We start from the raw sequence: 57,671 nt of genomic DNA on the forward strand, positions 1-57,671 counted from the left end.
GTTCTATCAGTTCTATCATCGTCCATTTATCCGTGAGTAAAAGATGCTGTTTTTGAGGAACAACCTTGATTTCAACTACTTTCTTATAACCCAAGCATTTACGCGCGATGTGTTTGTTTATTTAACCACGATTCGCTCCGATAAAGTATCCCACTCCATATCTTGTCCCACTAACTTCTCGAATACTTCAAGCGTTAGATACAATAAGCCAGATTTCATTTCTGCAGTATCCGATAAAAGGGGTACCTTACCTGTATCGATTGCTAAATTATTCAAATTAATATCAACGTGTTTACCGTCCAAATGTAGACTTACTACTTTGGTCGATTTGCTATATTGGACGTTTGCCCCGAAGAACTCTGCTAATTCACGCGCTGGAAAAACCACCTTGCCATCCTTACTTATTATGAACTCGGGATATAGGTACTTTGAACGCAAGCTTGCATTCGCCGCATCTAAATTGATACCCAGAACATTGGAACTCGCCTGCGCAATATCTGTATTATCTATGTGTCCCTTTACGAGATCAGCGATGGGACCGTATGCCCAAATCCCGACGTCTGTCGCGGTATGGCCATATCCGGACCAAGAAATCGACATCCGTTTGGCAATGACCCGATTATATCTACCTATAGCACCAAGATATTCTGAATTTTCCTTCCCATGAAGGATATATTCCGCCTCCTCATCGGTTAAGTTTGTTATGCCATTGTTTTTTCTCGCTATCTCACGAATTTCCTGATGATTTTTGAGCTTAATGAAATCTGTATAATAATACTCATGAGAGTGAGTTTGCGAGTCCCATAAGTCGGTGTTCATTTCATAGACGGAGTCCCTACCTAGTGCCAGTCCACCGGTCTCGTGATCGGCAGTCACTATGACAGACGTATTTTGATCTGTTTTGGCAAAGTCCATCGCAACCCCAATAGCGCGGTCAAACTCAAGCACCTCCTGAATCATTGTTGGGAAGTCATTTGCATGACTTGCCATATCAATCCTCCCGCCTTCTATCATTACAATGAATCCTTCTTTATCAGCAGCTAACAGTTCAAGTGTTTTTTTCGTCATTTCTTCAAGAGATGGATGTTCGTTTTGTCTATCGAGTACATACGGCATAAAGTAGTCGCTGAAAAGTCCCAGCACCTTTTGATCTGGAGTCGCTTCGAGATTTAACAAGCCCTCACGGTTCTGGACCAGCTTGTAACCTTTTTTCTCGAAATCAGAAAGGATACTACGGTCGGTCCGCTCCCCTCCCTCGTTTTTTGAAACGAATTGCCTTTTTCCACCGGAAAGCATGACATCGACTCCACTTTCCAAGAGCTGCGAAGCAATAGCATTTTCATTTGTTCGATTGCGAACGTGTGAGGCAAATGCTGCTGGAGTAGCGTGTGTTAATCTTGTTGTGCTTACTAGTCCCGTTGCCTTACCGGCTAGCTTTGCTGCTTCAATGATCGACGCTAAAGGAACAGCAACATTTTCGTTTGTAACCCCAACAGCAGCATTATATGTTTTGGTACCGCTTGCAAAAGCGGTCGCCGCAGCAGAGGAATCTGTAATGACACCGGAAACTGTTGTTCCAGAATCTGCGTCATGGCCATGGGCAGCGTAAGTTGTTGCTTGACCTACGAAGTAGTTATCCATATTCAGATGTTCAATATCGAATTGTGTCCTCAAATAGGTTCTGGCAGCAGCAACTTGACTGAGCCCCATCCCGTCGCCAATCAAGATAATCAAATTTTTCGATTTCGGCTGCTGCTCAGCTCTCGCTATGGATGGACTTGTCCAGGTACCTCCTAATAGCAATGCAGTAGTAAGCAAACTCACTACAACTTTTCTTGGGTTATACAAGCTAATTCCTCCTCTAGTCGAATCATTCCATAGTCTCCAAGAATGGATAAGGCTATTATACGGAGGTTATGCTCTAAATCCACTAACCTGATTTGCTATATTACCTAACCTAAATACCTTTTTCTTGTCGATAACACCTAGGCGACATGCCATATGCTTCTCTGAAAATTTTATAGAAATAAGTCATATTGGAGTAACCGACAGCATTTACAATTTCATCTACAGACATGTCTGTTCTTTCAAGTAAATGAATGGCTTCTGCCAATCTCTCATTTTGAACAAGCTGGTGAAATGCCATCCCGCTCGCGCTCTTTATCCGCCGTCCCAAGTAACTAGGACTATAGTTGAAATGCCGAGCTGCTTCTTCCAGTGTAATGTGCCGATAGTTCTTTTGAACATGACGAATGACTTTTAGAAATTGATTTTCTGTGTTTGAATCGGTGACGCCCCAATGAGAGCTGCGTTCATAACGTAACGATAATTCGGCTAACAAAAGAAGCAAATAGTATTGAACATTTTCTTCCGTATAATACGTTTTGTCAAAATATTCGCAGAGTGCGTTCTCAATGAACCATTTGATACGATCATCCGATGAACGAAACACAATAAACTGCTCCGATGATTGTAAATTGTAGTATGCATTTTTGAAAAAATGTGCAAGCGGGTCCTCCACGTTAAACCGACCGAAAAAATGATGATCGAACAAGGGTCTCCATAAAGCACAATTTACAATGATCGAATCCTTGGATGCCATGAGACATTGTTGCAGAACGCTTGTATCTAAAAGGCAAAGGTCCCCTTTATGAAATTCAATTCTGTTCCCGTTTAGCTCCTGTGTACAGTGGCCGGCATAAATATACATCAGTTCAATGTACGGATGGCGATGACTGACTCCACAACTTGGCTCGCTAACAAAAAAAGAAATTTTCTCATGTTTAAAAAGATGTGAAAACCCGGGCTTCTGATAATAACTTTCGATTTCCTCTTGTATTAGCAGTTCTTTCTCCGAGTATGTGTTTTGTAATTTCAAAGGGTGACCATATTTTATATTCTTCTTATTCAAGGGGGACGGCTTTCCCTTCCTCATCCCTTTTTCATAGGTTATATGTTTTTGGAGAAAATCACTTAGCTGGCTCTTTCTCATAAATCCCTTCCTCCCAGCATTAACAACGTCTTCTATCTTCAGCAACAGATTCTATAAGCTCTTGAGGTTTGCATAAGAACCTAGTGGTAGAAATTGATTCCTATTCTTCAATAAAAGGTTTTTCCCCCAAGCTTGTAGCTTTCATATTTATACTACGTTGGAGATAAAATGATTGAAATAACTCTTTCTTAAGGTCAGATAACGCAATTTAAAAGATGGTGAACATTGGATAACCGGATCGTTAAGTTTGATTATTGCTAAAAAGGGTATTATTTGAATTTATATACATTTTTGTGATAAAGTTTAATTGCATATGATAGTCAGAATATTACATCGAAGTTTATCATATTAAAATCAGAGGTGGTGTTGGAAAGATGAACTCAAAACATAGTATTATCGTCATTCATGAGATATCCAAGTTACAAACTCCTGAACAATTATGGAATCCCTATGATTGGTACCATGATATGCTTGTTAATAATCCGATATATTATGATGAGCAGCAAAACGTCTGGAACGTATTTCGCTATGATGACGTGAACATGGTGCTTAGTGACTTCAAGCTGTTCTCAAGCATACGGAAAAGAAGTGTGTCACCTATTCCCAAAACAGTCAATACACGTGTAGATATCAATTCTACCGATCCTCCAATTCAACGTGATATACGTAAGCTGGTATCCAGTGCATTTACCCCAAGAAGTCTAAAGGAGTGGGAACCGAAAATCAGGATCATTGCAAAAGAATTAATAGATAATATAAAGCAGGTGAACAAGCCCGACATGATCCGTGATCTTGCTGTTCCTCTTCCTGTCACGGTCATTTCTGATTTGTTAGGCACACCAAGACAAGATCTTCAGTATATAAAGAACTGGTCCGATATTTTGTTTTTCCCCAACTCAGAAGAAAACGTTACGGATCAAGTCGAGAGAAAATACCGTGCGAAGTGGGAGTTCAACGATTATTTGCTTCCCATTGTGAAAGAAAAACGTCAAAATCCTGAACAGGATATTATTTCTGATTTAACTCTTGCAGCGTATGAGGGGACACAACTTACAGATGAGGAAGTGGTAGCCTTCAGTTTGGGTCTGCTTGCTGCAGGCAATGAAACAACAACCAATTTACTTGGGAACATGTTTTACACTTTCGCGTATGAACAACAAGGAATTTATCAGGAGATTATCTCCAATCGCAGCCTTATCTCCAATGCCATTGAAGAAACGCTGCGTTATCGCTTCCCCATCACACTAGATCGGGTATTGACCATGGATAGCGATGTGTTGGGTATCCCTATGAAAAAAGGTGATGTCATTGTTGTATGGCTTGGAGCCGCGAATAATGATGCAGAGCAATTCCCGGAGCCAAACAAGTTTGATATACACCGAGAGAACAGTAACAAGCATCTTAGCTTTGGTAAAGGCCCTCACTTTTGTCTAGGAGCCCCTCTGGCGCGTCTTGAAGCTCAAATTGCGTTAGAGTGTTTCGTTGAAACATTTGCTGATATTGTTCCAACGGAAACCTTTAATCCGGCGCTGCATGTACACAAAGGGACACAAAATCTGCTTACTCTACCTGTAGAATTGAAAGTTTTGGATAAGATCATGATTTGATTTTCCTTCCATAAATAAAACAAATGACCGTCCTTCTTTTGAACACTGAGGGAACGGTCGTTTTGTATGATGATTTTATTGAAATTAATCAGGGCGTGTCTTGAATTTTAAGTTARTTACAGTTCTTAATAAACTTGTTTATTTAATTATCGCTCTTCAAAATCGCTTCTGTTTCTATGCGTTAATAATTGAGCCTCCATCAACAAAAAAGGTTTGACCCGTTATATGTCTGGCATCTTCACTTGCCAGAAAAGCAACGACCGGAGCGATATCTTCATAAGGGTCTCCATACCGACCGATTGCCGTGGGCTTGAACCCCAGCAGCTGCGGGTCACGCTGATCTTCAGGCAGTGCATCCAGATGTGCGCGAATCCCATCCGTGAGGGCTCCAGGATTTACGACATTCACATTGATGTTGTCTTTGCCCCATTCGCGGGCAACAACACGCGACAACGCTCGTATTCCTTCTTTAATGGCAGCATATGCGGCATACCCCTCAAGCCCATCATATCCAGCTCCTGAGCCAAAATTAATGATCTTTCCTCCACCTTGTTTTAAATACGGGTAACTTTCCTTCATCATGAGCCAAGTGGATATAAGTCCTGTTTGGTAGCTCTCATCAAGTGTGTCCAATTCATGCTCCAGAAAGGAATGTGGTGTCCGAATAGCAATTGCCAAATTGACTAGAATGTCGATGGTATGGAATTCCTTGATCGTATCTTCAACCAGTAATTTGACCTGGTTAGGCTTAGACAAATCAGCAGTCTTGGCAAGAACCGAAAACCCTGCACGTTCACAACGTGCAGCGGTTTCCTCTAATGAGGAGCCATTGATATCAGTAAGCATTAATGATGTACCCTCTTCTGCCAGGCGTAGGGCGATGTAACTGCCCAGTCCTCCTCCTGCACCCGTTACAATGGCAACCTTACCCTTTAGTTTTCCCATGATTCAATCCCTCCGCCTTTTTTTGGATGCTTGCTGGATCTTATAAGCTGCTGTTTTCAACTGGCATCATTTAGAAGTTGGCCGATAATCAATCGCACGTCCAGAATTTAGTATGCGACCGGAAACGCTTTGAGTCCCCGAATAATCATACCTGGCCTCCACTCCAGCAGTTCCAGATCTGTATTTAACCGAAGCTCCGGCAACCGTTGAAGTAAAGCGTTGATCGCAATCTCGCCTTCAAGTCTCGCAAGTGGAGCGCCAAGACAATAATGAATTCCTTTACCAAAAGCAATGTGGTCATTGACTTTGCGAGTAATGTCAAACGTATCGGGTTCTTCATATTGACTGGAATCCCGATTCGCTGAGGATAACGCGACAAGCATCATGTCTCCTTGGCGAATTTGTATTCCCTGAAATTCCACATCTTCCTCAGCCCAGCGTACATTGCTTATTTCAGCTGGTCCATTAAATCGCAGCACTTCCTCAACCGCTGCTTGAATCAGATCAGGATCATCCATAAGCAGCTGCTTTTGCTGTGGATGTTCCAGCAACGCCAGCATGCCGTTCCCAATCAGATTCACTGTGGTTTCATGCCCTGCAATGATGAGTACGAACACAAGTGCATATAACTCCTGCTCCGTTAGTTTGTCACCTTCTTCTTCTATGCTGATGAGATCGCTGATGAGGTCCTGTTGAATATGTTTCCGCCGCTCCGTGATTAGTACTTGTAAGTATTCGACAAAAGCCTTCATTACTTCATCGCTTTCCTGGTTCATCTGCGGATTACTGACACTCTCCATAATGGTGTTGGACCAAGCTCTGAATTTATCTTGATCCTCTAGCGGAACGCCTAGCATTTCACAAATAACGATAATGGGCAGCGGGAAAGCATAATCCTCAATCAAATCAAACTCTCGAGTGTTTCTTGCTTGAATCGTGTCTAGCAATTGATCGCTTATTTCCACAATTCGTCCCCGCAGCCTCTCAATCATTCGTGGAGTAAATGCCTTCTGAATCAAGCGCCGCAGTCGACGATGATCTTCAGGACCAACACTGATCAGATTTCGTGAAATAATCGCCTGATGCGGAGGAAGTGTCTCCACCTTTTCATTGTTATTGTTATCGAGAACTCCGGTTACAAAGCGGCCATCCTGCAAAATTTTGACGGCATCCTCATATCGGGTAACCATCCAGGCAGCATGCCCACTCGGCAGTAAAAGTCGATGGACAGGCTCTTCGGCACGCAGCTTTTCGTAGACTGGGAAAGGCTGCTGAATGAATGAATGTTCCATGAAATCAACTTTGGACTTGGAACGATCTTGATTTGCATTTGTAAACATCGTAACGCCTCCTAAAATGATAGTTTAAATATCATTACAATAAAAAGACTATCATATTTAGGGATTCACTTTCAAATTACTTCGTTTAATTCCAGTAATACGAAATTCAACATTTTCTTGTCTCCAAACCTGCACTTCCATTGCATAACTGGTGTACGGTTTCTAGATTCTTGTCCTTCGCCATAAAATGAAGTATTGTATAGATAAAAATTATTTGTAACGTTTGTAGAATATTAATATTAAAGGAATAAATTTATGAAACCTACAATACGAGATGTAGCACGTGAAGCTGGCGTTTCCATCGCAACTGTCTCCAGAGTCATAAATGGACAAGATAAAGTAAAAAGAGAAACTCGAGAATTGATTCAACAAACCATAGAAAAATTAAATTTCCGACCTAATCACGCAGCCAGAACTATGAATCGTATACAAACTAAAACGATTGGTCTTATTGTGCCTCACATAACAAGTGAGTTTTGGGCACAATTTGCAGAGGCCATTGAAACTTCTCTATGGGAGCAAGGTTATACCCTCATTATTGGTTTTGATAATTTTACAGACGCTAAACAGAAGGCCATATTAGAGATTTTCGAACAAAAAGAAGTTGATGGAATAATTATGGGTTATACCCCCCCATTCTTTATTGAAAATCAACTGGACAGAATTATACATTCTGGGAGACCAGTGGTGGCACTTAACAGTTCAACTCCTAAAATTCATTCCGTCTCTGTTGACCGTATCCGGGGCTTACGAAATGCAATTAATTATTTGATTCAACTAGGCCACAGAGCAATTGCTTATATCACATATCAAGAAGTGCCATCTGATTTAATGAACGTTATGTCAAGTTCAGGTATTGATACAAACGATAAATTAAATGTAAAAGTTAAGATGAGTGATAATTTCAATGAAGCAGGATATAGCGCTGCTAAACAGCTTTTAAACAACCAATATCATTTTTCTGCTGTTTTTTGTGATAATGATCTGCTGGCTATGGGGGCTATTCGAGCATTTCATGAGAGTGGACTGAATGTTCCAAACGATATCTCTGTGGTTGGTTACGATGATATCCGTGCTTCCGCTCTTTATAATCCCTCACTGACTACAGTCAAACAACCGATTGAAAAGCTCGGGCAATATCTTGCAGAAAAGATAATCAAGCTAGTACATGGTGAACTAGGAGAGCCAAACAACATAGTTCTGCCATTGGAGTTAGTTAAAAGAGAAAGTACACAAAGTCTTTAAAGAGAGTTTCACGAATTAAAAAAGACAAACGAAGGTCAATTAATGATCTTGGTTTGTCTTTTTAGGTTATTCACAAAAGACATCGATGTTTATTAAATCAGGAATTATTGCTTCTGCTTTTTGTAGAAATCAATTAGCATATTAAAAATGATTAAGTCATCACGGTAATCCTCTGGAGTTGTTTTTATGACCTGATCGTGAACAATTGCATCATAAAGTGCTTCCAATTCAATCGTATAAGGGTCTTTATAAGTATGTCGAATAACGGTTTCTTTGTACAAGTCCCCTTCTGTTTCTGACACGATTAATTTAATAGGTAGTCCTTGAATATACGGTGTGTCAAATTCTACTCTAACCGTTTTATCCTTTCCGTACACTTCCAGATGAGCATCAAACTTACCTACGTTATTCATGCCTGTCTCATAAACTACATTGAAAGATGGATAGTTGAAAATCGCATTTATAAAGAAGCCTCCACGATTAAAAGCAAAACCGGATACGGATTCTGGCATTCCCAAAGCTTCACGCATGGCAGAAACATCATGCGACCCTAAAGCGGTAAGGAAATAATATAACATAATTGCAGTCTCATCAGCGCCTTCACCAAGAACTTCTCTAATCCACTTTTCGGATTTCTCAGCTCTTTCTTTATTTAATTCTTCGGGAAAATCGTTAAATTTTTTCGGGTATGCTCCAGATTGCCTTATGAAATAATCATTCGGTCCAATAATATCCCGTACTCTTGCGTACAGAATTTGGTCTAGCCCCCCCACTTCTTTAACTGCAGCTTCAAATGCAGGAGCATATCTTCTCATATAACCGACCATAACATGGACATTATTTCTGTTTTTCGCCTCGATCACAGCTTCTGCTTCGGATAATGACAGTACCATAGGCTTTTCGACGAGAACATGCTTACCTGCGTTGGCAGCAGCTATAGCAGCATCTGCATGATATTCGTTACTGTTACAGACGAAAACAACATCAATATCTTCGTCATTAACAAGATCCTCCACATTTGTATAGAGGTTTGAAATGCCAAATTTTTCTCCGTTATATTTGAGAGAATTAGACGAAACATCACATAAAGCGGTTATTTTGAATTTTTCGGGTAATTCTTTAAGGATAGGCAAGTGTACGACTTGTGCAAGTTCTCCCGTACCAATAATTCCTACATTAAGAACTTTACTCATTAGAACTCATCCTCTCAGTATGAAAACGACAAATTTCAATTTAAAATTTAATCGTGTCATTTAATTCGGCTGAACGATAAATCGCTTCAAGTATCTGAGTAACGACTAACGCTTGTCTTGGTTCAACTACAGGATTTTTGTCCTCAAGGATTGCATCGATCCATTGAGCCATTTCACGATCAGCATCTGATTCTTCTACGGGTGAGATATACGATATACCGGCTGCATTCTGTAACTGAGTGCTAACGAGATTTCCATACATTTCGGTATTAAATATCAGTTCATTTGTACCTAAGGCTGTATTCCGGCGCATTTCGGCGCCTCCTTTTGTTCCAGACAACGTAGTCATTGCTTCTCTTTCATCTAGTGAATTCAGAGCCCAGGAACATTCTAGATAAATGGATGCACCATTTTTCATTTTGATAAAAGAGAACGCTGACTCTTCTACGTTAAAATGATCCGGATCCCACGGTCCAAAAGGATTAGCCTTATTCTCATGTCTTAATTTGTTGTGCACTACGCCGGTTACACTTTCAACCTCGTAGTTATTCATCAACCATAGAGTCAGATCAAGTGCATGCGTGCCAATATCAATAAGTGCACCGCCTCCTTGCATCTCTTTATTTAGGAATACTCCCCAAGTGGGGACACCTCTACGTCGAATTGCGTGCGCTTTAGCTACATAAATTTCTCCCAGATCGCCATTAGTACACGCTTGTTTCAAAAGTATTGAATCTTTTCTGAAACGATTCTGGTATGCAATTGTCAATTTTTTACCTGTACGCTCAGCAGCTTTTACCATTTCCTCTGCTTCTTGACTATTCATGGCCATAGGCTTTTCACACATGACATGCTTCCCTGCCTCTAAAGCCTCGACAGTCATTGAACTGTGTAATGCATTCGGTGTACAGATATGAACGACATCAATTTCAGGATCTTGCAGCATTTCTTTATAATTGGTATAAATTTTTGCATCATTTCCTACCAAATCAGCAGCTTTTTTTGCTTTTTCTTCATTTCTACTAGCAAAACCTTTGACATTTACCTTATCAGACAGTTTGAGCAATGCTGGCAGATGCTTTTCTATAGCAATTGCACCACAGCCAATAATACCTACATTTAATTTATTCATACTCAACACCCAATAAATCGGATAAGGCGCTAAAGCTTATCTCAACACTTTTTATCTCATCAATCGATATAACATCTTGCTCAACAATGATATATTTAGTGGCTGTGTGCTCTTTTGCAAATTTGATAATTTCCTTGATATCCAGCTTTCCTTGTCCTATTTCTACAAAATTATCAGAATTAAACAATGGAATGAAATCATGTATAGTTATCTCTTTTTCCTTGTCTAGTGTGTCGAGTATATTTATTGTGCTAACGGGATGAGGCAAATCTTTGATATGAATTAATTCACATCGAGTTCCAAGTTGTTTTAGCAACTGCTCGACATTCGCCCCTCCCCTAATAGCCCAATAGATATCTAATTCAAATTTCAAATAATCAGGATTTGTATTTTCTAATAGGATCTCAAATAACGTTTTCCCATCAAACTTTTGAAATTCTTGAAAATGATTATGATAATACAGCTGGATCCCGTGTGTCCGAAGTCTCTTTCCATATTCATTTAATCGCTTACTGAAATCGATTGCGTCATTAGCTCCTTGAAAAAACCTCATAGGAATAATTGCTCTATTACACCCCAACTCTTTGTGATAGGAAATTATTTCATTGAGTTCTTGCTCATTTAATTCTGCTGGAATATGTGTTCCAAGTACTTGTATGCCTGCAGTTTCAGTCATTCGTTTTAAATCACTGGCAGACAGAGATTTGATATTAAAAGCGCTATCACTTTGAAAATCAACTGGGATTTCAATGTGCTTATACCCAATCGTTGATAAATCCTGCAATGTTTTAACACGATCTTCATTGAATTTATTTCGAACAGAAAACATTTGTAAACCAATTTGAATAGACAATAAAGTGACCTCCCTTTTCAATCTAACCGGTTACATTTTTGAATGTAACCGGTTAGATTTTTTATAACATGTCTCTATAACATTGTCAATTGCTGCCCATTATCCCCTTTAATTTTCACTGGAAGACTGTAGATTAATCATGGAACCCAAACTCCACGGGAGTCTGGGCTGCCAACCCGTCCTAATTCAGATGTTTTTGTAGTACTTGAAGGACGGCTTCATAACCTTCGACGTTCAGATGAAGACCATCGGTCGTATACTCCAGCTTCAGATTACCATGCTCGTCTTTTAGCGCTGGGTGAAGATCGACGTAATCGATTGCAAGCCGCGTGGTCATCTCCTGAATCCTCTCATTTAATTCAAGAATCAAAGCGTTGGTTCGGCTGCCCAAGAGATACTGGATTACACGCGGGTCATCCGAAGGATTAATCGGGTACACCGATTGCACGATCAGCCGGACGTTTGGCTGTGAGGCTATGATGGCCTGGCAAATTTGCTCGATCCTGCCGGAAATCCCACTCACGTCGGAACTGAATGCAAGATCATTAGTACCTATGAGCATAACTACAATCGACGGCTCCAGTTCATAGACTGTTTGCGGCAATTTCTGCAGCAATTCGTAGGTTGTATCTCCCCCTACTCCCCGGTTGTACACAGGTATTTCTCCGTGATACATTTCGTAAATCGGGAATCCCTCGGTGATTGAATCTCCGATGAACGCGATTCCTTTCTTCTTCGCGATCGGATTCAGTCTTCGAAACGAATCAAGCCGGTTCTTCTTAGCTGCACTTACAAATTGATTGCCGAATTCGGTTATAATCAATTGAATCATCTCAGGCGATAATTGGTCCATCGATATCATCCTTTCCTTATAGAGTCAGACCGCCGTCGAAAGCAACGAGGGATGTTGTCATGTAACGGGAGTTGGTAGAGGCAAGGAATTCGACCATCTCCCCGAGTTCAGAAGGTCTTGCAAAGCCGTCCCATCTGCTTGTTCGGGAACACCCTTGAAAAATAGACCTACACCTGCATCATATAAGCAGCCTACGAGTTCACTGAAATACGATTGCATTTCTCCAGATCGTCCCAAATACGAGTGTTTTGCTTTCTCAACGAGAAGAAGGAAAATAAAACGGAAAACGGCACTAAAATTACGCTATTCGTCCGATCCTTCCCCTAATAGGATTTCAACGGGACCAATCAAGCCGCAATCTAGCGGTTCCCGGTTAGGATCGAAAAAGCTTAGCGCATTGTTCAGGGTCGTCGCTACTTCGACCTCCAACTCGTTGTTTTCTCCATAGCGTAAGTATTCCCCAATTGGAATATGACGCCCGATCTGATCGACACCGTGGAGCTCTTGGCCGTTAACGAAGACCCTGAACGTATCGGACACCTCGCCCATCTCTAAAATAACGGCAGCAAAAGTACCTTTCCGCTCTTCAATGCGGAAGCTTGTCCGATATCGTCCAATTCCGGATACTTGCCGGAGCGCCGGAATGTGAATCCAGGAGCGCAGCTCGTCAAGTTCAAGCTCGATCCGTTCAATCTTCGTTTCCGTTGGATGAGCGCCTGCAGTCCAACTGTCCACGACGAGAGACCAGCGATCTGGTATGATCCGCGTACCTTTCGCAATCATATCGCGATATTCCTCGCGCTGAAGCGCTTCTGTCCATTCATCGGCAACCGCGATCAAAGCAGTTCCGTTCGGAGCGAGTCGCAGCTTCGCCGTCGTTTGACCGGAGCCTGTATGAACAGCGGCCATCGGGCATATTGTTCCATCCCAAGCGTTCAGCTTGAAAGGGTTCCCTGTCCCTGTGAACTGCACTTCTCCCTCGAAAGCCTGCACTTGACTTGGATTGTAGATGAAGTAATAGGAAATACCGTTTTCGTACCGACGGGCATTCAACAGTGGCGACTCGCACTGGACTTGAACGGCAGGAATGACGGAAAGCTCGCCCAGTGCCGCGACCGCATCTTCTTGATTCTTAACCACTCTTACCGTCGGCAGGTTTAACAGATGCTCGATTCGATCGCACAGCTCGATGTCTTTGGCTCTCATCTTGTCCTTACTGCCAAAGAACGAAGCAACATGATTCGGAGCTTCTCCGACGACCACGACAGGTAGTCCGCTCTCCGCGAAGGCGATCAGTTGATTGGCTGTTTCAATCGGGAGATCGGACGCCCTCCAGTCTCCGGTCAACGACTTCTTGCGCATATCTACGACGATAGCACGATATGCCGGCCCGTCCGCTACCAGTACGGATTTCCCCTCTAATATACCGGTTTGGGCATTTGCTAAATCCAACAAACAAGGACTTACAAAGTCATACGTGAAACCGGCTTGTTCATACGGGGTCAATTCCGTTCCCATTGCGCCATGAATCCCATCAATATGATAACGATAAATCGCCAGATCCACCTTCGGCTTACCAATTTGAAGCAGATATTGAGTGCGCGCGATATAGTCTGTGAGAGCTCTTGCATTAAGGGAATTTGGTTGGCGTCCTCCCCATTCGTTTGAGAACCTCGACCCCATGAGCGACAAGCCCGGCCATTTGAACATCGCTTCGAAATGTTCCGAAGCAGATGAAGTATCGTAGGACATACCGTGAAGAACCGCCTGGTTGACGCCAGCCGCAAAGCCTCGATGCAATTGCCAGAGAAGGCCGAAGTCCTGTCCGGTCCACGTCTGCTTGTAGCCATAACCCATAACAGCGCCTACCTCAATCGAATAGATCTCGCGATCATACAGATGAACGGCACCCGATTGGATTCGGTAACCGTCGGTCGAATCATGGAAACCGAGTGATTCCGTCTCCGGGATGTCAACTTCGGCAAGGCCCGAGGAGAGCTCGGTAGGCATGCCGTAAGTTTGATAACGAAGCTTCATATGATGTCCGTTTGCCCACCTTCTTATTGTCCGAAGGTGATTGTCCCGGAACATATCTGTCAAGGTTTGAAAGAAGTCGTTCCTAATGCGTAGGTTTGCCGAGCGGTCAGTGAAATCGTAATCTGAGTCTCCGTCCGTCCGATTGCCCGCACCTAGCTGATACAAACCTTTGACGAATATCGAAGGCAGATAAGGAGTCAAATCATAGCCTCGACGCATACGGAACTCCTCTAATACGGCGGGAGACCAGATCGCGACGGGCATCGGCGTCGCACCGTACATCCCGCCTAGCATAGTAGCGTTCAATTCAATGGAATCACAGAACAAGCTTCCGGCGTTCTTCTCATATAAGGCAAGTATCTCAGGATCCGCAAACAGGCGTTTGTCCCAGAAGCCCGTAACTGCATCGGCTGCAGCTTTCGAGAAGTGGTCGATCGCGGGAGCACCGATCGAGTCGTTCATCTGTCCGTTCGTTTGGCTCCAAAAGCCGAACAAGTACCATTCTCCGTCAAGAGGAGCTGTCCATTCTATCCGTCCGTCGTCAACTCTGAAGGTGAGATCGGCTGCCGTTTCCAATTCTAGCGTGACGACTTCGCCTATGGACTCCCCGCTGTATCTCCGAGCAGCCGTCACAGCCACAAGCTTATAAGGACGTGACGGATCGACCGTATCGGGGACAGGAATTGCTCCGTTGTACGTCCCTGCAACTACCGTTGTCCCAATATGCAACCCATGTGTGCAGCGATCGTCATTCTTGTCCATGACGGCGGGCGTTGCGATCGGCCACAGCGGTCCTACAGTGAAATCCAACTGAAAGTTAAGTGGAATGGCGGCTTCGAGTGCAGCTTTCATCCGGTTGTTCCACTCATCACCWCCGAAAACAAAGCGGCCATAATCCGCTGGATTTATATCCGCCGAAGGGATCGGGAAGAAATGGCTGATTTCTGCACCGCCGTAGCCAGCTTCCGCCATCCATTCAATTTCCCGTTTGATCTCGTCTCTGTCCATGAACGCGCCGGGAAGCCACCACCTCATTTTCGGGCGATAGCGCTTGGAGGGAGTTTGGAATTCCGCTGGATTCCATGTATTCATTTGAAACACTCCTTAGCTGAGAATGATGGGGGAACTTATCTTTTTCCAAACTAGTTATCTAGTTATATATTCATTATAAGAACTTTGATTTAGAGAGACTGTAACGGAAATCAAACATTGTATAACGCGATCTTAACCTGTGTTAAAGATTAGAGTTGAGAGAAAGTAAGTCAAGGAATTCGCTTTTGCTTCATGAAAAGGGTACAATTTACTTCAAGTTAACTTTAACTATTGAAGGAGCATTCTGACATGTACAGTATTAGTGAAATTGAGAAGATCACAGGTTTACGTCCCTCCACTCTACGTTATTATGAACAAGAAGGCATCTTACCACATGTTGAACGGAATGCTTCAGGTAGAAGAGAATATTCAGAGGAGGTTTTAGAGTGGCTTGAACTGGTTATCGCTTTAAAAGATACGGGAATGTCTATTGAAGACATTAAGGCTTATACAGAGCTGATTCGCCAAGGTGATCCTTCCCTGGATGCCAGAAAACAATTTTTGCTAATGCATAAAACTAAAGTGGAACGTACTGTGGCTCAGACTCAGTTCCATCTGGAAAAGATTATTCGGAAGATAGCGATTTACGATGTTTTAATGCATAAGAAAATGAAATAGCTATGAATATTTATTTTTCAAAATGAGTATTGACTTCAAGTTAACTTTAAGAGGTAGAGTAAAGTTATTACCTTGAAGGAGTGATTACATTGTCAGAATCAAAAGTTTGGCTTATCACTGGATGTTCAACAGGATTTGGACGACACATTGCGCAGAAAGCAATTGAAGCAGGTTATAAGGTTGTCGTGACCGCACGTAATGTTCAGCAGGTAACAGATCTTACTGCCGGGCATGAGGATCAGGTAATTGCTCTCCCACTGGACGTGACTAGTCCAGAACAGATCCGTAATGTGGTTGACCGCACGGTTGAGAAGTTTAACCGTATAGATGTGCTTGTGAATAATGCAGGTATCGGATATTTCAGCTCCGTTGAGGAAAGCGTTGAGGAAGAAACCCGTAAGATGTTCGAGGTTAACTTCTGGGGACTCATGCATGTAACCAATGCTGTTCTTCCACATATGAGATCACAAAAAAGTGGTCACATTATAAACTTCTCATCCATTGGCGGTCTGACTTCATTCCCGACCCTCGGCTATTATCATGCTACAAAATACGCTGTTGAGGGCATATCTGAGAGTCTATCCCAAGAAGTGGCCCCTTTTAATATTCATGTGACTTTAATAGAGCCAAGCAGTTTCCGCACAGATTGGGGCGGCCGCTCTTCTGTCAAAACAGAGACAAGCATCCCTGAGCTTAAAGAATCCATCGTCGGACAGATGTTGCAAGGGATTGAACTCGGTGTGGGTCAAGAAGCTGGAGATCCTGCAAAGGCTGCCGAAGCAGTTATTAAAGTTGTGGAAACAACGGAACCGCCTCTTCGTTTGTTGCTGGGACAACAAGCCTACGATGCAGCGACCTATAAATTTAAAAGCCTGCTTGCCAGCATAGAACAATGGAAAGAAACAACGATAAACGCAGATTACAAATAAATATAAGGTTGAATTCAAAAGCCCACAGAGCTTCACGTTTTATGTGAAATCCTTGTGGGTTTTTATTTTTTCTTAATTATCCATAATAAGATTAGACTTAATCAGTTTTTAAGAAGTAATACGATAAATAAATAAAAAAGCCGCTATAAGCGACTTTTCTATACTGACCTGATTAATTTATACGGTTATTTTAATTTGTTTTCTTCGGAAATAGCATCTATTAATATTTTCTTGGCTTTAGCGCCATGTTCCGAGTAATCAAACATTGACATACTCCCCCACCCACTGTAATCCGGAGCCCAATAACGGATACCTATAAGGCCATGTGTTTTACCCCACTGAACCACATCATGATAAATTGCAGCTTGTCCTTCTTCATTATGCGGATACCCCTTGACCGTTTTTGACCATCCCGCATATGCGCCCTGCACTTCACCTGAAGGATAAGAAAACTCTGCGATAAATACAGGTATACCCACCTCTTTGTTAATCGCAGTAACTATTTTTTTATACATAACCATTTTGTCGATGTATACTCCTGGCGCGCTGGGATAAAAACTAATTCCAGCAGTATCAATAGGGAATCCATTTTCCTTTAATGTCTTGAAATATGTGACTGCTGTTTTCACTGTTGTAACTACCGTGGCGATGTGAGTAGAAAACTTAACATTGCTTGAATCAAGTTCTAAACTAGTGTAGGCCTCTTTAATCCCTTTAGCTACCGCAGTCATCTGCACTGCATTGTATTTCCATATATTATTTTTCAACCAATTGGTTCCCATCACAGAATAGACATGTCTCATGAAGCCCGGAACTTTTTCCAACTTTTCGTTTACTGCGGTTTTCAACCCAATGCTCACCCCTGCAAAACCATAGTTTGCTTCGTTACCTATGTTCCAGTTCTCTACTTTGACGCCTGTTTTCAGAATTTCGGTTGCCACAAATTTGCCGTATGCTTCCAAGACAACGTTCATCTCATCCAAAGTTAATTCTTCCCAGGGTTTTCCGTTTTGCAGCGCATATATCTCGGGATATTCTTCGAAATTAGGTGCTTGTTGCCGATCCATATCCATGTATGTGTAAGCCAGCATAATCTCAGGGTTCAACGGTATATTTAATTTGGCTGCCATGCGAGCCAACTCTAATCCCTGCTCCAAGGTATGGAAATTTGCATTTGAGTCTTCCTCACCATTAACGATATTATCTGCAGTAGGATATCGTTTAGTAGCAATTCTTGCGTACATTTCCGTAGCGCCTGATGAAATATACAACTTTTCTAATTCCTCACGGTTTTTCGCAGTAACGTCTCCTGCTGTATAGGTATTCCCCGTCTTAAATTCATTTCCCGAAAAAGGGCTTACCGAAAGCGCTACACGGAACTTTTCTGTGGTGGCAGCAGGTACATAATCTTTATCTTCCACATATACGGATAAATTTCTTACGATAATCCCTGCTATAATTAAAATAATGATAAGCAAAGAGATCATGATCTTTGTTCTTGTTTTCATGCGATTTAATACATCATTTATTTTCTTCATTATTAAAGAAGTCTCCCTTTATAGCTAAGCTAGGTAGTATTTTAATTAAAGTAATTGTTTAATATGTGCTTCGTAAACAAAAAGAATGACAGTTGTCAGCATAACCTGAGTTAAAGAGACGAGGGTCATCCATATTCACATATTTTAATTCTTCCCCTTTCACTTTTCTGAAATTCTTGAGCTACAAACTGAGCAACCTGTACCCCCATGATAACGAAAAAGAACGAAAAAAAAATCGTACGAAAGGGCAAGCCCTTTATGTACGATGGGGCAACGAGTGAGAGGTCATAATAATACTGTTTTCAAAAGGGGAAGTTTACAAGCCAATGTAAGAATTCAACATCTCCATAACGCGAAATTCTCTCTCCTCCTACGTGTTGTCACTCTCATACCCAATGTTCTCGAAAATACTTTGCCAAACAACACATGAGTCAGGATTTCCAGCCATATGAAGCTGCGATGTAATAATCTTCACCCACACGAACAATTAAGACAAAGGGCATTGTAGTTATCCTACAACACCCTTTTGTTTTAATGAAAAGCACCTTGTTTTTTCGGTTCATTTAATGTTTTCAGAAGCAGTTTAAACAGCATTTCTGTTTCCTCAGGGGTATTTGCCAACAATTCGCTTATGGAGAAATCATATGCATATTTTATCATTGGATGGTCCAGCATACCGGGTGCATGTTCTTCAATCATCTGAACGGCTATCGGCTCTTCTATTATTTCCTTAAGAGTGGAGTCCAGTGTAAACCTGTCTATTTTGAGATTGGTTTGTGTACGATATCTAAAGGAGTAATCTCCAGAACCGACTTCAATCGAATCTTTTTGCTCAGGCAGTTTGATGATGGCAGTGGTATTGGCCGGGATTGTTACATTGACAATAATTTCTCCGTTCTCGCAAGACCATGAGCTTTTGATTTCTCCGTACACCGAATTATAAATACCTTCAACTGCACTTATCCCCTTTATGAACTGAGGTTGGATCAAGATTTTTTTAAAACCGGGTYCAATTTGATTAATACCAGCCAACTTTCTGTACATCCATTCCCCAATAGATCCATATGCATAATGATTTAAGGAGTTCATGCCTGATGTATCAAAATCGCCATTAGGGAGAATGGAGTTCCACCGTTCCCAGATGGTTGTAGCTCCCTTCTTAACGGCATACAACCAGGACGGAAAATCTTCTTTCAGGAACAAGGTACCGGCAAGCTCATGCAATTGATTGTCAGATAATACATGACACAGATATGGAGTACCCACAAAACCAGTTGTAAGGTGATTCTTATGTTGGGCAATATTTGTCTCCAGTGTCTTGCGGACTCTCTCCCGGTGCTTGTCATCCACCAGATTGAAGTGAAGAGCTAATACACAAGCCGTTTGAGTTTCACTGACTAGCCTGCCAGTTGCTGAAATATACTCTTCCTTGAACGCTGATATGACTTGGCTATGAAGAGTTTCGTATTTGGACGCATCCTCAGATTTATTTAACACTCTTGCAGTCTTGGCGAGCAGCTCTGTGGAATAGGCATAATAAGCGTTAGCCACCAGATAAACGTCCGTAGCTCCAGTTCGCTCATTACTAATCTCTTCTTTATCAAGTCCGAGCCAATCTCCGTATTGAAACCCTGTCTGCCACAGCCCATTAACACCGCAGCGTTCCATGATGTAATCAACCCAGCCCTTCATACTGTCGTACTGTTGCTCGAGTAGCCTAAGGTCGCCATACATCTGATACATGACCCAGGGAACAATAACAGCAGCATCGCCCCAAGCAGCAGCCCCTTCCTGATTCCCAAGGATATTAGGGACTATATGCGGGACGCCATATTCTTCAGTTTGTTCTGAGGCAAGATCACGCAGCCATTTTGTAAAGAAGGACGCAACGTTCATATTAAATGCAGACGTACCGGCAAACACTTGAGCATCTCCTGTCCATCCAAGACGTTCATCTCTTTGAGGACAGTCCGTCGGAATGTCAAGGAAATTGCCGCGCTGACTCCACTGGATGTTACTGAATAACTGGTTAACCATTTCATTTGACGTTGTCAGATTGCCTGTTTCCTCCAGATGTGAATGCAGTACGCAAGCTGTAAAAAATTCCGGCTGTACTACCTCTAACCCTTCTACCGCGATGTAACGAAATCCATGGAACGTGAAGTGAGGCCGGAAAATTTGTTCTTTACCGTTACAAACAAATCGATCAATAGATTCAGCTTGCCGCAAAGTTTCAGTGTAAAAGTTACCTTCTTTATCAAGCACCTCGGCATGTCGGATGGTAATGACCTGGCCCTCACGCCCGGTAATCTGAAGTTCTACAAATCCGGTGACAATTTGTCCGAAATCAATAACCTGCTCTCCTTTTGGTGTCGTAATGAACTCCACCGCGGGAAGCTTCCTGGTAATTCTGACCGGTTCACTTTCCTGGGCGACAAGACGCTCTTTGTTATAGGAGAAAGGGAGCACATCATATAACGTATCGTCTATAAAACAAGAATCGTAGGTCTCCCCCATATAGATTTCACTGGAACGAATCATTCCCTTAGTCACCTTCCAGCTTTCATCCGTTACAATCCTTTCTTTAGATCCGTCTGTATAGACAATGTGAAGTTCTGCGATAGCCGCCACTCTGTCACCGTAATGATTCGGAGTACAGGTAAAACCGAATATCCCTTTATACCAGCCATTTCCAACGGTAATCTCGATTTTATTTTGCTGCTCCAGCAATCCGTCTAAATTATAAGTCTGATATTGCAACCGCTCATTGTAATTTGTCCAACCAGGAGCAAAATAGTGATCTCCTACTCTTCTCCCATTAATGGAAATCTCATAAACACCTAAGGAGGATGCATAAACACGTGCTGACTGTATATCCTTTTCAATGGTGAACGTCTTTTGGAAAACGGGAGGTGCAGTTTCATCATCCGGGAAGGGATGCGTGATCCAGTCTGCTGTAATATTACTTCCCTTGAGAAGACCTGTTTCAAAATGTCCTTCAATGCTTGCCTGGTTGCCTTGGTTATCCCAAACGGTGACATGAACCTGGTACAAAGTAGAGGCTTGAAGCGAAGGTCCCGCATACTCTAACAGAATTGAAGTGTCCGATTCCACCTTACCAGAGTCCCAAATTCTCTGAGTATCCTTTGTTACTGCAATCTGATATGCAGTCTGCATAACTCCCTGCTCTGAAGAAACTAATTGCCACGATACCCGCGGGTTTGTTGTATCCAAGCCCAGGGGATTTTCCATGTATTCAATGCGAAGATTTTTTAACTTCATATTGATCCACCTTTCCATAATTCAAAAATTTTATGATATCGCTTACTAATTTTATTTTTCAATAATAAATGCTTCAAATAAGCGATGATACCGTTCCTCACTAACCATTTTTACGTTCTTCCAATTCTTTAACAATTTGAGGATACTTATCATCCAAATCGTACTTACGCAAGCAAAGATAAGTAAGAACAAAGATCACCAAAGGAAGATATACCGTCAGAACAAGGATGCTGGTCATCGCAGAATCGGTTTGTGTTGCTAATGCCCCGTCATAGTTACCCATTGCCAAAATCCAGCCGATCATTGCAGCTGCGAGACCCATACCAATTTTAACGCCAAAACTATTTGCACTGTTGACCATCCCGACTAACCGTTTGCCTGTCTTCCATTCACCGTATTCCACCGTATTGTTCACCAGCACCCCACCCACAGCCATCATTGGAATTGTTGCTAGTGTGGCGATACCACCAAGGACTAAAGCCGCAATAAAGCTATATGGCATAAAGCAACGAATAAGTGATGCAACGATGCCGACAATCATACCAATTCGCGCTGTTCTTGCAAGCCCGAATTTTTTAATCATCGGCCCTACTATAGCGAAACCTAAAAATACCGGAATCAATCCAATGGCCCCCATGATTCCTATCAAATCTTCATTTCCGAGAATGTACTTTGTGTAATAGATTCCTGTCGAGCCGTTAAGCGTATACATCATGTTGATCAGCAATTGTGCAAACAGCATAATGACCCAATATTTATTTTTGAACAGAATCTTGATGCTTTCCCAAAAAGGGACGTTATCGGTCTCGACTACTTTTACATTTTCATTGTTTTCTTTGGAAGCTAGAAATGTCAGTACCAATGCAATAAAAGATACAACCCCTAGCACAACGGCAACCATAATCCATGCGGATTGATCTCCACCAAACATGTTGGTCACCGGAATTAATGCGATAGAAATGATCATACCAATAAAATAGCCAAAGACGGTTCGAGTAAGGCCCATTTTTCCACGTTCTTCTACACTTCTCGTCCGGATTGCCATCAAGCTTCCATAAGGTATTGCAATTCCCGTATAAACAACGGCTGAGGCAAAGGCTACCGTAACTAGAGCATAGATGCCCTTTACAGTTGTTGATGCTTCAGCTGGTACTGTGAACAGTAATATGATGGAGGCCATTGCTGGCAGAGCCATCCATAGAATCCACGGTCTAGCCTTTCCGTATTTGGACTTTGTTGCATCGACAACTCTACCCATCACCAAGTCAGCTATGGCATTAATAAATTTGGTGATGAGCATAATGGTCCCCACCGTTGCGGCCGCAATGCCTACTTTATCTGTATAAAAATAAGTTAACATTCCGATCAGCCCGTTGATGGAGTTTAAGGCAATTTGCGCTGCCCCATCTCCTAAGTAATGATGAGGTTTCATTGTTTTCYGAATACCTTGGGCATCAAGACCTAAAGCCTTAGACTTTTTGTTTGTTTCTACAATTGGTGGACTAGAGATATTCTGCTCAGCTCTCATTGTAGTTTTCCCTTCTTTCTCTCATGGATGTTACCGCTTTCAGGGATCATTTTAGTCGTTCTAAAAGCCATCGATTGATGAATGTGTGAATAATGGCAGCCTTGCTTAGATTTAGTTTTGTGAGATGGTGCAACTAAAGATTTCTGATCCACGGAATGATTGCTCCGTACCATCTGGAAGCTTAACTATTGCTGATGTCCCTACAGGTAATTTAGCTTTTAACAAAAATTGATGCTCCTCAATATGCCATTCGATCTCAATCAATCCCTGCTTGGTTGCCACACTACCCTTCGCCCAGTCTAGTTTACCAATGTGCGGTTCAATTCTAATGGTAGTTGCTCCCGGATCAGCGGGTGTTACACCTAGAATAGTAGCCGGGAATTCAGCCAGTGGAACAGCACTCCAAGCATGACAATCGCTTCTTGGATTCACTTCCATCTCTGGAAGCGTCGTCAAACCTTGTGAAGCGAATACACGCCAGCGATCCCACAGTCCAAATATTTTATGCTGTAGCCCCACTTTCTTTAAAGCTTGAATCATTAAATACGAGAACGGCAGCGTTACCCGGTGAATTTGCTCTTCCAGTGTGCGTTCCATCAGTCGTCGGGCTTCTTCTCCTTCGATTGCTCCTGCAAGGATCGATATAATCTGAGTGTGCTGACTATATATCTCCAGCCCAGGCATGTCGCGAAATAACTGACGTTCTTCTGACCAGGCAAGCTTTCTCAAGGCATTACACACTTGTTCTGCTCTCGATTCCATTGTTGATGCAGCTTGACTCCAGCCTGTAGCATGTAATAATGTTGCGGATTTCCTTAACGCTGCTGCATACATGAAACTCAGCAAAAACATGGGACGATCCACGCTCTCAGGCGGCGCACCGAGCGGCCATGCGTCAACCCAATCGAAGTAGGTCCAGTATCGGTTTGAAGTAACACCAACGATTCCGTCATCCGTTAACCTTGTATGAAACCAATCCATTAATTCAATGATGGCAGGCCGATATTGCTCCACTAATTGCAGGTCCCCATTAAACTCAAAATGCTCTGAGATCATATCTACCCAGTAAAGTGAAAAAGATGGAATGACTTGAGGCTCAACCGACGGGAAACGTGCCTGAAGTAATCCGGAAGGTTGTCTCGAACGATAAAAATCTTCTATGGTTCGCCTTGCCATTCTGTCATCGCCGCTAACATTATACGTAAACAGCATCATGAGTCGACTATCCATGGCATACTGCAGTTGTTCGTAATAAGGGCAATCCTCATAAGTTTCGTGCATACAAAGTTGTAAGGTTCGAACGCTTAGATCCCATATCGTGTTAAGTTCTTGATCTGAAGATTCAAATTGCGCTTTTACTTCTAATGGATATCTGGTTTCTCGGTATGAAAACTGCAACAATTCAAGTGGTGTATCTTCTGTTTCAATTTCCAAACGAACGTAACGAAATGTTCTGAACCAGAAGGGCTCGTAGACTTCATCCGTAACAGTTTCATTTACTTGTCCTGCAACAATATAGGTATCGAATTCACCCATTAACTGTCCGGTGTTATCTTCTCGATCTCCTTTTTTTCGCTGCATTTCAGTGCTCTCGTGAGGTTCATAACACTCGGCGCCCATCATTCTCACTTTAGCACCTCGGCCATTACGCATCCGTATGTTGAGATAAGCGGTTGTCAATTCTCCAGCATCTAAATCCAACTGGATTTTATGTCCGCTTGGGATCACCAGCAAAGATGTGTTATCGAGTGAATTTTGTAGAAACCGTTCAGTCTCTTCGACTCCAACTCCCGTTGCTTTTGTTACTTTAACAAATTGTTTCTCTTCTTCGTACATAAATGGTATTGGTCGAGGTAACAAGTTCCATGGACTAAGAATCCCGGCAAATCCACGTGTTTCGGCGAACGGGATAGCATGTTCCCAGCTCGAATCATCATAGTCGGGGAACTCCCAACCCTGCGGTGCTCCATTCCCTTCTACTTCTTCTATGCCCCCCATCCAACGGATAAGCTGTTTAGACACATGTCGGTAACCTTGATGACGGTAGGTACGCCAGTTTGCATCAGAGTGGAGTGGCATTAATTCAGTGCTGTTTTCGTCTCGTAAAGAGGCCTCTACTAACAGACCAGCAGATTGTGAACGCCAAATGGAAATAGGACCTCCCTCTCCAATTTTGAATGGTTCCATCGCAGGATAACGGAGAACCTTTACTGCAAGTACGTTGTTACCTGGAAAAAGATATTCACTTACATCTACGGATTCGTAATATGTAGTATGCATATCGCCTTTACAAGGGCCGATCGAAACGGATTTACCGTTAACATAGAGTCTGTATCTGCTATCTGCAGAAATATCAATCACTAATTTGGGTGATATCGATTCACCGATGTGAAAGCTTTTTCTGAAATACACAAGGCGATGTTCAGTATTTGCCTGCTCCTCGGGCTGTCTGACATCCCATATCCATTTCCCTCTCCAGTACCGGTTCTCTTGAACAGAAGCTTCACCATATTTCTGAAGCTTCTCGTTTAAGGAAGTCCCCCGCCCTTTTTCACCTGAGAACTGAACTGTACCCATGTATGGTAATGAGATTGATCCAGTACACGTTTGATGTTGAAAAGTAAGTTCGAGGTCATAAGTCTGACCTGATTCATCTAATCCGGTTGCCAAAAGTATATTTTCTTCCAAACGAACCTTTTCAAAAGAAAGGTTTAGATTCATTGGTTCCGTTTCTACTGCAAGTTGAACGACTCCGTTACTGTCTTTAGTGATCGTAAAAACAGCATAAAACTGAAGGTAAGGCGTTTTAATGGTACCATTCCATAATTCATACATGTGTTTAATTCCTTTCTTTTTACTCTTCAGATCGAAGCCTTAAATCCGTATAAATTGACTGTAATATTTCTTTGGATATAGGCGAATGAGGAAATGAAGAGAGCATTTTGAGAGTAAAACCTTTGACATAATCAAGGTGGGGAGACTGTACCAGTTCTGGAAGATATCTATCCAGTATTGCTCTAGCCTTGTCGTCACTCAACATATCTCCCAAAGTCGAAAATGATTCCCATTTAGGATTAGTTGTAATAAATCCCCTTTTCTTGAACCATTCCTCGCACAAAACTGGCCAATGCTGAGCTTCAAGATGATCTTCTGCCAAGCCAATTCCATGCATGCCACTTTCGAACAGATGTAATGCAAACGGAATATTGTGCTTACGAAGCCCATTTGCGAACAGGAGACTGTTTTCCAAAGGTACACCGTTATCTTCAACCGTATGCCATAAAAACGCTGGTGGTGTATCTGCAGTAATTTGCTTTTCATTGGATAATAGATTCAGTAGATTGGGATCTGTTTGCCGTTCTCCCAAAAGAGCTTCTCGACTGCCTTTACTGGTAAATTCATCGTTCATTGTGATGACTGGATAGCCAAGGACCATGAGATCTGGACGACTGCTTTGCTGATGGATTGGTTCATTAGAAAGAGGGTCTCCCAAATCAAAATGGGTCCCTGCGGTTGATGCAAGGTGACCTCCTGCGGAGAATCCCATGATACCAACCCGTTTCGGATCCACATTCCATTCAGATGCGTTTGCTCTAACAAGACGGATTGCTGTCTGAGCATCCTCTAATGGAGCAGGATGTTGGTGTGGAGATACTCTGTAGTTCAATACAAAAGCCGAGATACCAATACGATTAAGCCATAATGCGACTGGCTCCCCTTCATGATAAGCTTTTGTGGAATAAGCACCACCTTGACAAACAATCATGGCAGGGAAATGGTTATCTCCTTTTAAAATATATGGTGTCAGCAAATCCATAGTGACCCGCTCCTAGCATGTGATGGATATATAATATAAATTTTAGCGGACAGATCTAGTACGGAAAATAACTATATCTTAAGGTCGAATAATTAAATCTGAACTAGTTGTTATATTTCACAATCATGATCAAGTGGCGAACGTTATCTTAAACAAAAAAAAGGCACTTCTCTGAAGAAGTACCTTTAAGCTATATTATCCGCAAGACATATCTCTGGCTAGACAACGGATAAACTTTTAATAATGCTGAGATTTTAAACACTATAAATAAAGCTAGCTTCTTTATTTTGAAGCATATATCGCGCATCTATTATCTGAATGTTGCTTGCATGAGTTAGAGCTTGAAACTCTGGCCAGGCAGTAACAATGACACAAATATCACTACCTGCTACGATTTCATCCAGGGAGTTTGCCATCTTTAATGGATAACCGTAGTGCTCTTCAAAATTCCTCATAGCCATCGGATCATAAGCAGTGAGATTCGTGCATCCCTCATCCAGAAGTGCTTCGATAATCCCTACAGCAGGGGATTGTCTAACATCATCGCTGCCAGGTTTGAAAGCTAAACCGAGTATGCCGATTTGTTCATCCCGATGTTTTAGATTTCTGATTATTTTTCTGACCGTGTGTTCAGATATATCAAGATTTACTTCCATGACAGCGTTTAATATCTTTGCTTCAACACCATGTTGACTTGCCGTATTTTTCAGAGCAAGAGTGTCCTTAGGTAGACAATATCCTCCAAATCCGCACCCGGGATACACATAATTAATCATTCCAGCCGGAGCACCTGACCACCGTTTATCCATGTGTAAGAGGCGGAATAACTCAGGTATATTCACCTGCCCTATATGTTCTGCAATTAGCGCCTGCTCATTTGCAAAGCTGATCATCGTTGCGAGCAATGCATTGGAAGAAAATTTAAGCATTTCTGCTGTTTCTGCGGTCACTTGGGCACATGGCACGGCAAAACTTTCATAGAGCTTTACAAGTAAATCTGACGTTACCCGATCTAATTCACCTATGATGATTCGATCAGGATGCATAAAGTCATGCCAAGCGTTACCTTCTCTCAAAAATTCCGGATTGTATGCCAAGCCGATATGTTGTCCAACTCTAAGTCCGCATTCCTCTATAACTGGTTTGATCTTGGTGCGCATTGTGCCTGGGGGTATAGTTGATTTAATTATGATGCTTTGATAAGAATCTTTGGGTGAAAAGCGACAAATGTCTTTGACTACATTAAGCAGCATAGATAAATCAAGGCCTGCTCCTTCAAGGTAAGGAGTCCCGACACATATAAAAATCAGTTTAACATCGGAAAGGGATTCCTCCAGACTGTCACACAGTACTAAATTTTCATTCAAATGTTTGTTCAGCATAGTAGATAAACCTGGCTCATGAAATGGAAGCTCACCCTTGCTCAATTCTATTGTTTTATAGATATCCGCGTCATATGCCTTTACCGAATATCCCTTTTCCGCAAACCCCAGCGCGGCGGTTAGTCCAACAAAACCTAATCCAACAACAGTAATATTTATGAAATCTCTCATCTTCATCTCCCCACCCCGCAGCTGATCAAGTAACGCCGAATTCCTTGTTCTAATCCGATTTCAGGATTAAAACGCAGTATTTTTCTCGCTTTTTCAATACTGGGGCATCTTCGTTGAGGGTTATGAGTCAAATAATGGGGATCAGCTGATTCTTGATATGTAACTGCAGGAAAATACCCTGTTAGTTCCCTTGAACATTCAGCAAATAGTTGTGCCAGACGGGATACGCTGATTTCTTGGGAATCGGCTCCAATATTAAATACATCAAATTCAGAATGAGTTATGACTTTAAAATACCCCACGATGGCATCCGCAATGTAACAATACGTTCGGGTTGGTGTACCATCTGATAGAATATCAATTGCTCGCTTTTCTTTAATTGCTTTGGCAAAGTCAGCAGCAACTCTCTGATCACTCAGCTCAAGCCCGGGACCATAATTGTTGAAGGGGCGAACAATACGCACCGGGAGCTGATGCTCTTGATCATACAACGAGCAGATCGTTTCTCCCATCCGCTTGGACTCATCATAACAAGCCCTCGGCCCAATAGTAGCTACATTACCGTTGTATTGTTCTGAGGTTGGTATATGCTCTGGATCGGGATTACCATAAATCTCGCTGCTTGAAAAATATAATATGCCTTTCGGTTGGTTAGACAGACAAGCATGTAACAGACGCTGCAGGCCAAATACATTAGCCTCCAGCGTACGCAGCGGATACTTCCGGTAAAATGATGGTGATGCGATGGATGCCATGTGAAAGATATAATCAGTCCCTGAGATATAATCAGAAAATGAATCCGTAGTCACGTCAAAGACAACTGCAGTCACGGGCTCCCCTTCGGCTTGAAGCCGTTCAAGCCATGAAGGGATTCCTTTAGGAAAACGATCCAAAACAGTAATATGTTTAATCGGTGTGCCTGACCTGTTTATATGTAAAAGGGCAAGCACGAGGTAGTAACCAATAAAACCTCCACCTCCGGTAATTAAAAACCGACATCCTGAGAATAAATGTCTCTGCTCCAATTTTTGAGTTATATAGCCCAAGTCTTCTTCAATGATTTCATTTCCGAAGAAACCAGGCTCCCATTGAAGGTTGAATGTACGAGATTGGTCATGTTCTATTGAATCTAACCCCATATTTTCCATGGTGCATTCCCTTCCTCCCATAATTGTTCCAATTCCTGTTTGTCCCGAATCGTATCCATACACGCCCAATAACCTTCATGATAATAGGCCATTAATTGCCCCTGAAGAGCAAGCTCTGGTAATACATGGCGCTCTAACTCTGTCTGATCTCCATGGATATAATCCAATACCTCTGGCTCCATAACAAAAAAACCTGCGTTTATCCATTCATCAGATAACTGTCCCTTCTCTTGAAAGGAAGTTACTGTACGATCCTGACATTTCATTATGCCAAAGCGGGCTTTGGGTCTAACTGCTGTTACGGTTACAAGCTTGCCATGACTTTTATGGAAGCTTATCAGCTTATGAAGATCGATATCTCCTATACCGTCGCCATAAGTTAACATAAAGGGTTCATCGTGTAGACGCTGTTTCAATCGCGCTATTCTTCCCCCGGTCATTGTGGCTTGTCCCGTATCGATTAGATTGATTTTCCAGTTCAGTTTTGTTGCTGATAGTAAATCGGTTTGATTTTGATCCAGACTCACCGAGAAATCGTTATATAAAAACGGGTAATCCAGAAAATACTTTTTAATATAATTTGATTTATATCCCAGAGCGAGCTCGAACTCATGAAATCCCTGCGAACTATAGATATGCATAATGTGGCACAAAATTGGCATGTCACCGATCTCAACCATAGGTTTAGGGCGTACTCTCGTTTCCTCTGCAAGTCTTGTACCTAAACCTCCGCATAGAATCACTGTTTTCATTAGAAGTGACTCCCTTCGTTTCCGGTTTCGCGATTCATTGTTGCATGTTGCTGTGCGTATTCCATAATCGTTTGATGCCATACCATTCGTTCAACACTTAAATGTCCTTCAGCTTGCTGATCATCAGGGTGAAGACAGCGTTTGGCGAATGCCTGTAGTTGATTCACATAATAATTCATGGGTTCAAATTGTTTTAAATACGTCTGCGGATTAGAATCGTTCAGACGAATTTTCAAGCTGTAGAAGCCTGTTAATGGTCTGAAAAAGTTCGGGACAACCACTGTTGCCCGCTCGAAGTAAAGCGTATGCATGGCTTTATAAGGGAGTTCGAATGAAGTCAAAACATTCGCTTCAAACCCATTGCCATATCGAAGTTTGGCATTAAACGTCCAGTCACAGCCATCCGGGCCATCAAAATTAGAAAAAGCTGAAGCTTGACTTCCATTCAGACCTACTAGTTGCTGTATCCATTGAAGCCAGTAACAACCAAGGTCATTAAAGCAGCCTCCGCCCTTGAGTTTCACACTACGATAATTATCACGATGACCATTCGGTGCTGGAATGCTAATACGGGTTTCGGTCCGATGTAACAAGCCGTATTGGCCTGAGTTCACAATGGTTTTGAGAGCAGATTGCCAGGGATGATGTGCAGTTATTATCCCTTCCATGAAGACGAGTGAAGGAGATTGCTTCAGGGCACTTGCAAGCTGCTGGGCATCCTCTTTCCCTAATCCTGCAGGTTTTTCTACGAGCACATGTTTGCCAGCCTCAAGTGCACGTAAAACCCATTCCATATGGAGGTCATTGCTGAGTGCAATATAAACCGCATCAACATGCGGATGCTGTAGTACCTCCTCAAGAGAGTGCAGGACATGAGGGATGGAATATCGTTGGGCCAGGTGAAGCGCCTTCGAGCGGGTACGATTAGCTATTGCCGCTACTTCCACCTGTGGTATATGCGAAATGACATCCAAAACAGCACGGCTAACGATAGCTGCACTGCCAAGTATGCCAAGCCGGCAAGTTTTTTTGTTGAGCTCGTTCATATATGAGTCAGCGACGATGAGCCATGCAGATATAATACATTGCATTTTGAACAGGCGGGTGACAACTGTTTTCCTAATGTCGTTCGTATTTGATCATAAGCTTTGGAATGCCAAATATCCGATAATGATTGATCATGCAAGTTGCCTACAGAAAATTCGGAGAAAAACTTACAGGCACTTACATTGCCTGTTGGTGTAATATCTGCTCTTGTGCTCAGCGCCAGACAATTCGAAGCACAGCGTGAAGTCATTGAACGGCCGCTCACGAAATCTTCAATTTCATCAAAGTCCAGTCCAGGCTGATATCGAATTCGTGTTTTCCATGTATGTTCATTAATTGCCCTGAGATCCATCATTAATGCTGGAATATGCTCGGGTTTGATGTGATATTTAAAAGCATGCCAGCTGCTGCGGTGTTGATGGTCCATGGGATGAAGCCAATTGAATTTTTCCTGAAAAAAGGTATCCATTTCTGCCGATGTTTCATGTGAGATATACCAGGGGAAGCATAATAAAACTAGATCGATCCCTTTTTCTTCAAAGAATTTCATTAATGGATGTAGTTGACCAATCATACTGTCGTTAATGACCGTGTGTATCGATATTTTCCCCTGAAACTTTCCTTCTTTACGCAGTTCCATCAGCCGGTCGATCTGCTTCATCACTTTGTCAAAGGATCCTTTTCCACGTATCAGATCATGTTCTTTCTCGAACCCTTCAATGGCAATAAGTAACTCAAGATGAGGTGAGATACGACACAACTCATCTTCAAATTTCTCGATCAGGTATGCGTTAGTACAAATCGTTGTTTCTCGGGGGTCTTTTTCAAGCAAGTCGAGAATACCACGAATATCCCGGTGGAAAAGTGGCTCTCCACCCCATAAATACAGTCTGGACTTCGTATGATGAGTTTCTTCCAATACTTGCTGAAAAACAGTAAGGTCCATGTCCATATTTTGTTCCGTTTTATCCATATCATGATGGTAGCCCGACTCATTCCACTGGTAACAGTGCTTGCACCGCAGATTGCATCGATTGGTCAGTTTTAATGCAACCACTTCAGGCATGTCCATCTTAAACGAAGGGTTTAGCTTTCGCTCTCTATGCGGAATAACCACATTTCTCATCGTTCGCTTCAAAATCTCAAATGATTTATCATCCATTTCTACCCGACTTTTAGGCTGCATCATATCTCTTCCTTTCAGACTGAGATTTTGTTTAAAAATTTATGTTCGCGTTTTTGCCATTTACGGTTTTTCGTTATAAAACAGGCAGCAACCTTGGCATATAGGCAAAAGATGCTTACGAAGGTAACGCCGATATTGCTTGTACTTCTCACCTCTCCAGATCGCAGCAATGCTCTCGTCATTAACGTTGCCCAGCGTAAGATCATAATAAGCATGACAGGACGTAACATCACCTCTGGCGTTAATTTCTGTACTGATCCACGGAAAAGGGCAGCGTTTTTTGATATGCGTCATCGAATGCCAGTCAGCGGAGAAGTATTTCCTGATGTTATCCTCCGACATTTTTTGAGGGTAGGTATTCATATATTTGTTGTTTTTTTCGCAAAATTCAGCTAGACGCTGAACTTGCTTCTCAATCAGACCCGCGTCAATGTCAGAAAAAATTGCTGGATCACAAACAAATCCTTTGGATAGAGGCGCCTCTTGCACTCCAAATTCTTTTCTGAGAATCCCGCTATACTGTTGATGGTTTTCCTCCGTTATATAAGCCTGCAGCTCAATACTGATGCAATCCAGCTTGGAAATATCAATGGATTCAAAGAAAAATCGTTCCAGATGCCGGTGATTTGCAGGTGTAACGACTGTACTAATCCCGATCTGCGGGTACGCACTTCCTGCTTGTTCTCTTAAGGAAAGCAGTTTGTTGATTCCGCGAATAGCTTTTTTAAACACACCCTTACCACGCTGAGCATCATTAATTTCTTCCGGACCATCAAGTGAAATCCATATTCGCTCAGGCGGATATTGAATTAACATCTCTGCATGTTTCTCCAAAAGCGTTCCATTCGTCGGAAAATGAACTTTACTCCCTGCTTCATGAATGGCCTGAAGGATTTCACCAATTTGAGGATGCAGCAGAGGCTCCCCTCCGTAGAGCTCATAGTAAGGTTGTGCGGGTTTACAGGTTGCGATAATATCACGAATCACATCGATACTTAACTGGTTTAAAACCTTATACTCACGATAAGGACCGTTCTCTCCCCATTCGTAACACATTCTGCATCGAAGATTACAGCTCTCAAGCAGTTGTAAAAAAACCCACTTGGGTAATGAGACATCAAGATTCGGCATGGTTATTGTTGATTCAATCTGCATGTAATGCCTCCTTCTCGGAATGAATGAAGCGGCTCATATATTCTGTTGGATAATCTTGAATCTGTTGTCGTCTAGAGATCAGATTATGAGCAAATTGTGCTAGTAGATCTTTGGAGTAACCCTGCTCAGCCCATACGTTGTACGGTATGCCAAACCCGTTTTCCTCCCAGATGGATGCATTGCGCTTCTCATGCTCACCAAATGGTTCAAGCATAATAAGTGGTGTGCCTGATGCTAAAGAATCCATCAAAGCCCCTGCACCAGGCTTGGATACAACCGCCATAGCTTGGCGAACCAATCCGTAGAGTCCGTGATGTTCAATGGGTGTCTCATAAACAAAAGGTTTACCAGAATCCGTAACAACGTAGGGAGGAAATGTGTGCAAACCAGACTCGTCTCTGAACCATGTTCGCCAGTGAGGATCATTCATTACATAGCGTAAACCTGGCGTATTTGAAGGAACCACCTCATCTTCTGTGTATGCTACAATATCCAAGTCATACCCGTGTTCGGTGTCCAGGAGCTGACGAAGCTTTTCCCTGAAGGTTCCAATGCCCCATCCTCCTCCATGAATAACGAGACGGCTTGGCCGTTCTTCATATGGAACCGACGGCTTGTCATCCACATCAAGTCGATACATAATCTCAAGCCTGTTCGGATGATACAGCGGAATTTCCCGATAAAATGAGGCATAGTCCGGTTTAAGCTTCAGTAATTGTTTCCATGAGGGGGATAGACTGGAGTCCACATACAACAGATCCACGTCAATTTCATCCTTTGTTCGTTCACGCAGAATATCCAGCAAGTGGACCCAATGCCCGGACAACACGATAAATCGAGTACGTCCTTCCTCTAGCCACTGGTTAAGTAGAGACTCTACTGCAGCCAAGTTCAGACTTTGGCGAATGTCTCCAGGTATTCGTTGTGATGCAAGAGCGACAGCGAAATTTTCACGATAAGCCTGTCTGCTTTGGTCTGTTTTGAATTGCTTGTCCTCATCCATCATGTTTTCGAATACTTCAATGCAGGTTTCCAGACCGAGTTGCTGCAACCTTCTTGCGATGATTAGCCCTGGGATATAGAACCCCAATCCAAAACCGGAACATAATATAGTAATCTTTGGACCCATTTGCACCGTCTCCCCTAGAATAATAAGCTTGGATTCCCGACAAACTCGGGTTACGTAATCATGTTTAGCCCTGAATCCAGTAATGACTGGTTAACTCAGGCAACTAGGTTTTGCATATGCTGCTGACTCTCATAAATAACTGCAAAATAGAGTCGTCCCATGGTACGTTCATTCAGATCACGATTTGTCAAAGGAGAAATAAGAGTTCCCGAGGAGAGTGGCAAGATGCCCATTCCCCTCTCTTTGGTGTACAAGATCTGCTGTTGATTTAAATTTTGAAGCAAGTGCTCATATTGGAAACGGGCAGGAACTGCGAGATTGAACTGTACCAGGCTGCTATGCAGCTGTGGATTGGTAATTAAGCAATCTACACCATGTTTAATTAAACTCATGGATTTTCGGGCATTTATTTCAACCAGAGGTTCAATTGACTGATCTTGTAATATCATAGAATCGATACAAACATCACCAAAATAGCCGTCTTGATATAATAAGCGTCCGATTTCTAACACTTGATCCGTATAACCGGAATCGTATAAGTGCGCTTTAAAGGATTCACTCATCGTATGTGAAGCACCGAATGCGTATCCATGATTATCTAGTTGTTGAAAAGAAACGATATGAACCTCGCCCGATTCATGAATATAAAGCTGGCAAGAGAAATCAAATTTACGATCCAGTAGAGGCTCTACGACAAAACGAATCAACTTTTCCTGTGCAGCTTGCTTATCCAGATGCTTGATCAAACGAAGCAAGGCTTTTTCGGAGTGAATGACGAAATTTCCTTTTCCGGACACACCAAACTCATCCTTTAATAGCACAGCTCCGTCACAAAGCATTTCTCTGGTGATCGCAAGTAGTTGCTCCCTCCCCTCAACCATTCTGCCGACATTCGGCAAGTTCAACCTATCGCGCATTTCAAGTGAGTACGATTTAGCATTAATTCGCCGTAAAGTATTTTGCTCGGGATAATGGGATGCAAGATGATACCTTTGTGCAAAAGCTAGTGTTCCAGGTATTACCGCAAACGCTTCCAAGGTTGCTTTTTCCAAAGAGAAGCAAGATAGTAGTTGATCCGTAACATGAGAGAGATTCATGATTTCAAAAACATTTAAGTGATCAATTTCGTTCTCCCTTTCTGAGGTAAACCATGCATTTCGGTTAATATGGATGTCATATCCGATCAAGCGAATGTACTCATATTGAGCGGAGTTCATGACGTGGCGCGTAAGCAGCAAGTCTCCGGTTTTACAAAAGACAAACAGAAGCTCGTCCATGGAATCAGTAATCTTCTTTGTTTGCATATTCTGTATGGCAGGAAGAGAAGCAAGCCGGGAATCGCGCCAATATTGCTCTGCTTCAAATGATCCACAATGTAGAGCAAAATTCATACACTGGCCGCCATCTTATGGATGAATTGCGAAAATTTCTGCACGGATTGCAGATGCTCCAGACTGAAATGATCAAAATCAACTTCAATATCGAACTCTTCTTCGATCCGTAAAATAAAATTGATAATCTGCAGTGAATCCATTCCTGCATCATGAGTCAGATCAGAGGATTCGTTCAGCTTGTTAACCAGGCTTGGGTCTTCCTTGATTTCAGCTATGATCTCAATAATTTTAGTTGTCATTGTATACAGCCTCCCTTTTTCGCAGTACCACTACGATATCTGTCTGAGGTACAAATAAATTGTAATTCGTTACATGCACTTGTCTCGTTTCGGTTACGGATTCAATCTTTAATTCAGGAGGAATACAGCGCTCAATGTGAGCAATTAACGATTCTTTCGTAAATCTCCAAATAACACCATCAATCGAAGAGTTCGCCATATAACCGCTTTCCATTGAAGAACCTGAAAGAGGCTTGAGAACAACCGGGTCGGCAATAATGACAGATCCACCGTCACGTAACAGTCTGGAGCTCTCAATGAAGGCTTTTTTGTGATGACGAATGTGATGAAAGCTTCGTGCAAACAAAATCATATCGCAGCTATGATCAGGTAAAGAAGTCGGCTTATCAATGAAGGCATGGATAAAAGAATCAAACCTTCCCCACTTCTTTCCAAGTTTCAGAGCATTTAAATTTGGATCCATGTTGAAAAAACGAACATCCTTCTGCTTGCGAAGATACTTGTTTAATAAACCTGTACCACAGCCCACCTGAAGAACATCGCCCTTTAAACGGGGTAAAACTTTGTAGACATTACGAGGAATAGGGAAATTTTGAACGTACATGGCTAATTCGTAGAAAATCGGATAACGCTCTTGCAATCGAACCAATTTACTTGTGTAGAAAGGCTTCCGCTTTTTGTGACGTTTAAAGTCCCATTTGTTCAAATAGTAGACAGGGGTTAACAGCAGGAACAGAATAATAAAGACACCTTGTACGCCATAAATCCCCAATTTTTTAAAACGATCATTGGAATTACGAGGCATCATTTGTTCAGAAGTATTGAAAATGATCACTCCCCTCTCACAACTTATAAGTGGTGTAGAACTCAATTCTAGCAAGATAGAGTGATCCAATATATGGTTGAATACGCCAAAAAATACAGATATACTGTCCGTAAGCAGTGCTTCCTACCAAATGACTTACGAAGCGGAGGAAATCTGATCATGCACGATTCAATCGTATTTAGAGAAGAGTATTTTTTTGACTCCTTTAGCCCCGTCCATTTGAAGCTGACAAAAGAAGAGCCGTTTACGATGCTGCATCACCATGATTTTGTTGAAATCGCTTATGTATATGAAGGAGAAGGGCTTCATCAGATCGGGGATCAATGTATCCTGGTCTCCAAGGGAGATTTGTTTGTTATCCCTCCTGGTGTATCACATGCGTTTCAACCACTGGATTTGAAAGAACAGGCCCCGTTATATATTATGAATTGTCTGTATAAGCCGTTTTTGGAGAAATCATTTTTTCGTGGAGGACGCACATGGTCTATGTTCGTCGAGCAACGTAATGAATTTCGCAATGTATTCAGACAAATGTTACATCAACAGGAGGCTGCTGCTGCGCCTTATTTGCCTGCTGCTCAATGCCAGCTACTGAATAAACTATTCTACATTCTCTACAATAGTAAACAGCAAAAGCTGTACAGAAAGACCGAGATCAAGGATTTTTCAATACACCGGGCAATTCAATATATGGGAACCCATTATAGGGATACACTTACACTTCAAAAAATAAGCCAGCTTGTTGCGATGAGTACAAGAAATTTTCAACGAATGTTTAAAAAAGAAACGGGTATCAGTTATATTCAGATGTTGCAACACATTCGTATGTTATACAGTTGCAAATTACTGGAGTATTCAAACTGGAGTGTTCAACAAATTGCTCAAGCGATTGGCATCGATGACATGAAATATTTTTACAAATTATTTAGAGAACATTGTGGAACGACTCCAGGGGCATATAGGAAATACATAGGGATTTCTACTGGGTTATTTCGGGAGGATACGACATGTTAGATATACAACCTCTCAAAAGTTTCGATACCCCCTTTCAAGTAACGTCTTGTATTGATGATCACTTCAAAACGGTTACTAATTGGCTAGGTAGGGATATGAGAACGATGTACGCAGATGCATGTGTCTTTGAGTACGATGCTGATCCACAAAAACTTTTGCTGGATCGCATCGTCTATCCCCGTTTAAACCTGAGTTATCTGGACACCTATCATGGTATAAAAGTTGATTTTAGAGATCGAGATTTCAGTGGGACTATGCTGAACAGCAACGAGGATGAAAAGCCATTTCTGGACATGCTGCAGTCTGAGTTAGGTGCCGGCATGGCTGTATTGGTAGGTATTGATGTGTACTATTGTCCATGGTCTGACGGGTATCACAAAACGCATGCACGGCATTCCTGTCTTGCTGTAGGCATAGACCAGAAAGACCAGAAAATAATGCTGGTGGATGCGTATTACGGACAAAAAAATATGGAGATGGAGCTCCAATTGTTTTTGAACATTTCATTTTACTACGCTATCTTTCGTATAACGCATCCCTGCTCTTTTCACAACGATTGGAAAGGACTGCTATCTTCCAGTTTATATGAACAAACGGGCGTGCCAACAATGCAAAACAGTATCCGGAACTTAGAGCAATTTGCTGAGGCATATTTAAAAGAAGGAATCGTTATTTCAGATCCCAAAATGGATACACAACACGCTATCTTTCAATGGATGAAGTTTTCATTGGCCAGACTTAGATATGCATCGTTTATCTTTTACTTACATGAACGTTCTCAGGAGAATATGTTCCATACGATTGGAGGACAATATTTAGAGCTTGCTAGAAGGTGGGATGCTATCATGAATCAGTCCATCAAATGTTGTTTTTCTGGCAATGCCTTGAGTCAGCGTCAGAAAATATATAATAAAATGCTTTTTATCATTCAACATGAGGAAGAATTGATAAATCAATTGCAGGATTTGGCGTAATCCACTATATATCTTATCTGTTCACTTCTGTAAATTTGAGGTTAATGAAGTTATCAAATCATACAGGAGTGATTTTTTTATGTTTCAACATCATCAGATTGCATTGAATCAATTGGTTGAGCTTTTAAAACCTGATCCTACGATCAGAGCCATTATAACGGCGGGCTCAATCGCTCAAGGTAAAGCCAGAGAAAACTCGGATATTGACGTTTACATTGTCGTTACAGATGAATCTTTTGAAGAAAGAAAATTGCAACATCAACTATCATATACAAATCATGAGATCTGTGATTATCCTGAAGGGTATATTGACGGCAAGATTATCAATTATCGTTTTTTGGAACTCGCTGCTGCACAAGGCAGTGAACCTACAAGGTATTCTTTCTTGGGTTCTAAGGCCGTGTATTCAACCATTCCTCAACTGGATGAACTTCTTCAGCGAATCCCTGTGTACCCGGAACAAAATCGCGAGAAAAATATAGTGGATTTTTATTCGGAAATTTACTTGCACGCTTTCTATTTTGCCGGAGAAGCCGTCAAAAAAAACAATCCTTATCTGCTCTCCCATACTGTTAGCAATTTAGTTTTATTTGCCGGTCGGGCAATTTTGGCGATAAATCATCAGTTGTTTCCCTGCCATAAAGGTCTGATGAATGCAGTCTCTAGAGTAACCAATAAACCAGAAGGCTTTGTAGAATTGACTAATGATCTCATCGCTCATCCCAATTACGAAAAATGTATGGATTATGCCAAGATCATGCTTGGATTCTATGATCCCGACATTGCATTCGAGCAAGCGCTTACTATTTTTGTGGCCAACAATGAATGGAACTGGATCGATCAGGAACCGCCTCTAGCGGATCGTTAAGCAGAATAAAGCGAATACTGAATTTTCAAAATATCATCTCCCAAAGTCAGGTATCGAATTGGAACAAACTAAAAGGCCATCACGGTCTGAGTGTGATGGCCTTGTGTGTTTATTTAACGTATTTACCTAGGTGTTAGAGCGTAAGCCCGCCGTCTGCTACAATGATGGAACCCGTCATATAGCTCGATCCATCTGATGCGAGGAATGCCACAAGCTCAGCAAGCTCCTCGGGCTCGGCATAACGCCCAATACGCATATTAGGGAATTCTTCCGGCATATAATCGCTGTCCTGAAGCATTTGTGGCACAGCTGCTGTGAGTGAAGTTGCTACTCCGCCAGGGCATATTGCATTCACACGAATTCCTTTCCTCACGTATTCAATGGCTGCTGCTTTTGTTAAACCTGCAACACCATGTTTACTTGCTGTGTACGCAGCCAAACTGTGCTCTGCGCGGATTGCAGTTGTGGAGGCTGTGTTAATGATATGGCCATAGCCTTGTTGATCCATCACCTTGAGCGCATACTTCATACCCAGGAAAATCCCCTTCAGGTTGACATCAATAATCTTAGAGAACTCGTCCAATGATATTTCGTGGAAGGGTTGGAATTTTTGGATAATGCCAGCATTGTTAAATGCTACATCAATCTTGCCAAACGATTCTACCGCTTTTTGAATATAGTTCTGAACATCTCCTTCGTTGGATACATCTGCCTGAATGAAAATGGCTTCTCCCTCCTGCCCTTTCACCAGTTCAAGAGTTTCATTTCCCGTAGCTTCATTAAAATCAACCAGTACTAATTTAGCTCCTCTTGAAGCCATAAGGACTGCACTTGCTCTACCGATGCCACTACCCGCCCCCGTAATCGTAATCACTTTCCCAGCCAGAGAATCTGATTTTTTGTTCACCGTTTGATTTGCTGCCTTTGGAGTCTCTTCTTCTACAAAAGTTACATTAGCGAGATCTGCTTTTAATGCAGACAAAATCGTTTCAGGCAAATCCACCTGAGGAATAGCGGCAAGTTGATCGAGTGTAAAATGGGAAGCCATTTTGAATGAAGGTTCGTTAATAAATTCTGGCAGATGTTTAGCAAGAAGTGCAGTTGCTTCCGCGTTATTTAATAATTCCGAAATTTTGATATTCTCATTGTAGTTTGTCATGTGATCCTCCAGTTGTTTGTTTTATGATAGTGATGCTATTATTGAAATGTGAATAATATCATTTTATGTCGAAACTTGCAATCCTTCAATTTATATTGGAATCGATGAATGCACTTCGCTGTTACAGCGATTTTCATGAATGAAATACCGGAATTTGCCGCAGAGAATCATTCAGTTGTATTTTCTTTTCTTCGTTTAATACGTCCCCTGCATATTCTATAATTACACCCAGTGGTACTCCCATGGCATCCGGATGAGGTTCCTCTCCAATCTCCGGCACAGCAGCAAGAATCAACTTTTTACACTTGTCATTCTTCCATAACGCCCCTAGTTTCACATCCAGGCTGTACTCCAGCACCTCTTCCTCAGGTAAATGCTCGAGATCTGCAGCAAATTCTCCGAATACACGGGTCATCCAGTTTGTACATAAACCAAACCATTGTGTAACGGAGGGCTCCACCATGCTGATCAGACCCATTGACGTTTGTGGACGGGCAAGGGACAGCCCATGAGTACCTGTAGGGAAAATATGCATCTCAAAAGGTACGTTTTGGCGAGTCAAAGCATCAGCAAACGCAAGGGAGTTACGCACAGGTACGAGCTTGTCATCGAATGTGTGGAATATAAATGTCGGGGGTGTGAGATGGTCCACCTTCTGATCTACTCCTGGAACAGGGACTGGAAAAATCGCTCTCATTTCTTCGAGAATACAAGGATAACCAAGAATCAAGGCATCAGGACGATCAGAACCCATCGTACTTAGTGCGGCAGCCAAATGTCCACCTGCGGAGAAACCACAGACGGCAATTTTTCGCGGATGAATGTCCCACTCTGCACTATGTGTGCGAATAAGCTTCAAGGCCTCTTCTGCATCGTTGAGAGGTCGTGGAAACGCAGCATCTTGATTGAGCGAGTAACGTAAAATAAAAGCCTGATATCCTTCAGCCAAAAAAGCAATCGCAACCGGTCCAGCCTCCCGATCAGAGCAGACCCTGTACCCTCCGCCAGGGAGGATAAGTACCGCTGGCCGTTGTTTTATATTTGGCATTTCGGGTGATGAATCTAGCAGATAGGCAGTCAGGGTAACATTTGTATTGCTCAAGTCATACGATAGAACTTTCATACACGTGCAGGTCTCCTCTTTTATAAGTTTAAGTTTCAAAGAAAAAGGAATACTTCCATTGTAGATTTCAGAGAAAGGCCCTGCTATAACGCGATACAAAGATCAAATAGCGAAATCGAAAGAAACCGTTCCAAGCAAAAAAACCGCGAGATCGCGGTTTTTTTGCAGTCAAACAACCTGTATGCTGTGAATATACGAATTCAGAAAAGAACCGGGAATTCATACAATCCACGAATAATCATGCCGGGGCGCCATTTTAATGGTTCGGGCTCGTCCTTGAATTGAATATCCGGCATTCTACGCAGAAGTTCATGAATTGCAATTTCTCCTTCAAGTCTGGCAAGTGGTGCTCCAAGACAAAAGTGAACACCTTTACCAAAAGCGAGGTGATTGTTTACCTTACGTGTGATATCAAAAGTATCCGGATCAGGAAATTGATCCTCATCGCGATTCGCGGAAGAAAAGGACACAAATAACATCTCACCTTTACGTATGTGTTTGCCCCCGAACTCCACATCCTCTGTAGCCCAGCGAATGTTACTTACTTCAGCAGGACCATTATAACGCAAAATTTCTTCAATAGCTGGCCCAATAAGTTCAGGCTGCTCCAATAATAATTGTTTCTGTTCTGGATTTTCGATCAAGGCTAACATACCATTTCCAATCAGGTTTACGGTAGTTTCATGGCCAGCGATAATCAATACAAAAACAAGGGCGTATAATTCTTGTTCGGATAATACATCCCCTTCTTCCTCAACAGTAATGAGGTCACTGATTAAGTCTTCTTGAAGTGACTGTCTTCGATCTGCAATCAGTGTCTGTAAATACTCTACAAATGCGCGCATGACTTGATCACTTTGCTCGTTCAGCTCGGGATTGTTGAACCCTTCCATAATGATATTGGACCATTCGCGAAATTGAATCTGATCTTTATGAGGCACACCCAGCATTTCGCAGATGACGATGATCGGTAAAGGGAAAGCGTAGTCCTCTATCAGATTCATCTCTCTCTTCCCTTTTGCTAAAACTTGATCCAGTAAATCATTGCTAATCTCATAGATTCGGTTCCGGAGGCGTTCAATCATACGAGGAGTGAATGCTTTTTGGATAAGTCTTCTTAATCGGCGGTGATCTTCAGGCGAGACACTAAGCAAATTGCGTGAGATGATCTCCTGATGAGGAGGAGCTGAACCAGGGGACTGTTGCACATAAGGAGGATTGGTTACAAAACGCTGATGGTCTTGCAAAATAGTTGAAACATCCTCGTAGCCAGTTACTAACCAGGCAAAATGCCCGCTAGGTAAAAGGAAACGGTGAACAGGGTCTTCCTTTCTCAAATGCTCGTATACAGGGAAAGGATTTTGAATAAATGCTTGATCCATAAAATCGACTTTAGATTGAGACTCGTTTTTATTTCCATGCGTAAACATAACTTCACTTCCCCTTCTTAAAATGATAGTTATAATATCAATACGATATATATTCTATCACGCACCGATATGACTTTCAAATTTTGATAAATTGATCATTTTTTGTATAGAAAAGCGCACAAGAATATGTTGTGCGCTTAGAATAATCGATATTAATCCAGGTTTTAAATCAGTTGAATCGTCATCAACTTGAGATCTAACTTATCCAGTTCTTCCTCCGGTGTGTTGAACGAAGGATAACTGGACAGCTCACGTATGCTTGCTTCCCCCATAGGGCCAATGATTGAAGGATCCAAGGAACCAAGCGTAGGTGAAAGCTCTTGCAGCATACTCCGGCTCTCTTCATTACGAAGCAACACATTGAGAGGGGTGCGTGTACTCAGTGTTTCTTTGTATGGAGTAGAAGGCATATAATTAAAGTCGTAATTGCCGCTGGCTACTTCAATGCAGACTTCATGGTCACCCTGTAATACCGGAAGACCGGCATCTGATAGTACAATCCCGTTCATGATGACCCGGTCAATAATTGCGCGTGGCAGCTTAATTGTTGCTGTCGCATTAAAGGGAACGGAGAAGCTTAAATACAATTTGCCTTGCTCGTCAAACTTCCATTCACTTCTGTAAGCTCCAGCTACCGTATCAATGTGGGCTTTAGTCCATTGAATTCTGAAATCTGGCATTGGCGCAAGCACGGTATGACGGAAACCAGGCCGATCTTCAGCAGGATTGATTCCAGCCATGTAACGATACATCCATTCCACGATCGCGCCATAAGCGTAATGATTCAACGAATTCATACCACTCTCGTTAATGTTCCCATCGGGTAAGATGGAGTTCCACCGTTCCCAGATGGTTGTAGCTCCTAAATTAACGGCATATAACCAGCTCGGGTAATCATCATTAAGCAAGAGTGTGTAAGCCACATCATTGCTTCCGTGTGCAGACAGAACACGATTCAAATAGGGCGTACCAACAAATCCTGTTTTCAGATGATTTTGATCCTTGCGTACGCGCATGAGGAGGTCTTCCTTTATTCGCGCTATATACTGTTCCGGTACGAGATTCATATACAATGCGACCGCATATGCGGTTTGGGTATCCACTGCCAAACGCCCGTTTGCTGTGAAAAATTCATTTTGAATGGCTGCTCTAACTTCCTGGGCCAGCTTTTCGTAGGAGGCAGCAAGTTCATCGTGTCCAAGCACCTTTGCGGCTTTGGCAACAATGTCCGAGGAGTACGCGTAATATGCTGAAGCGATGAAGAAAGGATCTGTCCCGCCCATCGGTGAATCGGGATTATCTCCATCTAGTGCCAACCAATCACCAAAGTGGAAACCTACTGTCCAGAGTCTAGCTCCCCCGGACTCTTCATCAGAACGTTTAATGTAATCTACCCATGCCTTCATGCTATCAAATTGTTGCTCCAGAATGGCCTTATCTCCGGAATGTACATACGTATTCCAAGGAATAATGGTTGCCGCATCTCCCCAAGCGCTTGAGCCACCGCCCTGCACTCGGCCCACAGGAACGACCATCGGAACCATTCCATCCCGTTCCTCCTGCTCCATCCACAAATCATAACCATATTTATTGAAAAAAGCATATGTGTCCATATTGTAGTTAGCCGTACCTGAGAAAACCTGTGCGTCTCCAGTCCAGCCCATGCGCTCATCCCGCTGAGGACAATCTGTAGGCGTGTCCAGGAAATTCCCCTTTTGTCCCCATAGTGCATTTTGGAATAATCGATTAACACCGGCGTGACTGGTTTCCAGATAACCAATACGATCCATATCGGAGTAAACTACACAGCCTGTAAAATCATTCAAATCCAGCACTCCAGGCCAGCCTTCTACCTTGACATACCTGAAGCCGTAAAAGGTGAAGTATGGACGTACAACCGCTTCCTCCCCATTTGCTGTATATACGTATTCCGCTTTGGCTGACCGAAGGTTTTCACGGAAAAAGTTTCCTTCCTGCAATACTTCGCCGTATTGCAAGCGGATCATGGTTCCTCGGGGTGCTGTTGTACGGAATTGAAGCCAGCCGACCATATTTTGTCCCATATCAATCACGGTTTCACCTGCTGGTGTGGTCAGAACAGATACAGGGTTTATCGTTTCCTTGATGACTACCGGGAGACTTCTTCTAGCTTGCAGCCGTTCGTATCCCAGATCGATTTCATGAACCGGATAGGTTTCACTTACGTCCAGTGTGGCATCGTTTATTTCTCCATCATAGATGTTGCCATCCAGTACATGGGAGCGAGTGGCGTGCCAAGACAGGTCCGATGGAATGACTTCTTCCGTACCATCGGCGTAAGTAATCACGAATTCCGACAACAAAGCAAAATGATCCCCATACAAATTGGCTGTTGTGTCACCTTCGAAACCAAAACGACCCTTGTACCAGCCGTTACCCAGGCGCACATCCACGGAATTTGTACCTACCCGTAGCAAATCTGTAATATCGTATGTCTGATATTGCAGCCATTTGTGATATGCATTATAATGCGGAGTCAGATATTCCTCCCCTGCTTTGACCCCGTTTAATTCCAATTCATATATGCCCAAACCGCAAATGTAGGCTCTTGCCTCCGTAATTGGACCTCTTAATTCGAAGCTTTTTTTCATCACGGGATGAATATCCCTGTCCAGATCAGGTGTTATCCACGTGGCCGTCCAGGATTCATCCATTTTTGCTGTTTCAAACCAGGCAGTTTCACTAACGGCCTGTTCCCCACGTTCATTCCACACGGTAACTCTCCAGAAGTATCGTGTCCGTAGAGCTAATTCCAAATTTGGCGAGTACGCAAGTGAATTGATATCCTGTTTCTTCCCGCTGTTAAATACGAGCTGTGAAAAAGATTCATCAAGAGCGATTTCGAACTGTGCCGCAATTTGTTTCGTTGCCGTAGTATCTGTAACCATGTAAGAAAAGCTTGGATTGGATATTTCGAATCCTAGTGGATTGGAGATATGATTTGTTTTTAGCTTCGTAACCTTCATCTTTGTAACCTCCTGTGTCAATTCGCGTAATTCACTGGAAATCATTCGATGTAATGATCTAGTCTCCCGTGGATTGATACCACTCGTTTACTTCTTTTGTAATTTGTCTCCCGCCGGAATTCATCCACTTTTGTACAAACTCATCAAACGCAGCAAGTGGCTCCTCTCCATAAATAATCGAGTTGAAGGTTTCGATTTCAATTTTTTGCAAATAGGTGTTTCGAGCTTGCATTGTTTTGGTCGGAGGGCCTTGAAACAGATTACTGCGATCAATGTGCCTCTGTTGATTCTCCACAGCATCTGCCTGCATGGCAGGAAATTGTGTTTCATCCTTGGGGTCGATCCCCATACTTAGTAATATAGCGCGATCATGGGAATTGAGAGTTTTACCTTGGCCCATTTTCAGTGATGCTGCTTTGATTCGGGAAGGATAACTCGCGTATTGTCCCATCAGGGTGTATTTATACGTGCTTGCTTTTCCTCCAGGAATGTCCTTGCTGTTGCTATTTACGGATCCATCCGAGTTGAGTACATAATCATACCCGTTTTGATAAGCGCTAAGATACAAGGGATCATCGGTTACTGTAGCTTCGTATAAATAGTTCTGATACTTGAAGAATGCCTGTAAAGCTTCTTCTGAGATATGCCGGCTTATCATCAAAGCTCCGCTGTACGAGTTTCCTTTCATGCGACCCGCAGTTCCGTCCACTCCAGCAGGGATCGGATAAGGAACGAATTGAGCTGACTGGTCCTTGGCTTTTAGTTGCTGGAAAGGATAGTCACTAAACCAGCGGGGGCCAGCAACTATACCTACTTTTCCATCAATGATGTTCTGATTCACTTGACTAAAGTCTTGAAGTGCTAGGTTATTTCCAATGTAACCTTTCCTTTTCCATGATTTTAATGTCGCAAGTGCCTGTTTGATCTGGGGCTGAACACTGCCGTACACGAGCTGGCCTTTTTCATCCTTGCTCCATATACTTGGGATCGCCCCGTATGCACCGAATACCCATGAGATATCCCCTATCGGTGAGACGACGTACTGGTCTTTAATTGCAAAATCAATACCGTACGTGTCCTGTTTGCCATTTCCGTCCGGATCATCATAGGTAAAGGCATTCATGACGGTCTCCAGTTCGTTCAGATTGTTAGGAGCTTTGAGATTCAAGTGCTCCAGCCAGTCCTTGCGAATCCAGAGAACAGACTGTGATGTTTGCTCCGTAATGATCGGAATAGCCATACGCTTTCCATTGATCTCAAAAGGTTTCCAGGCTTCTGGCACTTCTGCCATTGCTGCTTTCCATGTGGGGGAAGCATAACGCTCCCAGGCTTCTCCTGCATCCAAGAGTTTTCCTGAAAGCATAAACGTGTTGACTGTATCCATCACATTCGACGTAAAAACATCAGGTAATACATCATCGGAAGAGAGCATTAACCTAAGCTTCATATCATAGTCTTCAACTGGAGCACTCCATTTTGTGCGAATGTTTACACCCAGTGTGTTATAAGCCCAGCGGATATGTACATTATCTGCAACATTTTCGCCGTTTTTATATACAATTGTCGGTTCATTCATTTTGACTGTTGTCAATACAACTGCTGATTTATCGGGCTCAGGTTGTGGCTCCTTAGGACTACACCCTTCAGTGAGCAGGATCAGACATAAGAATGAAAGAGAAAGATAAATTGGTTTCCAGTTCATACGAATCAAGCTCCTTCATCATCATCATATCGTGCCAGTGGTTGAGTCTAAATAACGCTTTTTCAACATTACATAATTCATTCTTAACCTTTTTTCATATGTAAGTTAAATGGCTTGTAATTCAGAGTTGGCAAGCCTACAATAAGGTGAATTTAGTTCTTGTCAGGGGGAATTTCAGATTGAGAGAGAAATACAGAACATTTCTGAGCATGGTAGCAATTACGTTTATTATGCTTGTTGCCGTTCTTATCATGTATACATTTTCTGTTCAATCCAGTCTGGATACGGTGCAGAAGGACATTAAAACGAATAATCTCAATCGTGTGCAATTTGTAGTGAATTCGCTGGATCAAAGCCTGGATCGGTTAAACATGTTATCCATCTCGATGGAAACAGATAACTCCATTGCTTTGTTACGCTCGGTTGATGTGATGAGCTCCTACGAACAGGTACAATTAATTCAGAATATTGCTACAAGAGTCAATCTTCAAAGTTTGTCAGAAGGATGGAACAACAAAATCTCCATCTATTCTACACTTTTGAAACAATGGATTATCTCTTCCGAGATGGGCATGAAAGCTCCTATCGTCAACTCCAATAATACAGGTTGGCATTTTGATAAAGCATCAGATAAATACTACAAATATAAAGTGATGCCCCAGACTATTATCCGACTTGAGTTCCCTCGAAGTAATCTTGAAGATATTGTAGAGAACTCCCATCAGGGAGAGAATGAGTCTGTATTTTATAATATTAACGGGGATTCCATCACACGTAAGCAGACCAGCCCGGTAACATCTAATATTGTAAAGGAGATCGCAAAACATCTTCAACCTACCTCCGGTTCTGAAACCGTGTCTGTAAACGAAGAAAAGTATATCGTAAACTACGTATACTCTCATCAGCTCGGATGGTATTTGATTGACTTCATGCCGCTTGACAGGGCTTTACAACCCATTCGTTTCACTCAGTTCTGGTTCTATGCTTCTTGTATCATGCTGTTTATAGCAGGAATTACAATCATTGTGGTTCTCTTCCGTAAAGTACAGATTCCAATTCTCGCCTTGTTGAAAGGTGTTCGACTTTTGAAACATGGTGACTTCTCTTATCGAATACAGCGGGAGAGCAGTAACGAGTTTGATTTTTTATATGGACAATTTAATGATATGGCTGGGCAAATTGAGGATCTGATTGAAAAAGTGTATAAAGAGAAAATTGTAGCAAGGGAAGCTGTGTTAAAGCAGCTGCAGGCTCAAATTAATCCTCATTTTCTGTATAATTGCCTTTTCTTTATCAACAATATGACGAGATTGGGCAATGAGGAAGCGGTGACAGCCATGACACAAAATCTGGCTGAATATTTCAGGTACACGACGCGATTGGACGAACCTATGACAACCCTGGAAAAAGAGATGGGGATCATACGCAACTATCTTAAAATTCAGAGCTTACGTATGGATCGGCTCTCCTACCAGATTGAATTTCCAGAGGAATTAAAGACTGTGCCGATTCCGAAACTGCTCATTCAACCTTTGGTGGAAAACAGCATCATTCATGGTATTGAAAAAAAGCGTGATTCTGGCGTCATACACGTCTCAATAAAACGTATTGAGCATGGGATCTGCATCAGGATAGATGATGACGGGAAAGGAATGAGTACGGATGATATCCATGCGCTTAAGGCCAGGATTTCAGAACCTCCGATCGATACGGTGGGATGTGCGCTTTGGAACATTTCGGAACGCTTAAGAATACATGATCCTGTTCATTCACATCTCGAGTTTGAGCAAAGCCCTCTGGGTGGTCTACGCGTCCAGTTACATTGGTCTCTTGAACCACAACCGAGTGAAAACACGGAGTGAGTTATGGAATTGACCTCATGGATCTCCTCCGTTTAACCAATAATTTGCACCAAAACAAAGGCACCTGGATTGTTTTAATCCAAGTGCCTTTTCTCTGGCCTATTGTTGCTTCACGGTATCATACCACTCATTTACTTCTTTGATGATGTTATCTCCTCCAGATGATTTCCACTTTGCAACAAAAGAATCGAATTCATCGACGGGCTTTTTGCCATAAATAATTTCAATATAGGAGTCTATCTGCATTTTGGTTAATAATTCCTGCCTGGAAAGCATCGTTTTGGTTGAAGGACCTTGGAAATACTCAGGTACATCGATATCACTTTGATCCATCGCAACCAGCAATGCTTTTGAAGAAAAGGCCTCCAGAGGATTAGATGTGTCATTGCCAAGAATACCTGTTGGTGCCAATGCCGCTAACTCTTGATTACTCAACGTTTCGTTTTTAGCCATTTTAACATTGGCTTCTAACCTTTTGGAAGGATATACGGCGTCCGAGCCAGTAATCGTATATTTCATCGTTGAAACCTTGCCACCCGTAATTTTACTCTCATCCATAACCGCTTTTCCATTCTCAATTACATAATCGTAACCATCCTGAAAACCCTTGAATAGCAATGGATCATTTGAGTTATATGCCTCATACAATGCATTTTGATAATGGAAAAACGCTTGTAGAGCTTCTTCTGAAATATCTTTATTGATCAGGATCGCACTCGTGTATGGTTCCGCGATTATTCGCATATTTTTTCCATCTGCTCCCTTAGGAATCGGATATGGATTATAAATCGCATTGGGATTGGATGCCAGCAGCATCGATCCCGGATAAACCATCATCCAGTTTTCTCCGCCCAGCATACCCACTTTTCCAGAGGCAACGTTCTCAGCTACTTTATTAAAATCGTGGAGAGCAATGTCACTCGCAATGTATCCCTTGTTCATCCACTCATTGAGTTTGCTCAAACCTGACTTGACCTCTGGTTGAATGGATCCATACTTGAGGTTACCATCCGTGTCTGGATACCAGCGTTCCGGTATAGCTCCAAACATTCCAAAGAACCATGAAGTATCACCCATAGGTGAGCCGACGACTTGATCTTTCATCGCGAGTTCCAGAGCTAAAGTGTCCTTTTTTCCATTGCCATCAGGATCTTGATTCACAAAAGCATCCATCACCTTCTCGAGCTCATCCAATGTGGTTGGCGCTTTAAGGTTTAACTTATCGAGCCAATCCTGTCTGATCCAAAGTACAGACTGGGTTCCAGCTGTAGGGCGAAGTACCGGTATGGCAAATTTTTTGCCATCTTTCATGAAAGGATACCAAGCGGTGGGTTCCTCTGCGACAGCTGCTTTCCAGGTATCCGATGCGTATTTGTCGAATGCTTCTGTTACGTCAAGCAATTTTCCTGAGTCAATAAAAGTGTTAATCGTGTTGGATTGGCTTGAATTGGCTACGAACAGATCAGGTATCTGGTCTCCGGAAGACAACATTAGCTTCAGCTTGGTGTCGTAATCTACCGCAGAGGATGTCCATAACGTTTTCATTTCTACTCCGAGCGTATCTTTGGCCCAGCGGGTATGGACATTGTCCATATAATTTTCACCATTTTTGAATTTGACTGTAGGGTCCTCGCTTCTCACCATTGTTACCGATACCGCAGGCTCGATTTTTCCATTCACAATCGTAATTTCTTTTGCAGGTCCATTCGATTTGGCTGCCTCTTCTTTATTGCTGCATGCGGCTAACAGACTAAAGCTCATCGCAAGAAGCAGACATCCCCAGATCATTTTTCTTTGTTTTTTCATGCTTTTCCCCCCAAGTGAATTATTCTTTTACTGCACCGATAACAATCCCGGCTGTGAAAAACTTTTGAAGCACAGGATAGATGAGCAAAATCGGTATAGCCCCAATTAAGACCTGAGCTGCCCGAATAGAACGATTGTTAATCTTCGCAATGTCATTCACATTGCTGGCATCAACAACCGGTACAGCAATTAGAGATTTGAGGAGCGTACTGAGTGGAACATTGTCTCCCCTCATATAAATGGAGCCCGCAAACCATTCGTTCCAGTCGTTCACCACCATAAATAGTCCTACGGTTGCAAGGACAGGCAAGGATAGCGGCAGAAACATATTGAAAAATACCTGCCAATGATTGGCTCCGTCCATAAAAGCAGATTCTTCGATCTCCTTCGGTAATGCTTTGAAGAAATTCATGATGAGAACGAGATAAAATACGTTGACCAAACCTGGAAGCACCAGTGCCCAGACGGAATTATACAAGCCAATTTTGGTGACGAGCAGATAGGTAGGAATCAGCCCGCCATTAAACAACATGGCAACTACAAACAGGCCAACAAACAGTTTGTATCCAGCAATACCGTCTCTCCCGCCGCCTTTGGATAACACATAAGCTGCCATACAGTTGATCATAAGTCCGAGCACCAGGCTTAACACGGTACGCTGGATTGAAATCCATATCGCTGGCAGGAAAGCGGGATTTTCAAGTGCTTTCAGATAGGAGTTAAAGGTGATGTCGATCGGGAAAAAAGTAACTCTGTTTGCCATAACGGCTTCTGTTGAACTTAACGATATTGCAACAACATGAAGCAACGGTACAACACAAATTAGTGCCAGTAGTATCATGAGTACATTATTAAATGTCTGGAACCAGCGCTGAGGCGTAGACATCACTTGCATAAGATCCCACCTTAGAAAATTTTATAGTCAGCTACTTTGTAGGCAATCCGGTATGCACCTAGAATCAAAATCAGGCTGACAATGGATTTGAATAAACCGATTGCAGTAGAGAAGCTGTAGTTACCATCAATCAGACCGATCCGATAAACAAAAGTATCGATGATATCCCCTTTTTCATATACCAGAGGGTTATACAAATTAAATATTTGGTCAAAGCCTGCATTCAGTATTTGACTGAGTGAAAGTGTTAGTACCACAGCTATCGTTGGAATTAGAGATGGCAAAGTGATATGCAGCATCTGTTTCCATTTGCCTGCTCCATCAATCTGAGCTGCTTCATACAGTGCTGGATTGATTCCGACTATGGCCGCGAGGAAAATGATGGAACCATATCCGAACTCTTTCCACACTTCACTCGATACCACTGTAAACAGAAACCAGTTGTTATCACCCAGAAAGAAGATGGGGTTGAATCCTAATGCCTGCAGTGCCTGATTAACAAGACCGCTGTCCGGGTTAAGAAGCTCAATAAAAATGCCGCCTAGAACAACCCATGAAAGAAAGTGTGGGAGAAAAACAAATGTCTGAACGGTACTTCTTAATACTTTGCGGCGGACTTCATTAATCAGCAGTGCAAAGCCCATCGTCGAAATAAAACCAAAAACCAGTTTTAACACCGCGATCCGAAGTGTATTCCAGATGACTTGCACGCTGTCTGGATATTCAAATAGAAATTTGAAATGTTCCATGCCTACCCATTCGGATCCCGTTATCCCCAGATAAGGTTTGTAATCCTGAAACGCCATGACTAGTCCGCCCAGGGGCATGTAAACAAATACAAGAACCAATAGTACGGCGGGGCTTAACATTAGGTAGAGCTGCCAGCGATCTCCTCGTCTATTGATTTTCATTTTGTCCTTTTTTGGGGCTGCCAACTCCATTTGAGACCTCCTCATGTCTGATGTAGAATAGTATTGTTGGATTTATTGTAAGCGCATACAAGTCTGCAGGATATAATGCAATACAAAGGATGAATAGCGTTTTCTTAACTTATAGTTGAAAATGCTTATCGTAAAAAAGCCGCCATACCGGCGACTTCATTACGTATATCGTTCTATGGGCCAACCTAATGTACGACAGGCTGCTCTTTATAACTATTTTTGGAAAGAGCGTTTGTACTCAAGGAGCATTGAAAGCTGTGCTGTCCACTCGTCAAAATGTGTATCTCTCCATTGGGCATGTGCAAAGAGCATGTTGTAGAAACGGGAACTGTAACCTCAACATGGAATAGATGTTCATCCCGTTTCCAGTCTACACTTGCCAGGCCGTAAGGTGTAACTGTAGAGGCTTTAGCCCATGTAATACCTCCGCCAATCATAGGAGCGACTCGGAAAGTCTGATATCCGCCGCTGGTGGGCTCCAGACCTGCCAGCCTTTTATAAAGCCAATCGCCCACAGCTCCATTCGCGTAATGATTAAAGGAAACCATTCCTCCATTCGATTCTTCTGCTGACTTATTGCCGCTTAGTTCCTCAATATTTACAGTTCCATCAGGTCTGAGTGCATCCCAGCGTTCCCAGATCGTTGTCCCTCCAGCCTTCACCTCGTATAGCCAGGATGGACATTCCTCCTGTAACAGCAGTTCATATGCAGCGTCAAGCTGTCCATTGTCAGAGAGGGCAAATAGCAGATAAGGGGTTCCGGTAAAGCCTGTTGTAAGGTGATTTCCAGCTTCGTGAATTAATCGAGTCAAATTATTCACCATTTGCTTTGTTTCCTCACCTTCCGTCATACCAAAATGAAGGGGGAGCACATAGGCCGTCTGAAATTCTTCTTTCATATTCCCCTGTTTATCAGTAAATACCTTCCGGTACGCGGTAATAATTTTTTTTCTTAAATCGTAGTAATAGGATACATCTTCGGTGTGCCCTAGAATGGAAGCAATCTTTGCCATAATGCCACACGAGTTAGCGAAATAAGCGGTGCCTACCCATTTCCCTTTTTTAATCCATGCTTTGGCATCTCCTTCCGGTGCAGCCCAGTCGCCAAAATGGAACGGGAAACGCCAAACATAACGATCTGCAGGCGAGACGGCTAGGAAAGAAGACCACCATTTCGCTGCTTTTAGAAATTTCTTCATGGAATCATATTGTTTTTCAAGAACCTGTTTATTGCCGCGTGCCAAGTATTCAGCCCAAGGGACCAGAATACTGCTGTCTCCCCAACATGAATTAGCCATTGCAGGCCAGTGATCTCCACCTCGGGGAATAACCATAGGAAATCCGCCACCTTTGGATTGTTCTGCACGCATATCCATCAACCATTTATCAAAGAATCGGCTCATGTCAAAGTTAAAACAAGCTGTTGAAGCAAAAACAGCAATATCCCCTGTCCATCCCTGACGTTCATCCCGTTGCGGACAGTCTGTTGGAATATCAACAAAGTTGGAGCGCCCACCCCATCGAATGTTACTCTGAAGCTGTGTTAACAGTGGATTGGAACATGAAAAATGACCAATCTCCTTGAAATCAGAATGCAACACGTAAGCCGACAGTTCAATCTGGTCCGGATCTATCCCGGTCAAACCCACATAACGAAACCCCATATAAGTCAACCGAGGTGAATACGTTTGCTCTCCTTCCAGACAAACATATGTCGCAGCAGCCTTCGCGGTACGTAAAGATTTTACGAAGAGTTCCTGTTCTACCAATACTTCAGCGTGTCGGAACACAATCTTTTGATTGTGTTTTCCTACAATTTTGGCTGTGATTACGCCTGCAAAGTTTTGACCAAAATCATAGATGATTTCACCACTCGGTGCTACTGTGCGGGATACCGGTTTCAATTCTTCCTGTACACGCACGGGCAAACCATACTGCGCTAATAGTTCCGGATTTTTGCGAGGGCGGGTTATATCTACCGGCTTCCATCGAACAAGGTCCAAATCAATAGCGGCATCATAATGTTCACCGTCATACCATTCTGCCATACGATAGTTTCCATGCAGAGTAACTTCCCACGTTGGATCGGTAACGATTAAATCTGATGTACCGTCTGTATACTCAATGTACAATTCCAGCAATAATGCTTGACGATCAGCACTAATTTTATTTTTGCGAACATAATTAAATGAACCGACAGCCCATCCCCCTGCTACTACAGCTGTGACTGCGTTTGATGATTTCAGTTGATGTGTAACATCATAGGTCTGGTACTGGATCTGATGATCATATGAAGTAAACCCTGGAGCAAAGTAATCTTCTCCCACCTTTTCACCATTCAGAGCAAGTTCATATACCCCCAGTGCCGTTACGTTTATCCACGCCCTTGTCACCGTCTGCGTGAGTTCAAAGTTACGGCGAAACGTCATAGGTACAGGAGAAACCTTTTTAGGGAAATCGTAGGACATATCGGTAATCCATTGAGCAGACCATTTTGTACCCATTCTGCCTGTCTTGAATAAAGCAAAATGCTCTGCCTGTTCTCCACTGGTTCCGGTTGCTATGATCCTGACATGATATTCCGTATGCGGTTTTAGCGGCCCCGTGTAAAGATTGTTAATCTGATCTAAGGTGGTCACACGCCAATCACCAACTTCAATGATGGCTTCATGCAACCTTTCTCCAGCTCGATCCGAAGAAAGTGCAAACGAAATCATGGGTGCATGATCTGTAATACAGCCGGATTCCAATCCGTTGATCTTTATGGAAGATAGCATTAACATTGAGGTCTCTCCTGCCTTGTCAAAATATTATACATCCAGCTCGGAAACTATTTTTTTGTAAACTCTGGTCTCATTCGGAGCATGTAACGGAGTCCATACTTGAGCAAAAAATGGATCTACTTTTGCACGTTCAGCATAATTCCAACTCTCACGTTCACATTCAGGGCACCAATGACCAGCATGCAGCACCAGCTTCGGACTGGCTTGGAATGTATGTCCAAATGCACACGTAAAACTTAATTTATTTCTCCAGTTTCCTTTTTCCATCTCTGAAGACAAACATTGTCCTCCCCGAAATGCAGCGGCCGATTTTACATCATCAATTTCGAGATCCCGCTCAGGTTTGGTGTCATCGTATCCATGATCAATATGAACTACGGTGTTCCAGTCTTTGAAATGCTGGAACTCGCTTAATTTATCAGGGATGCTGTTCCATGCCTCTTTACTGCCCCAATACGCATCAATGTGGTCTTCCACATTTTCTTCAATAAACCGCAATGTGCCATGTTCCGTTCTGGCCGGCTTTTCAAACATTTTTTTCATGACAGTTCCCATGATTCGTTCGCCAAACGGCAGTTTACACAGAATTTTTGCTGCTGTTGCCTGAGAACCCAGATTTTCAAGGTAACAACGATAAAAATAATCCATCCCGTCCTGACGGAAATGCAAATAATCGTTT

42 protein-coding genes (1 of these 42 running past the window's edge) are annotated in these 57,671 nt (G+C 42.5%); 8 read left to right on the forward strand and 34 right to left on the reverse strand.

Annotation, left to right across the window (positions count from 1 at the left end; translation table 11 throughout):
• Nucleotides 1-117: 117 nt before the first annotated feature.
• Nucleotides 118-1,848, reverse strand: a complete 1,731-nt coding sequence (locus AB4Z30_RS25035; RefSeq protein WP_441930144.1) for an alkaline phosphatase — start codon at nucleotides 1,846-1,848, stop codon at nucleotides 118-120.
• A 109-nt stretch (nucleotides 1,849-1,957) separates the two neighbouring features.
• Nucleotides 1,958-2,992 carry an AraC family transcriptional regulator gene (locus tag AB4Z30_RS25040; protein WP_441930145.1) on the reverse strand — a complete coding sequence of 345 codons (1,035 nt, stop codon included), beginning with the start codon at nucleotides 2,990-2,992 and terminating at the stop codon, nucleotides 1,958-1,960.
• Nucleotides 2,993-3,366: 374 nt separating this feature from the next.
• Here AB4Z30_RS25040 and AB4Z30_RS25045 point away from each other — a divergent pair, with 374 nt between their 5' ends.
• Complete coding sequence (locus tag AB4Z30_RS25045) at nucleotides 3,367-4,599, forward strand: cytochrome P450 (RefSeq protein ID WP_441930146.1); 1,233 nt, start codon at nucleotides 3,367-3,369, stop codon at nucleotides 4,597-4,599.
• Between the two features lie 174 nt (nucleotides 4,600-4,773).
• Here the strand turns inward: AB4Z30_RS25045 and AB4Z30_RS25050 are convergent, their stop codons facing one another.
• Both AB4Z30_RS25050 and AB4Z30_RS25055 read right to left on the reverse strand, forming a co-directional pair.
• Nucleotides 4,774-5,544, reverse strand: a complete 771-nt coding sequence (locus AB4Z30_RS25050) for an SDR family NAD(P)-dependent oxidoreductase (protein ID WP_441930147.1) — start codon at nucleotides 5,542-5,544, stop codon at nucleotides 4,774-4,776.
• 107 nt (nucleotides 5,545-5,651) lie between these two features.
• A complete protein-coding gene (locus AB4Z30_RS25055; RefSeq protein ID WP_441930148.1) occupies nucleotides 5,652-6,884 on the reverse strand; it encodes a cytochrome P450 family protein in 1,233 nt (410 codons plus the stop codon).
• Nucleotides 6,885-7,139: 255 nt separating this feature from the next.
• Between AB4Z30_RS25055 and AB4Z30_RS25060 the strand changes: the two genes are divergently transcribed.
• Nucleotides 7,140-8,129: a LacI family DNA-binding transcriptional regulator gene (locus AB4Z30_RS25060; RefSeq protein WP_441930149.1), complete on the forward strand. Its 990-nt coding sequence runs from the start codon at nucleotides 7,140-7,142 to the stop codon at nucleotides 8,127-8,129.
• Nucleotides 8,130-8,233: 104 nt separating this feature from the next.
• Here the strand turns inward: AB4Z30_RS25060 and AB4Z30_RS25065 are convergent, their stop codons facing one another.
• From AB4Z30_RS25065 to AB4Z30_RS25085, 5 genes are all read right to left on the reverse strand, one after another.
• A complete protein-coding gene (locus AB4Z30_RS25065; RefSeq protein ID WP_441930150.1) occupies nucleotides 8,234-9,322 on the reverse strand; it encodes a Gfo/Idh/MocA family protein in 1,089 nt (362 codons plus the stop codon).
• 40 nt (nucleotides 9,323-9,362) lie between these two features.
• Nucleotides 9,363-10,454 (reverse strand): Gfo/Idh/MocA family protein, encoded by a 1,092-nt coding sequence (locus AB4Z30_RS25070; protein ID WP_441930151.1) that lies wholly within the window; start codon nucleotides 10,452-10,454, stop codon nucleotides 9,363-9,365.
• Nucleotides 10,447-11,307 carry a sugar phosphate isomerase/epimerase family protein gene (locus AB4Z30_RS25075; protein ID WP_441930153.1) on the reverse strand — a complete coding sequence of 287 codons (861 nt, stop codon included), beginning with the start codon at nucleotides 11,305-11,307 and terminating at the stop codon, nucleotides 10,447-10,449. The genes AB4Z30_RS25070 and AB4Z30_RS25075 overlap by 8 nt, the downstream gene beginning before the upstream one ends.
• Nucleotides 11,308-11,488: 181 nt before the next feature.
• Nucleotides 11,489-12,160, reverse strand: coding sequence for a GDSL-type esterase/lipase family protein (locus tag AB4Z30_RS25080; protein WP_441930155.1), 672 nt, complete (start codon nucleotides 12,158-12,160; stop codon nucleotides 11,489-11,491).
• Nucleotides 12,161-12,463: 303 nt separating this feature from the next.
• Nucleotides 12,464-15,205 carry a glycosyl hydrolase gene (locus AB4Z30_RS25085; protein ID WP_441930156.1) on the reverse strand — a complete coding sequence of 914 codons (2,742 nt, stop codon included), beginning with the start codon at nucleotides 15,203-15,205 and terminating at the stop codon, nucleotides 12,464-12,466.
• A 333-nt stretch (nucleotides 15,206-15,538) separates the two neighbouring features.
• On the opposite strand from AB4Z30_RS25085, the gene AB4Z30_RS25090 reads away from it, so the two are divergent.
• Together AB4Z30_RS25090 and AB4Z30_RS25095 are read left to right on the forward strand one after the other, a co-directional pair.
• Nucleotides 15,539-15,907, forward strand: a complete 369-nt coding sequence (locus AB4Z30_RS25090; protein ID WP_441930157.1) for a MerR family transcriptional regulator — start codon at nucleotides 15,539-15,541, stop codon at nucleotides 15,905-15,907.
• Nucleotides 15,908-15,987: 80 nt separating this feature from the next.
• On the forward strand, nucleotides 15,988-16,836 hold the full coding sequence (locus AB4Z30_RS25095) for an oxidoreductase (RefSeq protein ID WP_441930158.1): 849 nt from the start codon (nucleotides 15,988-15,990) through the stop codon (nucleotides 16,834-16,836).
• Nucleotides 16,837-17,021: 185 nt separating this feature from the next.
• On the opposite strand, the gene AB4Z30_RS25100 is transcribed toward AB4Z30_RS25095, so the two are convergent.
• The 15 genes from AB4Z30_RS25100 to AB4Z30_RS25170 form a co-directional block, all read right to left on the reverse strand.
• On the reverse strand, nucleotides 17,022-18,374 hold the full coding sequence (locus AB4Z30_RS25100; RefSeq protein WP_441930159.1) for a glycosyl hydrolase 53 family protein: 1,353 nt from the start codon (nucleotides 18,372-18,374) through the stop codon (nucleotides 17,022-17,024).
• 531 nt (nucleotides 18,375-18,905) lie between these two features.
• Nucleotides 18,906-21,656 (reverse strand): glycoside hydrolase family 78 protein, encoded by a 2,751-nt coding sequence (locus AB4Z30_RS25105; RefSeq protein WP_441930160.1) that lies wholly within the window; start codon nucleotides 21,654-21,656, stop codon nucleotides 18,906-18,908.
• Nucleotides 21,657-21,756: 100 nt separating this feature from the next.
• Nucleotides 21,757-23,184 carry an MFS transporter gene (locus AB4Z30_RS25110; RefSeq protein ID WP_441930161.1) on the reverse strand — a complete coding sequence of 476 codons (1,428 nt, stop codon included), beginning with the start codon at nucleotides 23,182-23,184 and terminating at the stop codon, nucleotides 21,757-21,759.
• A 111-nt stretch (nucleotides 23,185-23,295) separates the two neighbouring features.
• Nucleotides 23,296-26,019 carry an alpha-L-rhamnosidase-related protein gene (locus tag AB4Z30_RS25115; RefSeq protein ID WP_441930162.1) on the reverse strand — a complete coding sequence of 908 codons (2,724 nt, stop codon included), beginning with the start codon at nucleotides 26,017-26,019 and terminating at the stop codon, nucleotides 23,296-23,298.
• Nucleotides 26,020-26,038: 19 nt separating this feature from the next.
• Nucleotides 26,039-27,001 (reverse strand): alpha/beta hydrolase, encoded by a 963-nt coding sequence (locus AB4Z30_RS25120; protein WP_441930163.1) that lies wholly within the window; start codon nucleotides 26,999-27,001, stop codon nucleotides 26,039-26,041.
• Between the two features lie 254 nt (nucleotides 27,002-27,255).
• Nucleotides 27,256-28,554 carry a UDP-glucose dehydrogenase family protein gene (locus AB4Z30_RS25125; RefSeq protein WP_441930164.1) on the reverse strand — a complete coding sequence of 433 codons (1,299 nt, stop codon included), beginning with the start codon at nucleotides 28,552-28,554 and terminating at the stop codon, nucleotides 27,256-27,258.
• Nucleotides 28,555-28,556: 2 nt separating this feature from the next.
• Entirely contained in the window at nucleotides 28,557-29,702 is a 1,146-nt protein-coding gene (locus AB4Z30_RS25130; protein ID WP_441930165.1) for an NAD-dependent epimerase/dehydratase family protein, read from the reverse strand.
• On the reverse strand, nucleotides 29,684-30,454 hold the full coding sequence (rfbF, locus tag AB4Z30_RS25135; RefSeq protein WP_441930166.1) for a glucose-1-phosphate cytidylyltransferase: 771 nt from the start codon (nucleotides 30,452-30,454) through the stop codon (nucleotides 29,684-29,686). The genes AB4Z30_RS25130 and rfbF overlap by 19 nt, the downstream gene beginning before the upstream one ends.
• Nucleotides 30,454-31,500: a Gfo/Idh/MocA family protein gene (locus tag AB4Z30_RS25140; protein ID WP_441930167.1), complete on the reverse strand. Its 1,047-nt coding sequence runs from the start codon at nucleotides 31,498-31,500 to the stop codon at nucleotides 30,454-30,456. Before AB4Z30_RS25140 ends, rfbF begins: the two co-directional genes overlap by 1 nt.
• Nucleotides 31,497-32,687, reverse strand: coding sequence for a radical SAM protein (locus AB4Z30_RS25145; RefSeq protein WP_441930209.1), 1,191 nt, complete (start codon nucleotides 32,685-32,687; stop codon nucleotides 31,497-31,499). Before AB4Z30_RS25145 ends, AB4Z30_RS25140 begins: the two co-directional genes overlap by 4 nt.
• A 60-nt stretch (nucleotides 32,688-32,747) precedes the next feature.
• Nucleotides 32,748-33,842 carry a radical SAM protein gene (locus AB4Z30_RS25150; protein ID WP_441930168.1) on the reverse strand — a complete coding sequence of 365 codons (1,095 nt, stop codon included), beginning with the start codon at nucleotides 33,840-33,842 and terminating at the stop codon, nucleotides 32,748-32,750.
• On the reverse strand, nucleotides 33,832-34,971 hold the full coding sequence (locus tag AB4Z30_RS25155; protein ID WP_441930169.1) for a UDP-glucuronosyltransferase: 1,140 nt from the start codon (nucleotides 34,969-34,971) through the stop codon (nucleotides 33,832-33,834). The genes AB4Z30_RS25150 and AB4Z30_RS25155 overlap by 11 nt, the downstream gene beginning before the upstream one ends.
• Before the next feature lie 95 nt (nucleotides 34,972-35,066).
• Nucleotides 35,067-36,248, reverse strand: a complete 1,182-nt coding sequence (locus AB4Z30_RS25160; protein WP_441930170.1) for a hypothetical protein — start codon at nucleotides 36,246-36,248, stop codon at nucleotides 35,067-35,069.
• A gap of 110 nt (nucleotides 36,249-36,358) precedes the next feature.
• Nucleotides 36,359-36,604: an acyl carrier protein gene (locus AB4Z30_RS25165; protein ID WP_441930171.1), complete on the reverse strand. Its 246-nt coding sequence runs from the start codon at nucleotides 36,602-36,604 to the stop codon at nucleotides 36,359-36,361.
• On the reverse strand, nucleotides 36,594-37,439 hold the full coding sequence (locus tag AB4Z30_RS25170; protein ID WP_441930172.1) for a class I SAM-dependent methyltransferase: 846 nt from the start codon (nucleotides 37,437-37,439) through the stop codon (nucleotides 36,594-36,596). Before AB4Z30_RS25170 ends, AB4Z30_RS25165 begins: the two co-directional genes overlap by 11 nt.
• A 150-nt stretch (nucleotides 37,440-37,589) precedes the next feature.
• Here AB4Z30_RS25170 and AB4Z30_RS25175 point away from each other — a divergent pair, with 150 nt between their 5' ends.
• The 3 genes from AB4Z30_RS25175 to AB4Z30_RS25185 all read left to right on the forward strand — a co-directional run bounded on the left by AB4Z30_RS25175 (nucleotide 37,590) and on the right by AB4Z30_RS25185 (nucleotide 40,286).
• On the forward strand, nucleotides 37,590-38,444 hold the full coding sequence (locus tag AB4Z30_RS25175) for a helix-turn-helix domain-containing protein (RefSeq protein ID WP_441930173.1): 855 nt from the start codon (nucleotides 37,590-37,592) through the stop codon (nucleotides 38,442-38,444).
• Nucleotides 38,438-39,418: a hypothetical protein gene (locus AB4Z30_RS25180; RefSeq protein ID WP_441930174.1), complete on the forward strand. Its 981-nt coding sequence runs from the start codon at nucleotides 38,438-38,440 to the stop codon at nucleotides 39,416-39,418. The genes AB4Z30_RS25175 and AB4Z30_RS25180 overlap by 7 nt, the downstream gene beginning before the upstream one ends.
• 79 nt (nucleotides 39,419-39,497) lie before the next feature.
• On the forward strand, nucleotides 39,498-40,286 hold the full coding sequence (locus tag AB4Z30_RS25185; RefSeq protein WP_441930175.1) for a nucleotidyltransferase domain-containing protein: 789 nt from the start codon (nucleotides 39,498-39,500) through the stop codon (nucleotides 40,284-40,286).
• A gap of 133 nt (nucleotides 40,287-40,419) precedes the next feature.
• On the opposite strand, the gene AB4Z30_RS25190 is transcribed toward AB4Z30_RS25185, so the two are convergent.
• The 5 genes from AB4Z30_RS25190 to AB4Z30_RS25210 form a co-directional block, all read right to left on the reverse strand.
• On the reverse strand, nucleotides 40,420-41,172 hold the full coding sequence (locus AB4Z30_RS25190; RefSeq protein WP_441930210.1) for an SDR family NAD(P)-dependent oxidoreductase: 753 nt from the start codon (nucleotides 41,170-41,172) through the stop codon (nucleotides 40,420-40,422).
• A gap of 406 nt (nucleotides 41,173-41,578) precedes the next feature.
• A complete protein-coding gene (locus AB4Z30_RS25195; RefSeq protein WP_441930176.1) occupies nucleotides 41,579-42,568 on the reverse strand; it encodes an alpha/beta hydrolase in 990 nt (329 codons plus the stop codon).
• A gap of 200 nt (nucleotides 42,569-42,768) precedes the next feature.
• Entirely contained in the window at nucleotides 42,769-43,998 is a 1,230-nt protein-coding gene (locus tag AB4Z30_RS25200) for a cytochrome P450 family protein (protein ID WP_441930177.1), read from the reverse strand.
• A gap of 164 nt (nucleotides 43,999-44,162) precedes the next feature.
• A complete protein-coding gene (locus AB4Z30_RS25205) occupies nucleotides 44,163-47,003 on the reverse strand; it encodes a family 78 glycoside hydrolase catalytic domain (protein WP_441930178.1) in 2,841 nt (946 codons plus the stop codon).
• Between the two features lie 58 nt (nucleotides 47,004-47,061).
• Nucleotides 47,062-48,705, reverse strand: coding sequence for a hypothetical protein (locus AB4Z30_RS25210; protein WP_441930179.1), 1,644 nt, complete (start codon nucleotides 48,703-48,705; stop codon nucleotides 47,062-47,064).
• Between the two features lie 179 nt (nucleotides 48,706-48,884).
• Between AB4Z30_RS25210 and AB4Z30_RS25215 the strand changes: the two genes are divergently transcribed.
• Nucleotides 48,885-50,567, forward strand: a complete 1,683-nt coding sequence (locus tag AB4Z30_RS25215; RefSeq protein WP_441930180.1) for a sensor histidine kinase — start codon at nucleotides 48,885-48,887, stop codon at nucleotides 50,565-50,567.
• A gap of 99 nt (nucleotides 50,568-50,666) precedes the next feature.
• Here the strand turns inward: AB4Z30_RS25215 and AB4Z30_RS25220 are convergent, their stop codons facing one another.
• The 5 genes from AB4Z30_RS25220 to AB4Z30_RS25240 all read right to left on the reverse strand — a co-directional run.
• Nucleotides 50,667-52,373: a sugar ABC transporter gene (locus tag AB4Z30_RS25220; RefSeq protein WP_441930181.1), complete on the reverse strand. Its 1,707-nt coding sequence runs from the start codon at nucleotides 52,371-52,373 to the stop codon at nucleotides 50,667-50,669.
• Between the two features lie 19 nt (nucleotides 52,374-52,392).
• On the reverse strand, nucleotides 52,393-53,268 hold the full coding sequence (locus AB4Z30_RS25225) for a carbohydrate ABC transporter permease (protein WP_441930182.1): 876 nt from the start codon (nucleotides 53,266-53,268) through the stop codon (nucleotides 52,393-52,395).
• 11 nt (nucleotides 53,269-53,279) lie between these two features.
• Entirely contained in the window at nucleotides 53,280-54,209 is a 930-nt protein-coding gene (locus AB4Z30_RS25230) for an ABC transporter permease (protein ID WP_441930183.1), read from the reverse strand.
• A 185-nt stretch (nucleotides 54,210-54,394) separates the two neighbouring features.
• Nucleotides 54,395-56,992, reverse strand: a complete 2,598-nt coding sequence (locus tag AB4Z30_RS25235; protein ID WP_441930184.1) for a family 78 glycoside hydrolase catalytic domain — start codon at nucleotides 56,990-56,992, stop codon at nucleotides 54,395-54,397.
• A 27-nt stretch (nucleotides 56,993-57,019) separates the two neighbouring features.
• On the reverse strand, nucleotides 57,020-57,671 hold the end of the coding sequence (locus AB4Z30_RS25240) for an NAD-dependent epimerase/dehydratase family protein (RefSeq protein ID WP_441930185.1). 884 nt of this gene lie beyond the right edge of the window; the window shows 652 of its 1,536 coding nt (coding positions 885-1,536); its start codon lies off the right edge, out of view; its stop codon occupies nucleotides 57,020-57,022.

The organism is Paenibacillus sp. 2TAF8, assembly GCF_052114825.1.
GTDB lineage: Bacteria > Bacillota > Bacilli > Paenibacillales > Paenibacillaceae > Paenibacillus.

Coding starts and splice junctions, on each gene's coding strand:
- AB4Z30_RS25040 (WP_441930145.1), bottom strand. CDS start 2,992: ATGAGAAAGAGCCAGCTAAGTGATTTTCTCCAAAAACATATAACCTAT.
- AB4Z30_RS25045 (WP_441930146.1), top strand. CDS start 3,367: ATGAACTCAAAACATAGTATTATCGTCATTCATGAGATATCCAAGTTA.
- AB4Z30_RS25050 (WP_441930147.1), bottom strand. CDS start 5,544: ATGGGAAAACTAAAGGGTAAGGTTGCCATTGTAACGGGTGCAGGAGGA.
- AB4Z30_RS25055 (WP_441930148.1), bottom strand. CDS start 6,884: ATGTTTACAAATGCAAATCAAGATCGTTCCAAGTCCAAAGTTGATTTC.
- AB4Z30_RS25060 (WP_441930149.1), top strand. CDS start 7,140: ATGAAACCTACAATACGAGATGTAGCACGTGAAGCTGGCGTTTCCATC.
- AB4Z30_RS25065 (WP_441930150.1), bottom strand. CDS start 9,322: ATGAGTAAAGTTCTTAATGTAGGAATTATTGGTACGGGAGAACTTGCA.
- AB4Z30_RS25070 (WP_441930151.1), bottom strand. CDS start 10,454: ATGAATAAATTAAATGTAGGTATTATTGGCTGTGGTGCAATTGCTATA.
- AB4Z30_RS25080 (WP_441930155.1), bottom strand. CDS start 12,160: ATGGACCAATTATCGCCTGAGATGATTCAATTGATTATAACCGAATTC.
- AB4Z30_RS25090 (WP_441930157.1), top strand. CDS start 15,539: ATGTACAGTATTAGTGAAATTGAGAAGATCACAGGTTTACGTCCCTCC.
- AB4Z30_RS25100 (WP_441930159.1), bottom strand. CDS start 18,374: ATGAAGAAAATAAATGATGTATTAAATCGCATGAAAACAAGAACAAAG.
- AB4Z30_RS25115 (WP_441930162.1), bottom strand. CDS start 26,019: ATGTATGAATTATGGAATGGTACCATTAAAACGCCTTACCTTCAGTTT.
- AB4Z30_RS25120 (WP_441930163.1), bottom strand. CDS start 27,001: ATGGATTTGCTGACACCATATATTTTAAAAGGAGATAACCATTTCCCT.
- AB4Z30_RS25125 (WP_441930164.1), bottom strand. CDS start 28,554: ATGAGAGATTTCATAAATATTACTGTTGTTGGATTAGGTTTTGTTGGA.
- AB4Z30_RS25130 (WP_441930165.1), bottom strand. CDS start 29,702: ATGGAAAATATGGGGTTAGATTCAATAGAACATGACCAATCTCGTACA.
- rfbF (WP_441930166.1), bottom strand. CDS start 30,454: ATGAAAACAGTGATTCTATGCGGAGGTTTAGGTACAAGACTTGCAGAG.
- AB4Z30_RS25140 (WP_441930167.1), bottom strand. CDS start 31,500: ATGAACGAGCTCAACAAAAAAACTTGCCGGCTTGGCATACTTGGCAGT.
- AB4Z30_RS25145 (WP_441930209.1), bottom strand. CDS start 32,687: ATGCAGCCTAAAAGTCGGGTAGAAATGGATGATAAATCATTTGAGATT.
- AB4Z30_RS25150 (WP_441930168.1), bottom strand. CDS start 33,842: ATGCAGATTGAATCAACAATAACCATGCCGAATCTTGATGTCTCATTA.
- AB4Z30_RS25155 (WP_441930169.1), bottom strand. CDS start 34,971: ATGGGTCCAAAGATTACTATATTATGTTCCGGTTTTGGATTGGGGTTC.
- AB4Z30_RS25160 (WP_441930170.1), bottom strand. CDS start 36,248: ATGGACGAGCTTCTGTTTGTCTTTTGTAAAACCGGAGACTTGCTGCTT.
- AB4Z30_RS25165 (WP_441930171.1), bottom strand. CDS start 36,604: ATGACAACTAAAATTATTGAGATCATAGCTGAAATCAAGGAAGACCCA.
- AB4Z30_RS25175 (WP_441930173.1), top strand. CDS start 37,590: ATGCACGATTCAATCGTATTTAGAGAAGAGTATTTTTTTGACTCCTTT.
- AB4Z30_RS25180 (WP_441930174.1), top strand. CDS start 38,438: ATGTTAGATATACAACCTCTCAAAAGTTTCGATACCCCCTTTCAAGTA.
- AB4Z30_RS25185 (WP_441930175.1), top strand. CDS start 39,498: ATGTTTCAACATCATCAGATTGCATTGAATCAATTGGTTGAGCTTTTA.
- AB4Z30_RS25195 (WP_441930176.1), bottom strand. CDS start 42,568: ATGAAAGTTCTATCGTATGACTTGAGCAATACAAATGTTACCCTGACT.
- AB4Z30_RS25200 (WP_441930177.1), bottom strand. CDS start 43,998: ATGTTTACGCATGGAAATAAAAACGAGTCTCAATCTAAAGTCGATTTT.
- AB4Z30_RS25205 (WP_441930178.1), bottom strand. CDS start 47,003: ATGAAGGTTACGAAGCTAAAAACAAATCATATCTCCAATCCACTAGGA.
- AB4Z30_RS25210 (WP_441930179.1), bottom strand. CDS start 48,705: ATGAACTGGAAACCAATTTATCTTTCTCTTTCATTCTTATGTCTGATC.
- AB4Z30_RS25220 (WP_441930181.1), bottom strand. CDS start 52,373: ATGAAAAAACAAAGAAAAATGATCTGGGGATGTCTGCTTCTTGCGATG.
- AB4Z30_RS25225 (WP_441930182.1), bottom strand. CDS start 53,268: ATGCAAGTGATGTCTACGCCTCAGCGCTGGTTCCAGACATTTAATAAT.
- AB4Z30_RS25230 (WP_441930183.1), bottom strand. CDS start 54,209: ATGGAGTTGGCAGCCCCAAAAAAGGACAAAATGAAAATCAATAGACGA.
- AB4Z30_RS25235 (WP_441930184.1), bottom strand. CDS start 56,992: ATGTTAATGCTATCTTCCATAAAGATCAACGGATTGGAATCCGGCTGT.